50 protein-coding genes (1 of these 50 only partly in view) are annotated in these 56,388 nt (G+C 72.6%); 29 read left to right on the forward strand and 21 right to left on the reverse strand.

Going from position 1 to position 56,388, the window contains the following annotated elements; all coding sequences use genetic code 11:
- Positions 1-425: 425 nt before the first annotated feature.
- Positions 426-1,127, reverse strand: coding sequence for a TetR/AcrR family transcriptional regulator (locus EUA98_RS03450; RefSeq protein WP_130101277.1), 702 nt, complete (start codon positions 1,125-1,127; stop codon positions 426-428).
- 71 nt (positions 1,128-1,198) lie between these two features.
- Here EUA98_RS03450 and EUA98_RS03455 point away from each other — a divergent pair, with 71 nt between their 5' ends.
- From EUA98_RS03455 to EUA98_RS03480, 6 genes are all read left to right on the forward strand, one after another.
- Positions 1,199-2,368 carry a flavin-containing monooxygenase gene (locus tag EUA98_RS03455; RefSeq protein WP_130101278.1) on the forward strand — a complete coding sequence of 390 codons (1,170 nt, stop codon included), beginning with the start codon at positions 1,199-1,201 and terminating at the stop codon, positions 2,366-2,368.
- 99 nt (positions 2,369-2,467) lie between these two features.
- Complete coding sequence (locus EUA98_RS03460; RefSeq protein WP_130101279.1) at positions 2,468-3,628, forward strand: acyltransferase family protein; 1,161 nt, start codon at positions 2,468-2,470, stop codon at positions 3,626-3,628.
- 34 nt (positions 3,629-3,662) lie between these two features.
- Complete coding sequence (locus EUA98_RS03465) at positions 3,663-4,241, forward strand: DUF4262 domain-containing protein (protein WP_130101280.1); 579 nt, start codon at positions 3,663-3,665, stop codon at positions 4,239-4,241.
- 87 nt (positions 4,242-4,328) lie between these two features.
- On the forward strand, positions 4,329-4,811 hold the full coding sequence (locus tag EUA98_RS03470; protein ID WP_130101281.1) for a DoxX family protein: 483 nt from the start codon (positions 4,329-4,331) through the stop codon (positions 4,809-4,811).
- Between the two features lie 34 nt (positions 4,812-4,845).
- On the forward strand, positions 4,846-5,514 hold the full coding sequence (locus EUA98_RS03475; protein WP_130101282.1) for a TetR/AcrR family transcriptional regulator: 669 nt from the start codon (positions 4,846-4,848) through the stop codon (positions 5,512-5,514).
- Positions 5,515-5,823: 309 nt separating this feature from the next.
- The gene (locus EUA98_RS03480) at positions 5,824-6,489 is read left to right on the forward strand and encodes a hypothetical protein (protein ID WP_130101283.1); all 666 of its coding nucleotides are present in this window, start codon (positions 5,824-5,826) and stop codon (positions 6,487-6,489) included.
- A 6-nt stretch (positions 6,490-6,495) separates the two neighbouring features.
- On the opposite strand, the gene EUA98_RS03485 is transcribed toward EUA98_RS03480, so the two are convergent.
- Positions 6,496-7,620, reverse strand: coding sequence for a GGDEF domain-containing protein (locus EUA98_RS03485; RefSeq protein WP_130101284.1), 1,125 nt, complete (start codon positions 7,618-7,620; stop codon positions 6,496-6,498).
- A 195-nt stretch (positions 7,621-7,815) separates the two neighbouring features.
- Between EUA98_RS03485 and EUA98_RS03490 the strand changes: the two genes are divergently transcribed.
- Positions 7,816-8,544, forward strand: a complete 729-nt coding sequence (locus EUA98_RS03490) for a class I SAM-dependent methyltransferase (RefSeq protein WP_165372699.1) — start codon at positions 7,816-7,818, stop codon at positions 8,542-8,544.
- Here the strand turns inward: EUA98_RS03490 and EUA98_RS03495 are convergent.
- Positions 8,529-8,930, reverse strand: a complete 402-nt coding sequence (locus EUA98_RS03495; RefSeq protein WP_242511251.1) for a cupin domain-containing protein — start codon at positions 8,928-8,930, stop codon at positions 8,529-8,531. The two genes, EUA98_RS03490 and EUA98_RS03495, sit on opposite strands and share 16 nt — an antisense overlap.
- 56 nt (positions 8,931-8,986) lie before the next feature.
- Complete coding sequence (locus EUA98_RS03500; protein WP_130101286.1) at positions 8,987-11,215, reverse strand: putative bifunctional diguanylate cyclase/phosphodiesterase; 2,229 nt, start codon at positions 11,213-11,215, stop codon at positions 8,987-8,989.
- A gap of 110 nt (positions 11,216-11,325) precedes the next feature.
- Here EUA98_RS03500 and EUA98_RS03505 point away from each other — a divergent pair, with 110 nt between their 5' ends.
- On the forward strand, positions 11,326-12,336 hold the full coding sequence (locus EUA98_RS03505) for a Gfo/Idh/MocA family protein (RefSeq protein WP_130101287.1): 1,011 nt from the start codon (positions 11,326-11,328) through the stop codon (positions 12,334-12,336).
- Positions 12,337-12,348: 12 nt separating this feature from the next.
- Here the strand turns inward: EUA98_RS03505 and EUA98_RS03510 are convergent, their stop codons facing one another.
- Entirely contained in the window at positions 12,349-12,801 is a 453-nt protein-coding gene (locus EUA98_RS03510) for a GyrI-like domain-containing protein (RefSeq protein ID WP_165372700.1), read from the reverse strand.
- A 90-nt stretch (positions 12,802-12,891) separates the two neighbouring features.
- Here EUA98_RS03510 and EUA98_RS03515 point away from each other — a divergent pair, with 90 nt between their 5' ends.
- Together EUA98_RS03515 and EUA98_RS03520 are read left to right on the forward strand one after the other, a co-directional pair.
- Positions 12,892-13,302, forward strand: a complete 411-nt coding sequence (locus EUA98_RS03515) for a VOC family protein (protein ID WP_130101289.1) — start codon at positions 12,892-12,894, stop codon at positions 13,300-13,302.
- A gap of 97 nt (positions 13,303-13,399) precedes the next feature.
- Positions 13,400-14,761 (forward strand): FAD-binding oxidoreductase, encoded by a 1,362-nt coding sequence (locus tag EUA98_RS03520; RefSeq protein WP_130101290.1) that lies wholly within the window; start codon positions 13,400-13,402, stop codon positions 14,759-14,761.
- Between the two features lie 39 nt (positions 14,762-14,800).
- Here EUA98_RS03520 and EUA98_RS03525 read toward each other — a convergent pair whose 3' ends face one another.
- Complete coding sequence (locus tag EUA98_RS03525) at positions 14,801-16,228, reverse strand: HNH endonuclease signature motif containing protein (RefSeq protein ID WP_130101291.1); 1,428 nt, start codon at positions 16,226-16,228, stop codon at positions 14,801-14,803.
- Between the two features lie 293 nt (positions 16,229-16,521).
- On the opposite strand from EUA98_RS03525, the gene EUA98_RS03530 reads away from it, so the two are divergent.
- The 8 genes from EUA98_RS03530 to EUA98_RS03565 all read left to right on the forward strand — a co-directional run bounded on the left by EUA98_RS03530 (position 16,522) and on the right by EUA98_RS03565 (position 23,907).
- Positions 16,522-17,646, forward strand: a complete 1,125-nt coding sequence (locus EUA98_RS03530) for an aminotransferase class V-fold PLP-dependent enzyme (protein ID WP_130101292.1) — start codon at positions 16,522-16,524, stop codon at positions 17,644-17,646.
- 168 nt (positions 17,647-17,814) lie between these two features.
- Positions 17,815-18,012, forward strand: a complete 198-nt coding sequence (locus tag EUA98_RS03535; protein WP_130101293.1) for a hypothetical protein — start codon at positions 17,815-17,817, stop codon at positions 18,010-18,012.
- Positions 18,013-18,143: 131 nt separating this feature from the next.
- Positions 18,144-19,184 carry a DUF294 nucleotidyltransferase-like domain-containing protein gene (locus EUA98_RS03540; RefSeq protein ID WP_130101294.1) on the forward strand — a complete coding sequence of 347 codons (1,041 nt, stop codon included), beginning with the start codon at positions 18,144-18,146 and terminating at the stop codon, positions 19,182-19,184.
- 10 nt (positions 19,185-19,194) lie between these two features.
- On the forward strand, positions 19,195-20,685 hold the full coding sequence (locus tag EUA98_RS03545; RefSeq protein ID WP_130101295.1) for a 3'-5' exonuclease: 1,491 nt from the start codon (positions 19,195-19,197) through the stop codon (positions 20,683-20,685).
- A 121-nt stretch (positions 20,686-20,806) separates the two neighbouring features.
- Positions 20,807-21,163 carry a DUF485 domain-containing protein gene (locus EUA98_RS03550; RefSeq protein ID WP_130101296.1) on the forward strand — a complete coding sequence of 119 codons (357 nt, stop codon included), beginning with the start codon at positions 20,807-20,809 and terminating at the stop codon, positions 21,161-21,163.
- Positions 21,160-22,755 carry a monocarboxylic acid transporter gene (locus tag EUA98_RS03555; RefSeq protein WP_305038278.1) on the forward strand — a complete coding sequence of 532 codons (1,596 nt, stop codon included), beginning with the start codon at positions 21,160-21,162 and terminating at the stop codon, positions 22,753-22,755. Before EUA98_RS03550 ends, EUA98_RS03555 begins: the two co-directional genes overlap by 4 nt.
- Positions 22,755-23,267: a hypothetical protein gene (locus EUA98_RS03560; protein ID WP_130101297.1), complete on the forward strand. Its 513-nt coding sequence runs from the start codon at positions 22,755-22,757 to the stop codon at positions 23,265-23,267. Before EUA98_RS03555 ends, EUA98_RS03560 begins: the two co-directional genes overlap by 1 nt.
- A gap of 94 nt (positions 23,268-23,361) precedes the next feature.
- On the forward strand, positions 23,362-23,907 hold the full coding sequence (locus EUA98_RS03565; protein ID WP_130101396.1) for a GNAT family N-acetyltransferase: 546 nt from the start codon (positions 23,362-23,364) through the stop codon (positions 23,905-23,907).
- A gap of 15 nt (positions 23,908-23,922) precedes the next feature.
- Here EUA98_RS03565 and EUA98_RS03570 read toward each other — a convergent pair whose 3' ends face one another.
- Together EUA98_RS03570 and EUA98_RS03575 are read right to left on the reverse strand one after the other, a co-directional pair.
- Positions 23,923-24,351 carry an organic hydroperoxide resistance protein gene (locus tag EUA98_RS03570; protein WP_130101298.1) on the reverse strand — a complete coding sequence of 143 codons (429 nt, stop codon included), beginning with the start codon at positions 24,349-24,351 and terminating at the stop codon, positions 23,923-23,925.
- On the reverse strand, positions 24,351-24,800 hold the full coding sequence (locus tag EUA98_RS03575) for a MarR family winged helix-turn-helix transcriptional regulator (RefSeq protein ID WP_130101299.1): 450 nt from the start codon (positions 24,798-24,800) through the stop codon (positions 24,351-24,353). The genes EUA98_RS03570 and EUA98_RS03575 overlap by 1 nt, the downstream gene beginning before the upstream one ends.
- Positions 24,801-25,026: 226 nt before the next feature.
- Here EUA98_RS03575 and EUA98_RS19665 point away from each other — a divergent pair, with 226 nt between their 5' ends.
- Both EUA98_RS19665 and EUA98_RS03585 read left to right on the forward strand, forming a co-directional pair.
- Positions 25,027-25,656, forward strand: a complete 630-nt coding sequence (locus tag EUA98_RS19665; protein WP_165372701.1) for a hypothetical protein — start codon at positions 25,027-25,029, stop codon at positions 25,654-25,656.
- Entirely contained in the window at positions 25,653-26,288 is a 636-nt protein-coding gene (locus EUA98_RS03585; RefSeq protein ID WP_165372702.1) for an OmpA family protein, read from the forward strand. Before EUA98_RS19665 ends, EUA98_RS03585 begins: the two co-directional genes overlap by 4 nt.
- Before the next feature lie 28 nt (positions 26,289-26,316).
- Here the strand turns inward: EUA98_RS03585 and EUA98_RS20475 are convergent, their stop codons facing one another.
- The 3 genes from EUA98_RS20475 to EUA98_RS03600 form a co-directional block, all read right to left on the reverse strand.
- Positions 26,317-27,759: a diguanylate cyclase gene (locus EUA98_RS20475; RefSeq protein WP_305038279.1), complete on the reverse strand. Its 1,443-nt coding sequence runs from the start codon at positions 27,757-27,759 to the stop codon at positions 26,317-26,319.
- A gap of 95 nt (positions 27,760-27,854) precedes the next feature.
- Positions 27,855-28,214 carry a zinc ribbon domain-containing protein YjdM gene (locus EUA98_RS03595; protein WP_130101303.1) on the reverse strand — a complete coding sequence of 120 codons (360 nt, stop codon included), beginning with the start codon at positions 28,212-28,214 and terminating at the stop codon, positions 27,855-27,857.
- A 31-nt stretch (positions 28,215-28,245) separates the two neighbouring features.
- Positions 28,246-29,025, reverse strand: a complete 780-nt coding sequence (locus EUA98_RS03600) for a hypothetical protein (protein WP_130101304.1) — start codon at positions 29,023-29,025, stop codon at positions 28,246-28,248.
- Positions 29,026-29,141: 116 nt separating this feature from the next.
- On the opposite strand from EUA98_RS03600, the gene EUA98_RS03605 reads away from it, so the two are divergent.
- On the forward strand, positions 29,142-29,822 hold the full coding sequence (locus EUA98_RS03605; RefSeq protein ID WP_130101305.1) for a TIGR00266 family protein: 681 nt from the start codon (positions 29,142-29,144) through the stop codon (positions 29,820-29,822).
- Here the strand turns inward: EUA98_RS03605 and EUA98_RS03610 are convergent.
- A complete protein-coding gene (locus tag EUA98_RS03610; RefSeq protein WP_130101306.1) occupies positions 29,819-30,841 on the reverse strand; it encodes a TIGR00341 family protein in 1,023 nt (340 codons plus the stop codon). The genes EUA98_RS03605 and EUA98_RS03610 overlap by 4 nt on opposite strands.
- 161 nt (positions 30,842-31,002) lie before the next feature.
- Between EUA98_RS03610 and rlmC the strand changes: the two genes are divergently transcribed.
- Positions 31,003-32,130, forward strand: a complete 1,128-nt coding sequence (gene rlmC / locus EUA98_RS03615) for a 23S rRNA (uracil(747)-C(5))-methyltransferase RlmC (RefSeq protein ID WP_130101307.1) — start codon at positions 31,003-31,005, stop codon at positions 32,128-32,130.
- Positions 32,131-32,140: 10 nt separating this feature from the next.
- Here rlmC and EUA98_RS03620 read toward each other — a convergent pair whose 3' ends face one another.
- Positions 32,141-32,860 (reverse strand): class I SAM-dependent methyltransferase, encoded by a 720-nt coding sequence (locus tag EUA98_RS03620; protein WP_130101308.1) that lies wholly within the window; start codon positions 32,858-32,860, stop codon positions 32,141-32,143.
- Between the two features lie 188 nt (positions 32,861-33,048).
- Between EUA98_RS03620 and EUA98_RS03625 the strand changes: the two genes are divergently transcribed.
- Entirely contained in the window at positions 33,049-33,633 is a 585-nt protein-coding gene (locus EUA98_RS03625; RefSeq protein WP_130101309.1) for a GNAT family N-acetyltransferase, read from the forward strand.
- Between the two features lie 12 nt (positions 33,634-33,645).
- Here EUA98_RS03625 and EUA98_RS03630 read toward each other — a convergent pair whose 3' ends face one another.
- Together EUA98_RS03630 and EUA98_RS03635 are read right to left on the reverse strand one after the other, a co-directional pair.
- Positions 33,646-36,354 carry a DUF6493 family protein gene (locus tag EUA98_RS03630; RefSeq protein WP_165372703.1) on the reverse strand — a complete coding sequence of 903 codons (2,709 nt, stop codon included), beginning with the start codon at positions 36,352-36,354 and terminating at the stop codon, positions 33,646-33,648.
- A 53-nt stretch (positions 36,355-36,407) separates the two neighbouring features.
- Positions 36,408-37,751, reverse strand: a complete 1,344-nt coding sequence (locus EUA98_RS03635; protein ID WP_130101311.1) for an SWIM zinc finger family protein — start codon at positions 37,749-37,751, stop codon at positions 36,408-36,410.
- A 152-nt stretch (positions 37,752-37,903) separates the two neighbouring features.
- On the opposite strand from EUA98_RS03635, the gene EUA98_RS03640 reads away from it, so the two are divergent.
- From EUA98_RS03640 to EUA98_RS03655, 4 genes are all read left to right on the forward strand, one after another.
- Complete coding sequence (locus EUA98_RS03640) at positions 37,904-39,703, forward strand: AfsR/SARP family transcriptional regulator (protein ID WP_130101312.1); 1,800 nt, start codon at positions 37,904-37,906, stop codon at positions 39,701-39,703.
- 143 nt (positions 39,704-39,846) lie between these two features.
- A complete protein-coding gene (locus tag EUA98_RS03645) occupies positions 39,847-40,719 on the forward strand; it encodes a class I SAM-dependent methyltransferase (RefSeq protein ID WP_130101397.1) in 873 nt (290 codons plus the stop codon).
- Positions 40,720-40,939: 220 nt separating this feature from the next.
- On the forward strand, positions 40,940-41,773 hold the full coding sequence (locus EUA98_RS03650) for an AAC(3) family N-acetyltransferase (RefSeq protein WP_242511252.1): 834 nt from the start codon (positions 40,940-40,942) through the stop codon (positions 41,771-41,773).
- Between the two features lie 35 nt (positions 41,774-41,808).
- Entirely contained in the window at positions 41,809-46,521 is a 4,713-nt protein-coding gene (locus tag EUA98_RS03655; protein ID WP_130101313.1) for a hypothetical protein, read from the forward strand.
- Between the two features lie 22 nt (positions 46,522-46,543).
- On the opposite strand, the gene EUA98_RS03660 is transcribed toward EUA98_RS03655, so the two are convergent.
- The 3 genes from EUA98_RS03660 to EUA98_RS03670 form a co-directional block, all read right to left on the reverse strand.
- Positions 46,544-47,872: an NYN domain-containing protein gene (locus tag EUA98_RS03660; protein ID WP_165372704.1), complete on the reverse strand. Its 1,329-nt coding sequence runs from the start codon at positions 47,870-47,872 to the stop codon at positions 46,544-46,546.
- 126 nt (positions 47,873-47,998) lie between these two features.
- Entirely contained in the window at positions 47,999-49,048 is a 1,050-nt protein-coding gene (locus EUA98_RS03665; protein ID WP_130101315.1) for a glycosyltransferase, read from the reverse strand.
- The gene (locus EUA98_RS03670) at positions 49,045-51,684 is read right to left on the reverse strand and encodes a sodium-translocating pyrophosphatase (RefSeq protein WP_434063473.1); all 2,640 of its coding nucleotides are present in this window, start codon (positions 51,682-51,684) and stop codon (positions 49,045-49,047) included. The genes EUA98_RS03665 and EUA98_RS03670 overlap by 4 nt, the downstream gene beginning before the upstream one ends.
- A 151-nt stretch (positions 51,685-51,835) precedes the next feature.
- Here EUA98_RS03670 and EUA98_RS03675 point away from each other — a divergent pair, with 151 nt between their 5' ends.
- Positions 51,836-53,140: a wax ester/triacylglycerol synthase domain-containing protein gene (locus tag EUA98_RS03675; protein WP_130101317.1), complete on the forward strand. Its 1,305-nt coding sequence runs from the start codon at positions 51,836-51,838 to the stop codon at positions 53,138-53,140.
- Between the two features lie 27 nt (positions 53,141-53,167).
- Here the strand turns inward: EUA98_RS03675 and EUA98_RS03680 are convergent, their stop codons facing one another.
- The 3 genes from EUA98_RS03680 to EUA98_RS03690 form a co-directional block, all read right to left on the reverse strand.
- On the reverse strand, positions 53,168-54,883 hold the full coding sequence (locus tag EUA98_RS03680) for a sensor histidine kinase (RefSeq protein ID WP_242511253.1): 1,716 nt from the start codon (positions 54,881-54,883) through the stop codon (positions 53,168-53,170).
- Positions 54,884-54,960: 77 nt separating this feature from the next.
- On the reverse strand, positions 54,961-55,575 hold the full coding sequence (locus EUA98_RS03685; protein WP_130101318.1) for a histidine phosphatase family protein: 615 nt from the start codon (positions 55,573-55,575) through the stop codon (positions 54,961-54,963).
- Positions 55,576-55,716: 141 nt separating this feature from the next.
- Positions 55,717-55,899 (reverse strand): hypothetical protein, encoded by a 183-nt coding sequence (locus EUA98_RS03690; protein ID WP_130101319.1) that lies wholly within the window; start codon positions 55,897-55,899, stop codon positions 55,717-55,719.
- 249 nt (positions 55,900-56,148) lie between these two features.
- On the opposite strand from EUA98_RS03690, the gene EUA98_RS03695 reads away from it, so the two are divergent.
- Positions 56,149-56,388 carry the 5' end (the start) of an enoyl-CoA hydratase/isomerase family protein gene (locus tag EUA98_RS03695; protein ID WP_130101320.1) on the forward strand. The gene runs 522 nt beyond the window's last position, so only the first 240 of its 762 coding nucleotides appear in the window; the start codon lies at positions 56,149-56,151; the stop codon falls past the right edge of the window.

Raw genomic sequence — 56,388 nt, forward strand, 5'->3', positions numbered from 1 at the left:
TACGCTGGGCCTGCACCCGCAAACACCGCCGGGAGGCAGCCAAGAACACCGATCTGCCCGGTTAAGAACGAAGAGCCGTCAAGCCGGGGGACCTGATCCCGAGTCTGCTCGCCCTCTCGGACGTGATGGCCACCGAAGGTCGTGACCGGGTTCGGCGCCACCCACATCGTGGCGGAGCGCGGCGAGGAGGGCCTTGCCCGCGTGCGCGAGCTGACCGGCGGGATCGGCGCTGACGCAGCGCGGGAGTGCGTGGGGACCGTGGAGGCCCGCCCCCAGGTCGCCGAGGCCGACGGCGCATCCGGGCGTGGGCGCGGTCGGTCATTCGTTGATCGCCTCGATGCCGAGCTGCTTGAGCTTCCCAAGATGGTCGCGCATGTCCTTGACGTCGTCGTGGACCTCGAGCGGTATCGGCTCGTTCGCCATGCTCACCCTGAGGGTCCTCGTGCGTCCCGCACCGGCGGCGCTGCCACGTCCGACACCCAGACCGCGGGGGCGATCAGGGTGCGGGTCCACAGCTCGGCGAGGTGGCCACCGATCCGCTCCGGGCTCCAGCCCCGGCGGGACAGGAGCGAGTAGTACTCGGAGCTGTTCGTCGACCACACGATGTCGGCCACCTGCTGGTCGGCGAGGTCGCCGCGGACCTCGCCGGTCGCGCGCAGGTCCTGCGCGAACAGCAGCATGTTGCCGGCTCGGCGCTCCTCGAGCCGCGCCCAGGTCTGCGCACACCCCGGATCCGTGCGGCTGGCGTCGCGCAAGGCCTCCTGGAGCGGGGCCACGACGGGAAGGAGCCGGGCGAGAGCGCTGGAGTAGATCGCGATCTTCTCCAGCGCTCCGTCGGCCGCCCGGATGCGCTGCACGTAGTCCCGCTGCTCGGCCGGGAGCGGCCGGTCGGCATCGCCCAGCACCATGTCGATCACGGCGAGGACGAGCGCCGGCTTGCGTCCGACGCTCGTGTAGATGGTGTCGACGGCCACGCCGGCGCGCTCGGCGATCCGGGCGATCGGGCAGCCGTAGCCCTCGGAGGTGAACAGCTCCCGCGCGGCGAGAAGGACTGCGTCGCGGGTCGCGTCCGCCTGGGCGGAACGGACCTCGGACCGGTAGCTGCGCCTCTTGACTGTCGACGTCACGGGTCTATCGTAGTTTCATCCGAAGTCACTTCGGACGAATCGCGTCCAACGAGTCTTCCGGAGGAGGATCGATGGTCATCGAGCGGATCGACACCGTCGTCGTCGGAGCCGGACAGGCAGGTCTGGCCGTCGGCTTCCACCTTGCGCAGCAGGGTCGCTCGTTCGTGCTCCTCGATGCGCACGAGCGCGTCGGGGACTCCTGGCGCCAGCGGTGGGACTCCCTGCGCCTGTTCACCCCCGCGCGTTACGACGCGCTGCCCGGCAGCACGTTCCCCGGGTCCCCGTGGTCGTTCCCGTCGCGTGAGGAGTTCGCCGACTACCTCGAGCGCTATGCCGTGCAGCACGGCCTCCCGGTCCGTCCGAGCACACCGGTTCGGCGCCTTGCCCGGGACGGAACGGGGTACGTCGTCGAGGTCGACGGCGGCAGCCTGCGGGCGGACCACGTCATCGTGGCGGCCGGCTTCGACCGTCTGCCCCAGACGCCGACCTTCAGCGCCGAGCTCGAGCCGACCATCACCCAGCTGCACTCGGCGGAGTACCGCAATGCTGAGCAGTTCCCCGACGGCGACGTCCTGGTGGTGGGAGCAGGCAACTCGGGTGCGGACATCGCCCTGGAGCTGTCTCGCACCCACCCCGTGCATCTCGCCGGCAGGCACCCGGGGCAGGTGCCCTTCCGGATCGAGCGCCCGACCTCTCGGCTCCTCAGCATGCTGGTGTTCACCGCCTTCGCCCACGTCCTCACCACGGGCACGCCCATGGGGCGGCGCGCCCGGCCCCAGGTGCTCGCCCACAGCGGGCCGCTGATCCGGGTCAAGACCGGCGACCTCGCGGCCGCCGGCGTGCACCGGGTACCGCGGGTCGTCGGGGTCCGCGACGGGCTGCCCGTGACCGAAGGCGGCCAGGTGCTGCGGGTCGCGAGCGTGGTCTGGTGCACGGGGTATCGGCCGGACTACTCCTGGATCGACGTTCCGGTGTTCGGGGCCGACGGCCTGCCCGTCCACGACCGCGGAGTGTGCCCGTCGCAGCCGGGCCTGTACCTTCTCGGCCAGCTGTTCCAGTACTCGCTGGCCTCCTCGATGATCCACGGCGTCGCTCGCGACGCGAAGCACGTCGCGGACCATCTCGCCCGCGCCACGAAAGCGGCGACGGCGCCAGGCGGACGACTCGACCAGCCCGCCGCCGATCGTCCGGGGCGGCATGAGGACTCGGGGGCCGAGCCGACCGGGGTGCCGAAGGCCTGAGGCGCGCCGCCCCAGGCCCCGGGCATCGAGGTGTCCGGGGACCTTTGCCCCTTCGGTGCGGCTCCCCGCGGTGCGCACACTGGGCATGGAGGGGCTGCCATGGCACCTGTCTTCGCCGATCCCCAGGCACACCGCGCCCGCCAGGCCGGGCGGTCGCGTGCGGCCTGGGCGGACAACCTCAAGGTCGTGCTCGTGATCGGCGTGATCGTGGCGCACGTGACCATCGCCTGGACCGGGGTGGGCAACTGGGTCTTCACCGAGGGACCGGTGCGGGAGCCGCTGTTCAGCCTGCTCGTCCTGGCCTCCGCCGGATCCCTGTTCGGCCTCGCGGTGTTCTTCATGCTCGCGGGCATGTTCACGCCGCAGTCGCTCGAGCGCAAGGGTCTGCGCAGGTTCCTCATCGACCGCACCCTCCGGCTCGCCGTGCCGATGCTGTTCTTCATCGTCGTCCTGGCGCCGTTCGTCGAGTGGGCCGACCCGGAGCGCGCCGGCTGGGACCGCGGGTTCGCGGCGTACACGGTCGAGGTGGTCTGGTGGTCCTGGCCGGTGCCGCCTTCGTGGGGACCCACGTGGTTCCTCGCCGTGCTGCTGCTGTTCTCGGTGGTGTACGCCCTCGTGCGGCAGCTCGTCCCCCGTCGCCCGGCGGCCACACCGCTGCGCCGCCGGTATCTCGTCGCCGCTGCGGCGACCGTCGCCCTCGTGAGCTGGTTCGTGCGGTTCGAGATCCCGGTCGGTGACGAGGTCGGCCGTCTGGCCCTGGGGCAGGCGCCCGCGTGGGTCACCGGCTTCGCGCTCGGGGTGGTCGGGGCGGAGCGTGGCTGGTTCGATCCGATCGAGCCGGCGATCGCGGGCTGGGCGCGACGGGTCGGGATGACCGCCATCGTGGGTGCAGCGCTGGTCATCGGCGTGGCCGGGGTGCTCGACGCCGATCTGGACGCCTTCGCCGGGAACGACACCTGGCAGTCGCTCGTGCTCGCCGTGATCGAGGGCGTGCTCGTGGTCTCCATGCCGCTGTGGCTGGTGGACGTGTTCCGTTGGCGGTTCGACCACCAGGGCCGCCTGGCGCGGGAGGCCAGCCGCGCAGCGTTCGCGGCCTTCGTCGTGCACCAGATCGTGCTGGTCGGGCTGGTGCTCGCGAGCCATGCCGTGCGGCTGCCCCCGGAGGCCGAGTGGCTGGCGGTCAGCGTCCTCGGGGTGCTGGTCTCCTTCGGTGCGGGTGCGCTGCTGACGCGCATCCCCGCGGTCGGCCGATTCGTCTAGCGCGCCACCATCGCGAGCACCGTCCGCACCGGTTGTGGAGGACGAAGCCCTGTGGATGACCGGAGCGGCCGGGGGGACCGGCATCTACGGTCGGGTCTCGCACGGAACCGAGGAGGCCTCAGTGGTGCACATCGACGATCCCCGGGACACCGCTTGGCTCGACCAGCACGCGCAGCTCGTCGCGGAGCAGATCCGCGTCTACGGCGTCCATATCTCCTACGTGATCGGGGACCCGCGAGCGCGACGGACCTCGATCGCGTACACCGTGGGCCTGTTCGGCATCGGCCACCCCGAGGTGCTGGCGGTCGGGCTCGACCCGGATACCGCGATGTCGCTCCTCAACGAGGTCGCGGCCCGGGTCCGCCGGGGCGGTCAGCTCGTCGTCGGTGAGCTGCTGGCGTTCGACCGCTGGCCCCATCGCGTCGTGGTCGAACCGTCGCCGAACCCCGGCCAGATCGTGTTCACCGCGAACCGGCACTACCAGCGGCCGGACGAAGCCTCGGTTCCGGTGCTGCAGCTGACGTACGACGACACGGCCGGGCGATTCCCCTGGGACGACGGGTATGCGGTTCCGCCCTGGGTCCAGCCGCGGCCGGGCCGCTTCACGGCGTGACGAGCGCCCACTCAACCGGAGGAGGTGGCAAGAGTCGGCCTCGTCGACTAAGGTAGACGAACTAGTACGTCTACTAAGGAGTCCGCCATGGGCACGCTCGAGTCAACGACCGCGCAGCCCCCCGCGCGCTCGACCGTCCCCGGTGTCGACACCCGTCGTCGCACGGTCGGGCGCATCGCGCTGGGGAGTGTCCTCGTCTTCGCGGGGATCACCCACCTCACCGTGAGCCGCCAGGAGTTCCAGGCGCAGGTGCCGACCTGGGTGCCGCTCGACGCCGACGCGGTGGTTCTCGCCTCGGGCATCGTCGAGATCACGCTCGGCACCGCCCTCGTCGTCGTGCGCCGCCGACGTCGTGCGATCGTCGGCGGGCTGGCCGCCGCGTTCTTCGTCGCGATCTTCCCCGGCAACATCTCGCAGCTCGTCACGCACACGGATGCGTTCGGCCTGGACACCGATGCGGCTCGCGCGACCCGGTTGATCTTCCAGCCGCTGCTCGTGGTGTGGGCGCTGTGGTCGACGGGTGCCTGGCGGACCTGGCGGCACCACCGTGGCGGCGGCCGGTCCGCATGACGGCCGAGATGATGATCCGCTCGGCACCGTGCGCATGGTCGCACTCCGACCCGGTGAGCGACCCGTGGTGACCGTCGAGGGCCTGTCGGCGCGGACCTCGTCCCCGGTCGTCGGGCGACCGACGCGCCAGGGTGGGCAGGCCGAGGCGGCCCGACGCATCCTCGACGCGGCCGGGCCCCTGTTCTACGGGCAGGGGATCCGGGCGGTCAGCGCCGACGCCGTGATCGACGCCGCGGGCGTGACCAAGACGACGTTCTACCGGCACTTCCCGACCAAGGACGACCTCGTCGTTGCCTACCTCTCGGCGGTCTCCGCGGCCGAGCAGCGCGCCGTCGCGGATTGGCGCGCCGCCTACGCCGGTCGGCCCGTCGAGGTGCTCAGGATCTATGCCCGGACGTTGGGGGAGGAAGCGTGCGGCGCCGGATTTCGCGGGTGTCCGTTCCTCAACGCGGTCGCCGAGTACCCCGACGATGCTCATCCGGTGCATGTGGCCGTCGAGAGGCACCGGACCTGGCTGCGAGGGGCCGCGCGCGAGGTGCTCGAGCAGATGGGCGTCGAGGATCCTGACCTGACCGCCGTCGAGCTCGTGATGGTGCGCGACGGGGCGATGGCCGCCGGGCGTGGGGTGCCCGCGACGCGGGTGACGGCGGCGCTGCTCCGTGCGGGGACGGCGATCGTGCGCGCGGCGTCGCCGGGAGCCTGAGCCGGGGTGGCTTCGGCGCCGTTCGGGATCGACCTGCGGGCTCGCACGCCGCCCAGGCGGCCGACGCGCCGCGGATGGATGATGGAGACGAGGACGGTTCTTCGGTGGACGGAGCACCGATCCCCACAAGGGACGTGCATCGTGCGCCGGCAGCATCTGGGTGGGATCTCCCTCGTGATCGTCGCTTCGTTGGGTCTCGGGGGGTGCAGCCCCGGTCCACGAGATCCAGCGGAGGCGCCGCCGACGTCGGCCATCGAGACCCCGGCCATGCCCTCGCCCTCGAGAACGGCCCCGACGCCCGCACCGACCGTGCCCGCACCGACCGTGCCCACCGCGGCGGGTGATCTCGCCCCCTTCGTCGACGCGGCCCGCTCCGCTGACTCGCGGCTGCGGGAGGCGGCAGCCCTGATCAACGGCGCGGTGCGTTCGACGGCGGTGGTGGTGGACGCTCGCACGGTCGCCGCGGTGCAGGCCGCCGAGCCGGAGCAGGTCGCGGCGACCATTCCCCCCGGGATGCCGGAACCGTTGCTGCGCGCCGTGCTCCTGACCTACAGCGACCTCGTCTCGCGATACGCCGCGATCAGCTCCTTCCGAATCGCGGCGGGCACCTACCCGCGCGAGGAGCCCTCGGCCGACGAGATGATCGGGTGTCTGGCGAACGGGTCACCGGCGGCGGCACGCTTCGACGCGGACCTTGGCGCCGTGGCGACGTCGGCGGGCGAGACGCCACCCGTCGGTGGGGTCGATCCCGCCTCGTTGGCGGCCGCCGAGCTCGCGGTGCGGCTGGCGGACATCGAGCTTCGCAACGTCGGGTGTGGCTCGTGCGGCGGGTACGTGTCGACCACGTTCGTCCCGATCCGCTGGGACGATGCGGCGCCCGGCCTCACCGCGCGGTCCGGCCTGCTCGGCGACGTACGGTTCGAGGCCGTCCAGGTCTCCGGAGGTGGCTGGACGGCGGAGCTCAACGCCTGCTGACCGCGGTCACCAGGGTCCCGCCGGGCCCGCGGACTGCACCCGGTCGCGCCCGTCGGCCTTGGCGCGATACATGAGCTCGTCGACCCGGCGCAGCACCGACGTGGCGGACTCGTCGTGCTGCAGCTCGGTGACCCCGAAGCTGGCGGTGACGCGCACCCCGACCGCCACCGTCAGCTCCTGGGGCAGGGCCTGCCGCAACCGCTCGGCCAGCTGGACCGCCTGGTGGTGGTCGGTGGCCGGCGTGACCAGGACGAACTCCTCGCCGCCCAGGCGGGCGAGCACGTCGCCGTCGCGCACCGTGCGGGCCGCGACCTCGGCGACCACCCGCAGCACCTGGTCACCCAGGTCGTGCCCGAAGGTGTCGTTGACCTGTTTAAAGTGATCGAGGTCGAAGTACACGACACAGACGGGGTGGGAGGGGCTGACGAGCCCCGCCTGGTGCCCGAGCTCCTCGAGGAGGCGGCGCCGGTTGGCGATGCCGGTGAGCTCGTCCAGGTAGGCCATGTCGCGCATCCGGGACGCGGTCGCATCGGCGCGCGCGGCGTCGGCCACCGCCGAGGTGACGTGCTCTTTCGCCCTCGACAGCACGAGAAGCAGGACGAGGAACACGCCGAGGTAGACGCCGTAACGCAGCGACTGCCAGACGTAGAAGGCTCCGCCGGGTCGCTGCCCCAGCGCCGTCGCGATCACCGCGGTGATGAGGGCGGCATAGACCGTGCCGTGCACGAGTGCGGTGCGGGTGCTCTGGAACAGGAAGCCGACGATGAGGCACACCACCACGCCGAGGAGCGGGGTCGGCAGCAACAAGGCCCAGGCGGTCGCGGCGTCGGGTGCCTGCGCGATCCGGCCCAATGCGATGACGACCCACAACGCCTCGAGCAGCACGAGGATCGCCAGTGCCGCGCGAATGGCCCACTCCTGCCGACGGAGCAGGATCCACGCGAAGACCAGGAGCACCGCGCCCAGCGGCGGGTAGCCCCAGTGCACCCAGGGGTCCTGGGGCCCCTCCCGGTACCAGGTGCCGGCGATGATCGGGGCGCCCACCGCGATGCCGAGGGCCACGACGCGTCGGGCGAGCCCGGCGAGGTCGACACCTGGCTGGGACGCGGGCCATCCGGTACGACGCTGCACGAGCCCTCGCCTCCCGCCACCTGGTCACCGGTCGGGTAGACCAGGTGTGCTCCGGGCGGGGTGGCGTCGGCCGGCCGGGGCGCACATTCTTGCACCGTCCGGGCCCAACGCCCCTGGTCGGCGATGTCGGCGCGCTGCGAACGTGAGGCAGGTGCAGATGTCCGGAAAGCAGATGTCGACGATGGGGGTACGGCAATGCGTCGGTGGATTCAGCTGACAGGGGTGGCCGTGGTCCTGGCGGGCACCCTCGTGGTCGTGACCCGGTCGAAGGGCACAGCGGGCAACGGTGCGCGCCGGGTCTTCTGGTCCGCGTTCGCCGGGGTCCCGAGCGGGCGGCTCGGCACTGTCGGCGCCCGGGTGTTGGCGAAGCGGTCGTCGTACTTCGCTGCCATGGCCGAGGAGCTGGCCCTCCAGCCCGAGGATGACCTGCTCGACGTCGGCTGCGGAGCCGCGGGCCTGCTGGCGCAGCACGCCTCGCAGGTGCGCTTCGTCGCCGGCCTGGACCTCTCGGAGATCCAGCTGCGGATGGCTCGACAGAACCTCGCTGATCGGATCGCCGCCGGGACGGGCGAGATCGTCCAGGGCGATGCCACGGTGCTGCCGTGGGACGACGGGCGGTTCAGCGTCGTGGCCTCGCTGGACTGCGTGAAGTTCCTCCGGGATCCTGCGCAGGCGTTGCGGGAGATGTATCGGGTGCTTCGGCCCGGTGGGCGCGTCGTGCTCGGGTTGGGCAAGCGGGTCAAGAACGAGGCCGAGTCGAGCACGGTCGATGTGTGGGGCGAGTGGCAGTGGAGCGATGCCGACGCGCGGCGGTTGATGGACGAGGCCGGCTTCGTCGACGTCGTCGTCTCCTTCCTCCATGCGGGGCCGAAGGAACAGCTCGTGCGGGGGACCAGACCGGGCGCGGGTCAGGGCTTGGCGTAGTCGGCGTACCCCTGCCAGTCGACCAGCACGCACGGTTCGTCACCGAGCGTCCACGCGTCGTGCCCGGGCGCCATCTGGGCGAGGTCGCCGGGCCCGAACTCCATCTCCTCGCCGTCGTCCATCACGACCTTGATCCGCCCGGACACGACGTACGCCAGGTGCGCCGCCTGGCAGCTGTCCGTCTTGGCGATCGGCTTGACGTGCTCCGACCATCGCCAGCCGGGCTGGAACGTGGCCCGTCCGACCGGCGCCCCGTCGAGGTTGACCATCTGGAGCTGCCCCGTGCCGCCCACGAACGGTCGCGTCTCCTCCGGTGCGTCGAAGCTCTTGCGGATGAGTCCTGACATGGTGTCCTCCTGGTCGACGTGCTGGATCGCGGACCTCACCTCAACTCACCTCACCTTGCCGACATCGAGCTCGAGGCGCGAGTCGACGGCCGTGATCAGCGCGCTACCGCGCAGGGAGTGGCGCCGAGGTACTCCGCGGCCGCATCGGGCGACAGGGGGCGGCTCAGGTAGTAGCCCTGCGCCTGGTCGCACCCGACCCGGGTGACGACGTCCAGCTGTTCGCGCGTCTCGACCCCTTCCACCACCGTGGTCGCGCCGATCGCGCGGGCGAGCTGGACGATGAACGCGAGCATCTCCTGGTCGCCGGGCAGTCGGCGCGTGAACGACTGGTCGATCTTGAGGATGTCGACCGGCAGGTCGCGCAGGTACGCGAGCGAGCTGTAGCCGGTCCCGAAGTCGTCGACGGCGACGCGCACCCCGCGCGCGCGCAGCGCACCGAGCTGGCGCAGGCTGTGCTCGAGGTCGACCATCAGCACGCTCTCGGTGATCTCCAGCTGCAGGGCGGTCGGCGGCAGCCCGACGTCGCTCAACACAGCCGCGACGTCGTCCACACAACCGGCCTCGGCCAGCTGGCGGGCCGAGAGGTTCACCGCCACGGTCAGGGGGCGGCCGGTCTCGTCCCGCCACCGCCGGACGGCGGTGCACGCTGCCCGCAGCACCTGCTCGCCGAGGGCGTGGATGAGGCCGAGGTCCTCCGCCATCGGGATGAACACCGCGGGTGACACGTCACCGTGCCCCGGCCGGTGCCACCGGGCGAGGGCCTCCACCCCGACCACCTCGGGGCGAGACGGCTCTCCGTCGGGCCCGGGCTCGCCCAGTGCCAGCACGGGCTGGTAGGCAACGGTGATCTCGCCCTGGTCGACGGCCCGGCGCAGGGCGCCATGGAACTCGAACCGCTCGCTCACGCTGGTGCGGAGCCGAGCGTCGAAGACCGCGACCCGGTCGCGACCGGCGTCCTTCGCCTGGTACATCGCGACGTCGGCATCCCGCAGCACGTCCGCGGCATCCTGCTCGCCGGCGACGCAGATCGTGACCCCGACCGACATGGTCGAGGTGATGATCCGGTCCCCGACCTCGATCGGATCGCGCAGGACCCCGCAGAGACGCTCCCCGACCGCCTTCGCCTCCTCGAGGTCGGTGACCTCCTGGCACAGGACGGCGAACTCGTCGCCTCCGAGCCGGGCCACGGTGTCGCCCGCGCGGACCACGCCGGTGAGCCGCGCGGCCGCCGCGCGCAGCAGGTCGTCGCCGGCGGCATGGCCGAGGGAGTCGTTGATCACCTTGAACCGGTCGACGTCACAGAACAGGACGGCCACCACACCCCCGCCCCGCGTGGCCTGCTGCAGGGCGACCTCGAGCCGGTCGCTGAAGAGCGCCCGGTTGGGCAGGCCCGTCAGGGCGTCATGGGTCGCCGAGTGGGCCAGGGCCCGTGCGGCCTGACGCTGGTCGGTGACGTCGATGACGACGGCCCCGACGCCGAGAACCGTGCCACCCAACCGCACCGGGAAGTAGCTCGAGGTCCACGCTCGCTCACCGTCGGTCAGCTCGACGTCCCCGACCGGCTGACCGGACATCAGCACGCGGTGGAGGTTGAGTGCCAGCGGCGGCGTCGAGGTGGCGATGTCGGTCACGGCCCGCCCGAGGTGCTGCTTGACCGGCAACCCGGCGAGCGCGGCCATGGCGTCGTTCAGGCGGCGGAACCTGAGGTCGAGGTCCCAGAACCCCAGCCCGACGGGTGTGGCATCGACGTAGGTGTCGAGCAGGGCCAGAGCCCGGTCTCGGTCCGCCACCGCCGCGCGATAGGCCGAGGCCGCGGTGTGCACGAAGGCCGCGACGAGCGCGAGAGAGAACGCGCGCACGAGGGCGACCGGGGCGGGCCCGTCGGCCGCCTCGAGCGGCAGCAGCGCGAGATAGGTGATCGGGACGACGACGGCGACCAGCCGGCCGATCTCGCGCGGCAGCACCAGCGGGTACACCGCAGCCAGCACGAAGTACCAGAGGAGAAAGTAGCCGCTGACGTGGTCGTTCAGGGCCATGAGCAGGTAGCCGAGCACGAGGATGGCCGCCGCCCGCACGGTCACGCTGGCCGGCCCCTGCCAGCCGACCAGGCCCACCACGCCGAGCACGACGAGGATCGCGACCGCACCGTTGATGGCTGACGCCCATCCCTCGTCGGCGACGACCTGGATCGCGAGCGCATGGACGGCCAGCGCGAGGCAGGTCAACGGTTCGAGGAAGCGGAGGCGCTGAGGAACGCTGGTGCGGCGCGGGTCGGGATCGTCCGCGGGCCGCCATGCGCCCTCCGTGAGGGACTCCGCTGACATGTGCGAAGGCTACCGGGATCACGGCAATTCGGTCATACAGGCTTATCGAACAGCCCAACGCCGAGTAAGCAGCGTCGAGCACGTGGCGGGGCCCCGGCTAGGGTCGTCGCGTGAACACGCAGCCGCTCGGGCCGCCGATCCGGTGGGGCATCATCGGCGTCGGCGACGTCACCGAGTCGAAGAGCGGTCCAGGCTTCCAGGAGGCGCGCGGCTCCGAGCTCGTCGCGGTGATGCGCCGCGACGGCGCCAAGGCCGCCGACTACGCGCGCCGGCACGGCGTGCCGCGGTGGTACGACGACGCGGACGCCCTGCTGGCCGATCCCGACGTCGACGCCGTCTACGTCGCCACCCCGCCGAGCTCGCACCACGACTACACGGTCCGGGCCGCGGCCGCCGGCAAGCCGGTCTACGTCGAGAAGCCGATGGCGCGCACGGCGGCCGAGTGCGAGTCGATGATCAGCGCGTGCGAGGCGGCGGCGGTCCCGCTCTTCGTGGCCTACTACCGGCGCGCGATGCCGAGGTTCGTCACCGTCAACGACCTGCTGCACGGCGGCGCGCTCGGCGACGTGCGCGCGGTGACTGTGCGCCTGCAGAGCCCGGCGCCCACCTGGGGACCGGGCCCGATGCCGTGGCGGCTGCAGCCCGAGATCTCCGGCGGGGGCCTGTTCGTCGACCTGGGGTCGCACACGCTGGACCTGCTGGACCTGCTCCTCGGGCCGATCAGCCACGCGAGCGGCGTCGCGACCAGCCGGGACGGGCGCTACCCGGCGGAGGACACGGTGGCCGCCACGTTCACCTTCGGCTCGGACGTCGTGGGCGCCGGCCTGTGGGACTTCAACGCCCAGGATCGCCTGGACGAGATCGAGATCATCGGCTCGGCCGGCACCCTGCACTTCTCCTCGTTCGGGCAGGAACCGCTGCGGCTGACGACGTCGACCGGGCTGCGCGAGATCGCCGCGCCCTACCCGCAGACGGTCCAGCTGCCCCTGATCCAGACCGTCGTCGACGCCCTCACCGGGCGGGGCGAGTGCCCGAGCACGGGAGCCAGCGCGCTGCGCACCGCACACGCCGTCGACTCGATCCTCGCCGCCTACCGGGACGCGAGCGCCCCCAGGGCCTGACTACTACGGGGGTCAGCGGGGTCGGCAGGGCACGTAGACGAGGGTTCGGGGCTCGGCCACCTCGGGGCCGTCGAGGTAGGTCTCCCACGGCGGAGCCGTGGCCTCCCCGTCGTGGTCGACCAGCCACGCTTGCGCTGCCTCGTACGCCGCGGCGACCGCGCTGTACGGGCCCGTGTGCAGCACCACGATGGCAGGACCGGCGGGGAGCGTGGCGGGCAGGACGCGGCCGCTCGGTTCCACCGGCCCGGTGGCCGGGAAGCCGGGCTCGACCTGGAAGCCGTCGGGGGTCGGCACGTAGCACCCGAACGGCGGGCCGGCCGGGTGCAGACCCTGGGCGCCGATGACCTCGATCACCTCCCCGAACACCCCGCCGAGGAACTCGGCGATCCCCGCCTCCGGCACGACGGCGCGCACGACTGCCGTCGGCTGCTCTTCCAACGCGACCCGTTCGACCCGGTAGTCCATGGATCCCACCCTGCCAACCGCACGCCTCGGCGGCGAGTCGAGGGCGAGCTCGTCGGGCGGCGCCGAGTCGACCGTTGTAGCGTCGATCTCATGCCCAGACCTGTGCATTTTGAGATCCACGCCACGGACCCTGACGCCGTGCGAACCTTCTACGAGTCGGTCTTCGGCTGGCGTTTCGAGCAGTGGGGCGACATCCCCTACTGGCTGGTGAGCACCGGCGACGGCGACCCCATGTCTGGTGTGCCGTCCTCCGAGCCGGGGATCGACGGGGGGCTGGTGCAGCGCGCCGCCGACCGCCCGGCCGAGGGGCAGCCGGTCAACGCCTTCGTCATCACCGTCGACGTGCCCGACTGCGCCGCCTACGTCGACAAGGCGGTGGCTGCCGGGGCCACGGTCGCGCTCCCGCTCGCGGCGACGCCGGGGGTGGGCTGGCTCGCCTACGTCAAGGACCCGGACGGCAACCTCCTCGGGCTGATGCAGGCGGACCCGACCGCGGCCTGACCCCGCGATCGCCGCTCCCGTTGTGCGCGGTCGGCCGCTGTGCCAACGTGGTCGTTTCGCCGTTCGACGCCAGCCGAGACCGCATCGGGAGCAACGCATGTCGACCGAACAGAGCACCAGACAGTTCCGTGGGCCCGCGCTCGGGCCCCACGACCCGGGGTACGACGAGGCGCGCACCGTCGTGATGGGTGGGATCGATCCTCGGCCCGACCTCATCGTCCGGGTGGCCGACGCCGACGACGTCGCCGGAGTGATCGAGCTCGCCCGCCAGGCCGGGAGCGAGCTCGCCGTCCGCTCGGGCGGGCACAGCGGCGCGGGCCACAGCACCACCGACGGCGGGATCGTGCTGGACGTGCGCGATCTGGACTCGTTCGAGATCGATGTGCCGAGCCGGACGGCGTGGGCGGGGGCGGGCCTCACCGCGGGCCGGTACACGACGGCGGCCGCCGAGCACGGGCTCGCCACCGGATTCGGCGACACGGGGTCGGTCGGGCTCGGCGGTCTGACGCTCGGAGGAGGGGTGGGGCTGCTGTCCCGCAAGTACGGGCTGACCATCGACAGCCTGCTCGCCGCCGAGGTGGTGACCGCCGACGGCGAGCTGCTGCGGGTCGACGACCGTTCCCACCCTGATCTGTTCTGGGCGATCCGGGGCGGCGGGGGGAGCTTCGGCGTCGCCACGCGGTTCCAGTTCCGGCTGCACCCGGTCGACGACGTCGTCGGCGGAATCCTGGTGCTGCCGGCCACCGCGGAGGTCGTCGCCGGCTTCGTCGCCGCGGCCGAGGCGGCACCGGACGAGCTCACGACGATCGCCAACGTGATGACCCTCCCGCCGGTGCCGTTCGTGCCGGCAGAGCACCATGGCAGCCTCGTCGTGATGGCGCTGATCTGCTTCGCGGGCGACCCGGGTGCGGCGGACCGGGCACTGGCACCGTTCGTCGACCTGGCGCCGCCGCTGGCCAACCTGGTCGCGCCGATGAAGTACGCGAACATCTTCCTGCCGGAGGATCCCGACTACCACCCCACCGCCGTCTCGCAGACGATGTTCATGAAGTCCGTCGACCTCGACACCGCGACCACGATCCTCGATCGCCTCGCCGCCTCCGACGCGACGATGCGGGTGACCCAGCTGCGGGTGCTGGGGGGAGCCATCGCCCGGGTGGCGCCCGCAGCCACCGCGTACGCCCACCGGACCAGTCGCATCATGGTCAACGTGGCCGCGTTCTACGACGGTCAGGACGACCGGCCCGCGAAGGCCGACTGGGTGGCGGACCTGGCCCGGGCGATTTACCAGGGCGACGACGGCGCGTACGTCAACTTCCTCGCCCAAGACGGTCAGGCCGGCGTCCGCGCCGCGTACCCCGGCCAGACCGGGGACCGGCTCGAACGGATCAAGGCCACCTACGACCCGGGCAACGTGTTCCGCCGGAACCAGAACATCAGGCCGGCCACCGGCCCCTGACTGACGTGATTCTGCCGCCGGAACTGCGGCCCGACTCGCTCACAGACTGAGCACGTTGCCGTGGCGGTCGGTGAACTCCCAGCCTCCGCCGGGCTTCCAGGTGATCTCGATGCCGTCGTCGTGCACGGTTTCGTGGTGGTGCCAGCACAGCAGGACGCCGGTGGTCGCGTCGGTATCCCCGTGATCACGTGCCCAATGAATGCGGTGATGCCCCTCGCACAGGCGCGGCGGAGCCTGACAGCTCGGGTACTGGCAATGCTTGTCTCGTGCCACGATCGCTCGCCGGAGCTGCCCGGCGAATGTTCTTCTCGACCGTCCGACATTCAGTAGCTGTGAATCCGGTCCGAACACGACTCGGCTGACCTCGCCGTCACACATCAGCCGGTCCAGCACCGCGCGCGGCACCGCCTCGCCGTCCTCGAACACCGCCGGACTGACCAGCGCCGGATCCACCAACCCCTGATCCGTCACCCCTGGGCCTATCAGTGCCGGATCCACCAACCCCGGCGTCGGCAGCCCGTGGCAGGAGGGGTCGCTCACACCAGCCGCGGATGCCAGTGCCATCAAGGTCGGGTACTCGACCAGCACGCTCAGGTGCGGGCGCACCGTGGCGCTGGACCCCGCCAGGCCGTGGTCCAGGCTCAGCCGTGCCAGGTCCGACAGGGCCCCGGCCCGGCGCTGGGAGGAGGTCCGTTCGTCGTCGGCCGCGGGCACCCCGGCGACCGCCTGCAGCGCCACCAGCAGCGCCTGACCGTGCTCGGTGGTGAGGAAGCCCGACAGGTGGGTGCCACCGGTGGTGGGTGACACGTCGAAGAACTCGCGCTCGGTCGCGTCCTTGTATCCGCGCTCGTCGGCCTCGGGGTCCGCGGCCGCTGCCCACCGCCGTGCCACCAGCCGCAACGTGTCCGCGCTCATCATCGAGGCCTGGTCCAGCAGGAATCTCTCCCCGACGGGCTGGTCCGGATCTGCGAGCACCTCGCGGCGCCGCGCGCTGGTTGCGGCGGCCGACACGAGGATCTCCGCCTGCTCCGTGCTCACCCGGTCAGGTCCGCCCGAGGCGACCGCCACCGCGGTCAGCCGCAGCTCGTCGCGCAGCGCCTGACCCAGCCGCACCAGCCGCTTGGAGCGGGCGCTGGTCAGGTGTGCGCGCCGCGCGAGCCAGGACGGGAACGTCCGCGCCCCGCCCGTGGCCCACCACCCTTGCGCCTCCACGACCGGCAGCGCCTTGACCGCCACGGCCTGCAACCGGTCCGCGAGCTCGTGGGCGGCGTCGAACAGTGCCAGGGCCTGCGATCCGGCCAGGCTGTCTGATCCGGGCAGGTCTGCGGCGGCTATCTGCGCCAACGAGTCGACCTGTTCCCGGATCAGCGCCAACCGCTGCGCGACCGACACGTCGTCAGCCGGGCGTGGCCGCTCGCGGTCGGGCGGTGGCGTCGACGGGGTGGCAGCGCCCTCCTGAGCGGCCATGTCACCACCTCCGTCGTCGGCCCGAAGAATCGATTTCCCGTGGCTCAAACTGTAGGGGCAGCCACTGACATTCCCGGCCCGTCGTCGGGCATTCGTTGTGAATCCCGAGAAATGCGTCCAAATCTGTGGACGGGGGCCATTGTTTAATGACCTGTGGTCGGCCCGATTTACCGGCCGACCGGCAATTCTCGGTGCCCCGGCCCGCGGTCAGGGCCCGGCCCGCGCGCCCTGGCGCAGCCGCGCCCCGCTAGGGTCCCTCCCGAGCGTGGTGACCGTCGTGCGAGGGAGCGTCAGTGAACAGCAACGCAGCGCAGTTCGCGCTCGACCCGCGGCTGACCTACCTGAATCACGCGTCGTACGGTGCGCCGAGCCTCGCCGGACTTGACCACGCAGACCTCGAGCGGCGGTACCTCGAGCGCGACACGGCGCCACGCCTCGGCGGCGAGCTCCTCGATCGCCTGCGGACAGGCGCGCAGGCGGTCGCCGCGAGGCTGGGCGCCGAGCCCGGCTCGGTGGCGCTCGTGGCCAACACGACCGAGGGCGCCGCTGCCCTGGCGAGCTCGGTGCCGCTGGGCGCGGGGGACCGCGTCCTCATGCTCGACGTGGAGTACTCGTCCGTGATCCGCGCGTGGCAGGTGCGCTGCGCCGCGGTGGGAGCGCACCTGGACCTGGTCCACCTTCCGCTCCCGGCCACGGAGGAGTCCGTGCTGCGGCTGCTCCGCGGCGCCGACCCGCGCGTGAGGGTGGCGGTGATCAGCGCGATCACGTCGTCCACGGCCCTGAGGCTTCCGCTCGCCCGGGTCGCCGACTGGGCCCGCACCGCGGGGGTGGAGCTGCTCGTCGATGGTGCACACGCGATGGGCCATCTCGAGCTCGACGTCTCCGCAGTGCCGTGCGGGGCGGTGTTCGGGTCGCTCCACAAGTGGCTGCCGGTGCCTCGGTCGGTGGGGTTCCTCTGGCTCGCCCCGCACCTGCGGGACCTCGTACGGCCGGCCGCCATCTCGCTGTACTGGGATGCGGACGACCTCGTCGAACGGTTCGGGTGGCGCGGGACGTGGGACCCGGCGCCTGCCCTGGGGCTGGGTCGCGCCTGGGCCGAGCACCAGCAGTGGTCCGAGTCGGGGCACCTGCTCCGGGCGGCGGCCCTCGCGAGCGAGGCCGGCGACGTGCTGGGCGAGCTGGGGCTCGTCCCGACCTGCGACGGCGCGCTCCTGGCGCCGCGGCTGCGCGCGTTCGCTTGCCCGGACCTCGCTCTGGCGGACCTGGACGCGGCCCTCCTGCGGGACGGCGTCCGGGCGTGGACCGGGCTGAGCGCCGCCGGGCAGACCCTGCTGCGCGTGTCGACGCACGTGTACAACGACGGCGACGACCTGCGCGCCCTTGCCCACGCGGTCTCGATCGCCCGACCCGCCCGATAGCCGGGTGAGCCGCTTTCCCCCGCCTAGGGTGGGCCGATGACCAAGCGGAGGAGCAAGAGCACACGCGACCGGAATCGACGGCGAGCCCTCGGACGAGGACACGCTCCCGCGCGGAGCTGGGCGTTCGACGGCGAGGTCCCGAGCGAGAGATGGTCCCGGACCCGGAAGATGTGGTTCGGGATCTACGTGGGGAGCTGCCTGCTCGTCACCGCCGCCGCCGTGGTCGTCGCCGTGCTCGTGGGGTCGGACGTGGCCGTCATCGCGGTCTCGGTCGCTGCCCCGGTCCTGTTCGGCCTCGTCGGCCTGGCGATCTTCGGCATCCAGCCCGAGGACGACGACCTCGTGCGGATCATGGCGGCGGGATGACCTCGGGTTCACCCGGCGGACGGTCGCGGTCGCGAGCGGCGTAGGCGAACGCGGGAATCCGGGCCCGGGCGACAGTACGCTCGCAGCCTCGGCAACGGCGCCGGGGCAGCGCGGCCCGGATGGAGTGACGCATGGGGACCTCCCCGGACGACCAGCCATCGATGGAAGCCGTGGATGCGGTCACCGACCTCCGCCACCTGGAGCCCCTGGACCGCTACCGCGGCCAGCTGCTGGACGCCGTCGGGCGCCGGCTCGCGGACGGGGACGACGCGCTCGTGGTCACCGCAGCGATCGCCGAGGCGAACACCGCGCTGACGCGGCGACTGCTGACCCTGGGCGAGGTGCATCTCGGCCCGCCGCCCTGCCGGTACGCGTGGCTCCTGCTGGGATCGCAGGGGCGCGGCGAGCAGCTGCTCTCCAGCGACCAGGACAACGCCATCGCGTACGAGAGTCCCGGGCCGTCCGACGAGGCGGCTGCGGGCGAGTACCTCGGCGCGCTCGCGGACCTGGTGGTGGGCGGGCTGTATCGCGCCGGGTTGCCGCGGTGCGCCGGCGGTTACATGGCCACGAACTGGCGGCGTCCGTTGGCGGAGTTCCGGCGGTTGTTCCACGGCTGGATCGAGGAGCCGGAGCCAGGTGCCCTGATGCAGGCCGAGGTGTTCCTCGACGTCCGGGCCTGCCACGGCGACCTGCCGATCGACGATCTGGAGCATCTGCTGCACCTCGGGGGGACCCGAGGATCGTTCCAGGTCCAGATGGCCCGCGCCGCGCTCGCCTTCCGGATCCCACCGAACACGCTCGGGCGGTTGCGGTCGCCGGGCGCGAGCCTCGACCTCAAGCGGGGCGGCACCGCCGCGATCGTGCTCCTGGCGCGGCTGCATGGCCTCGCGGCCGGTTCGTCGGCGCGCAGCACGGTCCTTCGGCTGCGGGCGGTGGACGGCACGTTGAGCCCGCCGGACGCCCGGGACCTCACCGACGCGTACCGGTTCCTCACCGGGCTCCAGCTCCGCCACCAGGTGGAGCAGGTGGCCGGCGGGCTGACGGCGGACAACCTCCTTCGCCCGGACCGGTTGACCAGCGCGGAGCGCAAGCAGCTGCGGACCGCCCTGCACGTGGTGCGGGACGTCCAGGAGGTCACCGCTCGGCGCTTCGCCCTCCAGACCGTGACCTGAGGTGGGCGCCATGGACCACGGGCGGGGAACCGCGCGAGCGCTCGTCGCGGGGATCGCGCTGTACTGCGCACTGGTCGCCGCCGTCCTGGGCCTGCTCCTGTGGGGCGGGCTCACCGTCCCCGCGCGCGACGCGGTGCTGGGTTCCGCGCGCGGGCAGGTCGCGCTCCTTGGCGTCGTGGCCGCCGTGGCGCTCGTCGGGTTCATCGCGCTGGTGTCCGCCCTCGTGGGGCGGTACGCCCGGACCGCCGCGCGCCTCACCGCCGAGACCCGGCTGCTGCTGCACGCGAACCCCGACCTGCACCTCGATCGGTCCGGACCGCCCGAGCTCGCCGAGCTCGCCGAGGCCATCGAGCAGCTGGCGGAGCGGCGTCGCGTCGCCGAACGGGAGGTGGACGCCGAGGTCGGCGCCGCGCGGGCCGGTCTCGAGCAGGAGCGCAACCGACTGGCGACCCTCATGGCCGAGCTGGCAGTCGCCGTCGTCGTATGCACCCTCGACGGGCGGATCCTGCTCTACAACACCGCTGCGCGGTCCCTCGTGGACGACGACGACGCCGTCGGGCTGGGCCGGTCCGTGTTCGACCTCATCGACCGCGATCTGATCACCCGCGCCGTCGACCGCTTCGCGGCCGGCTCGACCGAGGCCCTGGTCGTCACGACCCAGCGCGACCGGCAGACGCTGCGGGTCCACCTGGGAGCCGTCCGCGGGTCGGCCGACGAGGTCGACGGCTTCGTCCTGCTGTTCGAGGACCTGACCGGCCCCGCGCCCGCCCGCAGCCCGCGGACGCCCCGTCACAGCACACCGCTCAACGCCGCCAGCCGGCCCGAGTTCTACGACTTCCAGCTCTTCGACTGGGCGCACGGGCCGTCCGCGCACCTCGGTCGGTCGCTCGGCGAGGTCAGCTACACCGTCTTCGACACCGAGACCACCGGTCTCGACCCGGTGCGTGGCGACGAGATCATCTCCGTGGGCGCCGTCCGGATGGTGAACGGGCGCCTGCTGCGGCGGGAGACGTTCGAACGTCTCGTCGACCCGCGGCGCTCGGTCCCGGCGAGCTCCACCGCCATCCACGGGCTCACCGCCGACATGCTGGCGGGTCAGCCGACGATCGATGCGGTGCTGCCGGCGTTCGCCCGCTACGCCCAGGACACCGTGCTGGTGGGGCACAACGTGGGCTTCGACCTGCAGTTCCTTCGGCTGAAAGAGGCCCGGACCGGCGTGCGGCTGCGCCAGCCGGTGCTCGACACGCTGCTGCTCGACGCGGCCCTGCACCCCGACCACGACGACCACTCCCTCGAAGCGATCGCGGCGCGGCTCGGCGTCGAGGTGGTGGATCGCCACACCGCGCTGGGGGACGCGCTGGTCACCGGGGAGGTCTTCGTGCGGCTGCTCACGGTGCTGCGGGCGCGCGGCGTGGCCACCGTGGGTGAGGCCGCCGAGCTGTCCCGCGCCACCCTGCAGGCACGGGTGGGCCGGTCACAGTACGGCACGCCGGACGGGTGAAGGACCGCGGCGCGTTCGTGCACGATCTTGGCAGATGACGCCTACAGTCCCACCAGGTCCTGTGCAAAACACAGGGCTCTCCGACCAAGCAATGACGCTACGGCCAGAGGAGCTTTTTACGATGGAACATGATCGTCAGGCGGCAATCACGCCCCCCACCCCGATCGAGGCCAAGTACCTCGCGGTGCAGCGGTCCGAGGAGTTTCAGGATCTTCGCCGGCGCTATCGGGGGTGGGTCATTCCCGTGACCGTCGGTTCCCTGCTCTGGTATCTGGCCTATGTGCTGCTCGCGGCCTATGCCGCCGACTTCATGGGGACACCCCTGTTCGGCAACATCAACGTGGGGCTCGTGCTCGGTCTGCTCCAGTTCGTCTCCACCTTCGCAGTCACCGCCCTGTACCTCCGCTACGCGAGCCGGGTCCTGGACCCCGCGTCGTTGAAGATCCGCGAAAAGATGGAAGAGGAGGGTCTGCTGTGAGAGTCCTCGCCGAGTCCACCCAGGTAGGCAACTCCGGGCTGAACCTCGCCATCTTCGGTGCGTTCGTCCTGGTCACGATGGCCTTCGTGATCCGCGCCGGCCGCACGAACAAGACCACCGCCGACATGTACACCGCCGGCGGCGCCTTCACCGGGCGGCAGAACGGGATCGCGATCTCCGGCGACTACCTGTCGGCCGCCTCGTTCCTCGGCATCGCCGGCGCGATCGCGCTCTCGGGCTACGACGGCTTCCTGTACAGCGTCGGCTTCCTGGTCGCCTGGCTGGTCGCCCTCCTGCTGGTCGCCGAGCTGCTGCGCAACACCGGCCGGTTCACCATGGCCGACGTGCTGGCCTTCCGCATGCGCGAACGCCCGGTGCGCACGGCCGCCGCGACGTCGACCCTGGTGGTGTCGTTCTTCTACCTGCTCGCGCAGATGGCCGGCGCCGGTGGGCTGGTGGCGCTCCTGCTGAACATCACCGACCGCACCGGTCAGAGCATCGTGATCGCCGTCGTCGGCGTGCTCATGATCACCTACGTGCTGATCGGTGGCATGAAGGGCACCACCTACGTGCAGATCATCAAGGCGGTCCTGCTCATCGCGGGCGCCGCACTCATGAGCGTGTGGGTGCTTGCCAACTACGGCATGAACTTCTCCGACCTGCTCGGTGCGGGGGCCGAGGCGGGCGCCTCGCTCGAGCCCGGGGCCAAGTACGGCCTGACGGACATGTCGAAGCTGGACTTCGTCTCGCTCGCGCTCGCCCTGGTCCTCGGGACCGCCGGGCTGCCGCACATCCTCATGCGGTTCTACACCGTGCCGACGGCCAAGGAGGCCCGGAAGTCGGTGGTCTGGGCGATCGGTCTGATCGGGGTCTTCTACCTGTTCACGCTCACGCTGGGCTACGGCGCTGCCGCCCTGGTCGGACCGGAGCGGATCGCGGCGTCACCCGGTGGGGCGAACTCGGCGGCCCCCCTGCTGGCGTACGAGCTCGGCGGGACCTTGCTGCTCGGGATCATCTCGGCCGTCGCGTTCGCCACGATCCTCGCCGTCGTCGCGGGGCTCACCATCACGGCGTCGGCCTCGTTCGCGCACGACATCTACGCGAGCGTCATCCACAAGGGCAATGCGCCGGCCGGCGCGGAGGTCCGGGTTGCGCGGATCTCCGCCGTGGTCGTCGGGGTGGTCGCCATCGGCGGCGGGATCGCGGCCAACGGGCAGAACATCGCCTTCCTGGTGGCGCTGGCCTTCGCCGTCGCGGCCTCGGCGAACCTGCCGACGATCCTGTACTCGCTGTTCTGGAAGCGGTTCAACACCCGGGGCTGCCTGTGGAGCATCTACGGCGGCCTCATCATCACGCTGACCCTCATCGCCTTCTCGCCGGCGGTGTCGGGCAGCCCGACCTCGATGTTCCCGAACGCGGACTGGCAGCTCTTCCCACTGTCCAACCCGGGTCTCATCTCGATCCCGGCGTCGTTCCTGCTGGGCTATCTCGGGACCATCACGAGCAAGGAGCACCTGGAGAACAAGGCCGCCGAGATGGAGGTCCGCTCCCTGACGGGTGCGGGTGCCGAGAAGGTGGCGCTGAAGCACTGATGCACCTGCGTCGACGGGCGGCGGCCGCCCCGGCCCTGGCTCTGCGGCTCCCTCGGCTGGACGGGAGCTCGTGGCCGGACCACCGGGCGGTCGGTCGCGCGTCGTTCGAGGTGAACACGCTGTACGAGCTGGGGTATCGGGAGGCGTTCGAGCCCGAGGCGCACGCCATCGCCGAGGCGATCGTCGACGAGGTGCTGCCGTCGATCGCCGTCGATGCCCCGGCCGCGGACGAGCCGTTCCTGCGCCGCACCTTCCTGGTTGCGGCGCAGGTCGGCGCGGGGATCGGGATCGTCGAGGCGCGGACCACGGGCCTGGGCGAGCTGGAGACGGACCGCCGGATCTGGGGCGCGCTGTGGCACGCGCTGCAGGACCTGCCGGCCCTGGCGCCGCCGCACCGGTTCATCGCCGCGTACCTGATGCAGTCCGGCCACTACCTCGCGCGCACCGGGGTCGCGGCGATCCCGCTGCTGCTGGCCGGGCTCGACGGCGAGCCGCCGGGCTCGTCGGCCTAGCCCGTCGGCATGGCCCGTCGGCCTCGTCCGGCGGCACGGACGCGTGGGATCCCGGCGCGAGCTCGCACCGGGGGCCACACTGGACCTCGTGCCGATGCCCGAGGTCCTCCCGCGTCTCGAAGACGCTCCGCTCGTGCTGCGGGAGTTTCACGCCGGCGACGTCCCGCTGATCCAGGACGTCGCCACCGATCCGTTCATCCCGCTGGTCACGTCCGTGCCCGCGACACCAGAGCTACGGGCCGCGCAGGACTTCATCAGCCGCCAGCGGGCCCGGCTGCGCGACGGCGAGGGCTACTCGTTCGCCATCGCCGACTCGACCACGGACGAGGCGTTCGGGCAGGTCGGGCTCTGGCTCTCGAACCTCGGGCAGGGCAGGGCCAGCGTCGGCTACTGGGTGGCGGCCCGCCATCGTGGCCACGGCGTGGCCACCCACGCGCTGCGTATGATCTCGGCCTGGGGCCTGGACCTGCCGGGCGTGCACCGCCTCGAGCTGTACGTCGAACCGTGGAACGACGCGTCGTGGCAGGTGGCGGAGCAGGCCGGGTTCGAGCGCGAGGGCCTGCTCCGCAGCTGGCAGACAGTTGGCGCGGAACGCCGTGACATGTACATGTACTCCCGGCTCAGGCGCGACCGGAGCTAGGGGCCTGCCGGGAGGTCAGTCGTCCTCGTCCGTGACGCTCAGCGTGACCTCGACGTTGCCTCGGGTCGCGTTCGAATACGGGCAGACCTGGTGCGCCTGCTCGGTCAGGGCCAGCGCCTCCGCCCGGGGCAGGTGAGGCAGGGAGACCTCCAGGGTGATCGCCAGGGCGAACCCACCGCTCGCGGACGGGCCGATCCCGACCTGGGCGCCGACCGCGGAGTCGGCGACATTCGCGCCCGCCGCGCGGGCGACCAGCTGCAAGGCCGAGTGGAAGCACGCGGCGTAGCCCGCCGCGAACAGCTGTTCCGGGTTCGTGCCCTCCCCACTGCCGCCCATCTCCTTGGGGAGGGCGAGCTCGAGGTCGAGCCGACCGTCGGACGTGCGGGTCCGGCCGTTGCGGCCCTCGCCGGTCGCCAGGGCCTCAGCGGTGTACAGGATGTTCATCAGATCTCTTCACTGTGGTGGGGGGAGTGCAGGGTGTCGCGTACGCGCGTCAGGGTGACGCGCAGCTGGTCGAGCTCGGGGACGGACAACCCGGTCGCGAGCGCCAGCCGACCGGGAATGTCGGAGGAACGCTCCCGCAGGGCGGATCCAGCGGGGGTGAGGTGGATGTGCACGCGGCGCTCGTCGGTCGCCAGCCGTCGGCGTTCGATCAGTCCGAGCGACTCGAGGCGCTTGAGGAGCGGCGACAACGTGCCGGAGTCGAGCTCGAGCAGGTCGCCCAGCTCACGGACACCGCGGTCGTCGCGCTCCCAGAGCACCATCAGGACCAGGTACTGGGGGTAGGTGACGCCGAGGTCGGCCAGAAGCGTGCGGTATGCCGCCGTGATCGCCCGGGACGCCGAGTACAGGGCGAAGCAGACCTGTCGGTCGAGCGTGCTGTCGTCGGGCATCTCCGAACCATAGCCCACAACTAGGTTGTGCACCACTGACAAGACCCGGTTGGGGCTTCACCATGAAAGGCCGTATTTTCCGAAGGTATTTGTCGGCAAATGATCAGGGCCACCAACGGTGCCATTTTGCGAGGTGGCGGGGGTTCGCATCTTCGTTCAGTAGTGTTTCGGTGCAACCCGCCCATTCATTTCACCTGGAGCAACCGTGCGTCGCACCATCGCGTCGATGTCGATTCTCGCGATCGTCACCCTCGTCCTGGCCGGCTGCACCGGCGAGACGGACCCGGACGCGACCGATGCGGCGGGCTCCGCCGAGCAGGCGCAGGCCGCGAAGGAGACGTCCGAGTCGCTCCAGGCGGATGCCGGTGCCGACGCAGCGGACCAGGCTGTGGCGCAGGACCTGCAGGTCCTCGGCACCCGCCAGACAGCGGACGCGGGCATCGCACTCGAAGTCGATCTCAACAGCGTCTCGGTGTCGGGCGAGGTGATGACCGTGCTCTTCACCGCCCGGAACATGGGCACGGAGCGGTGGCAGATCGCCGGATTCTTCGACGACGGGCTCCTCACGGCCCCGTTGGACGCGGACGGCACCCGCGCCACCGTGAGCGACCTGACCGCGGGGTCGTCCACCGACGGCGTCGCGGTGATCGACACCACCAACGCCCTGATGCACCGCGCCGCATACGACACCGCGGGCACCTGCGCCTGCAACGTCGACCTCAGCAACCACTTCGTCGGCGCCGGCCAGTCCATCGTGCTGACCACGGCGTTCGCAGCTCCGCCGAAGGACGTGGAGACCGTCACCGTGCAGATCCCGGGGGCGGGGTCCTTCGACGCCGTCCCGGTCACCCGGTGAGGGGCGGGCGGACGGCGAGCCTCGCCGTCGTCGCCACCGCACTGCTGGGTGCGGGCCTGCTCGTCCCCGGACCGGCGGTGGCGGTCGACGACCCGACCGCTGAACCGACCACGGTCGCCGTGCCGCCGGCTACCTCGTCCGTCGACATCGCGCCGGTGGTTGCCGTGATCGCGCTCGTGACGCCGCTGGTCGCCCCGATCGCAGGGCTCATCGTGCGCACGAGCACCGTCGACGGCGCGGTGGGCCACGACGAGGCGCCCGCGCAGGAGCAGTTCACGCTGTCGGGCGACGTGTTCTTCGAGACGAACTCGGCCGTGCTGACCCCCCGTGCGCTCGCCGAGCTGGCCACGGTCGCCCAGGCGTTGCTCGACACCGCGCCGGCCGCGGTGCAGGTGGTCGGGCACACCGACTCCGTCGCCGACGATGCCCACAACCAGCAGCTCTCCGTGGAGCGCGCGACCGCGGTGCAGCAGTTCTTGCAGGGCCAGGTGCCAAGCGTGCAGATCAGCGTCGAGGGGCGCGGGGAGTCCCAGCCCGTCGCCGCCGAGGAGGGGTCCCCGGAGCAGATAGCCCAGGCCCAGGCGCTCAACCGTCGGGTCGAGGTCACCGCGACGCACAGCGCCACCAGCTGACGCGCGCTGCGGGCGCCTCGGCCGGTGGTCAGGGCCAGGCTGCGCGCCGTTCGCGCTTGTGCTGGTACATCCTGTCGTCGGCGAGCGAGAGCAGGGTGTCGAGAGTCGCGCCCCCGCCGGGACGGGCGCTCGCGATCCCGATGCTGACTCGAACCTGCAGCGCGTGCTCACCCACCTGCACGGGCTCCGCGAAGGCTGCTTCGATTCGGGAGGCTGCGTCGATCGCGAGCCGTTCGTCGTCGCCCTCGAGCACGACGACGAACTCATCGCCTCCGAACCGGGCGACGATGTCGCCGTGAGCGTTCCGAACGCAGCGGCGTAGGCGGTCCGCGACCACGACGAGCAGGTCGTCGCCGACGCGGTGGCCCAGGGTGTCGTTGACGACCTTGAAGCCGTCGAGGTCGAGGTAGAGCACCGCGGCGCCGGGGGACCGTGCGTTGTTGACCCGGTCCAGGAGGGCGGTCAGGTGCCGGTCAGCGGCGCGGCGGTTCGGCAGACCGGTCAGCTGGTCGTGGTCCGCGAGGCGTTCGAGCCGCTTCTCGGCGCGAGCCTGCGACCGTGCCAGCTGCGCGACCCGGGCCAGGACGAGCGGGACCAGGACGAGCAGGGCGAGGCTGAGCATCAACCAGTCCGCGTCGTGGCCCATGAGCTCCTGCCCGGCGGCGAACACCGGTCCCACGACGAGGGCGACGCCGAGGAGGCTGAGTCGTCCTGCGCTGAGCTGGCCGCCCGTGCCCTCGCCGCCGCGGGCATCGAGCTGTGCGCTCGACGGGTGGGAGGCCGCGGCGGAGGCAGCGAAGTAGCCCAGTCCCCACAGGGCGCCGACCCACCTCGGAGCGGCGCCGGTGACCGGGTCGGCGGCGACCGCGCTCAGGATGGTCCCCGCGAGCGTCACGACCATGCTGATCAGGAAGTAGCCGAGGGAGGGCCGGGCCACCACCGCGGTGGTGATCGCCTGCACCAGCGCCCCCGCCACTCCGCTGAGGATCAGCAGCACCATCAGGTCGTACGAACGCTCGAGCGGGGTGGCGCCCGCTGCGTCGAGCGCAGGGAACATCAGGACCGTCCACAGCACGACGGCCGCGCCGACGGCGATCGTGGCGGCATCGAGCACGCCGCCGGCATCTCGCCGCACGGCCGGCAGGACCAGCAGGACGCTCGCGCAGAGGAAGCCCAGGTAGCCCAGGGGCAAGGTCACCAGCGGCACCCAGGCGGTCTGTGCGGTGGCTCCCGCGATTCCCACCTCGATGAGCCAGGAGAGGTTGTTCGCGGTAAGGAACGAGACGCCGATGACCATGAACCACCAGGGCGTGACCCAGGTGAGCTGGCCGCGGATCAGTCTGAGCCCGATGTTCACTGCCACGGTGGCGCTGGCCATCACGACCACGGAGCTGCGCACGATCGGGTCGCCCACCGCGAACGCCAGGAGCACGACGACGACGAGCCCGGCGAAGCGGGCATGGACGAGCATCCGCCCATCCCCCCTGCGCGTGGCCATACCTGCTCATCGGCAGAGCGGTCGCCGTGCTGAGCAGCTCCGGGTCGCCAGCCGAGCTGGTGCGGGGCTCAGGCCTTCTTCACCACGGACGACTTGAGCTGCATCGCCCCGAAGCCGTCGATCTTGCAGTCGATGTCGTGCCCGTCCACGCCGTCGATCAGGCGGATGCTACGGACCTTGGTGCCGGCCTTGATGGGGGTGGGATTGCCCTTGACCTTGAGGGTCTTGATCACGATCACGGTGTCACCGTCGGCCAGGACCTTGCCGACGGAGTCCTTGACCACGGTGCCTTCCTCGCCGGACTCCACGGCGGCGTCGCCAGCCCCCGCCTCCCACTCGTGCGCGCACTCGGGGCAGACCAGCAGTGCGCCCATCTCGTAGGTGTACTCGCTCGAGCACTGGGGGCACGGGGGCAGGGAATCGGTCATGTTGTCGAGGATACCGACGGTCAGCCGCCGGTCAGTCGAGCCGGCCGCCGGAGAACACGTCGCGCAGCCGCTCCCGCCGGGCCTCGTAGGCAGCCCCGAAGCGCGCCTGCGACCGGGCGGTCCGGGCTGGACCGTAGAACCGCTTGGCCCAGAACGACTCGGGTTTGGCCAGTCGGATCGAGCCGGTGAGTGCGAGGACGGGGAGGAAGAACCCGACCAGCCCGAACACGAGCTTCCCCTTGAGCAGGCACACCACCGTGTAGCCGACGTGCGTCAGAACCACGACCGTCGCGACCGCGAAGCCATAGGCCTGCACCGTGCCGCTGGCGAGGCCTGCCGGGGTCGCGCCGATCAGCAGGGCCGCGCCCAGGACGACGGCGACCATCACCGCGTCGATGGATTTGCGGCCCTCCTCGGTCCAGTACACATCCTCGAGGTGCAGCCACAGGGCGAACTCGTCGAGAGCCAAGGCGGCGCCCGCGCCGAACAGTGCGGCGAGGACCTCCAGCCCGGGCGACGGCGGACGGAACCGGAACTCGAGCAGGCCCACCACAAGGACGAGCAGGATCCCCCAGACCTGGTGGTGGATGTGGACGCCGCCGATGTGGATGTCCTTGACCGCGCCGCGGTGCTCGCCGGTGCTGCCGTGCTGCCCGGTGCTGCCGTGCTGCCCCGGCCCGCTCGCCGCACGCGCGCGGATGGTCCGCGTGATGTGCCGGGTGAGGGCGTAGGTGATCAGAAATCCGATCATCAACCACAGCGCACCCGAGCGGCCCGTGACGACGAACGTGGTCTGGTACCAGTCGGCCATGCGCCGACGATAGTGAGCGGGCTGCGATCCCGCGCGTGCTGGCCGGTCGTGATCGGCGGGCCCGACCCGGGTCGTTGGGGGTGCAGGGTCCCGCGGTGTCCCCTACATTTTCGCCCATGCAGGTGGAGATCAGTGCAGGTCCGGCCTTTGCGTTCGGTGAGATCACGTTGCCCCCGGGGGGTGCGGTGCGGGTCGAGGCGGGTGCGATGGCGATGACCCGCGGCGACATCGAGATCGTGACGTCGACGCGCGGGGGATTCATGAAGGGACTGCGCCGGACCCTCGGTGGCGAGAGCTTCTTCGTCAACGACTTCAGCACCCGGTCCGGTGGCCTCGTCGGGGTGGCCGCGGCACTTCCCGGTGACCTGAGCCTGGTCCCCTTGGACGGTGCTGTGACGTTGCTGGTGCAGTCCGGTTCCTGGATCGCCTCGGACCCCGCGATCGAGGTCGACTCCTCCTGGGGCGGGGGCAAGTCGTTCTTCAGCGGTGAGGGCCTGATCCTGCTGCGCTGCTCCGGTCAGGGCGACCTGCTGCTGTCCTCGTACGGCGCGATCCGCTCCGCGGTGCTCGCTGCCGGCGAAGTCCTCACCCTGGACACCGGCCACGTGGTGGCGTTCGACGACACCGTGGTCTATCGGGTCCGCAAGGCGGGCAGCTGGAAGTCGACCCTGCTCGGCGGCGAGGGCTTCGTGACGGACTTCACCGGGCCGGGCCGGGTCTGGTTGCAGACCCGCAGCAGCAGCGATCTCGTCTCGTGGATCGCCAGTCACCTGCCGTCCCAGCACACGCACACCTAGTCGCCCACCGCCGCGCCGACGACGGCGGCGTCCAGGTCCTCTCCACGCAGCGTCGTGACCACCACGGTGAGCCCGTCGGGAACCTGCCCGCGCAGATCGCTCATCAGATCGTCCAGGTCCGGCAGGTCGCCCGGGGACCGCACCTGGACGTAGAACGTGCCGGACACGAGGTCGACGCCGTCGACGCGGCTGCCGGGGGCCGCCGAGATCCACTCCTCGGCGGTCACCTGCACCCGGTCGGACCAGATCGCCACGAAGTAGGCGAGGACTGTGTTGGCCACGAGGGGCACGAGAACCAGAACCAGCAGGGTGCCGATGGCGAGATAGGCGCGTCGCTGCGACAGCGCCTTGGTGACCGATCCTTCGGCCGCGTAGCCCGCCGCCGTGAACACCAGCATGCCCACCAGCACCAGGGCCACGAAGTTCGACAGGAACAGGACCAGGGCTCCGGTCGCCAGGATGATCGACCCCTGGCCGAGGCACACCCCGACGACGACGAGCGGCGGAACCAGGGAGATGGCGATGGCGACCCCGGGCAGCACCGCCGCAACATCTCGCCGCGTCAGTGCCACGGCACCAGCGACGCCGGTGGCGACCGCCGCGACGAGGTCGAGCAGCCCGGGGGATGTGCGCCCGGTGATCTGGGGGTTCGTGAACAGGTTCACCTCGCCGGGCGCGATGAACGTGAAGAGCACCCCGAGGAGGACCACGAGGCCCGCGCCGAGCACGACGAAGCGCACCGCCCGGCCGGTCAGGCGGGAGTCGCGGAGCACCACCCCGAGCGCGATGCCCATGATCGGCGTCGATAGCGGCGCGATGATCATGGCGCCGATGACGGTCGCGGTGGAGTCCGACATCACCCCGGCCGCCGCGATCACCGCCGAGACCACGAGCATCGTCCAGAAGGCGGACCGTTTCGAGTCGGCGTCCCCGGCGGTCAGGTCGAGATCCGCGGTGAGCTCGTCGAGCGTGCGTCGCTGGACCTCGGGCAGGAGCTGCTGGCTCAATCGAGAACGCATGTCGGCGGCCTTTCGTGTTTCCGCACGCCGGGCGCTGGCATTGTCCGGACCCACTACTGGGCGGCGATTCCCATCTCACCATCTTCGAGATGATCGGCAACCGGAACCCGCGCTGCTTTCGCACCGAGGGTGCGCCCGGCCGGGCACGTAGGCTCGCGCCCATGCACTGCTCCTACTTCGCCGCGGAGCGCTGCCGGTCCTGCACGCTGATCGAGCAGCCCTACGCCGACCAGCTCGTCGGCAAGCAGCGGCAGGTCGAGGCCGTCCTCGGGAGGCGACCGGAGCTGGACTGGCTGGCCCCCGTGGCGAGCCTGGAGGCGGGTTTCCGGAACAAGGCGAAGATGGTCGTGGGCGGGACCGCCCAGCAACCCACGCTCGGGATCCTCGACGCCGAGGGCCGTGGCATCGACCTGCAGCGGTGCGGGCTGTACCCGCCCGGCCTGACGGCCGCCTTCCCGGTGCTCGCCGAGTTCATCGTGCAGGCAGCGCTGGCGCCCTACGACGTCCCCCGGCGGTCGGGCGAGCTCAAGTTCCTGATCGTCACCGAGTCGCCCGACGGCGAGCTCATGCTGCGGTTCGTCCTGCGGTCACAGGAGTCGGTCACCCGGATCCGCAAGCACCTGCCGGACCTGATGCGCGCCCTGCCGAACCTGCAGGTCGTCTCCGTGAACCTGCACCCCGAGCACAAGGCGACCGTGGAAGGTCAGCGCGAGATCGTGCTGACCGAGCAGGAGACCCTGCGGATGCGGGTCAACGATTTCGACATGTACCTGCGCCCGCAGAGCTTCTTCCAGACCAACACGCCCGTCGCCGCCGCCCTGTACCGCCAGGCGCGGGAGTGGGTGGCCGAGCGCGCCCCGGAGTCGGTCTGGGACCTGTACTGCGGGGTGGGGGGCTTCGCACTGCACTGCGCGGCTCCCGGGCGCGACGTGATCGGCATCGAGACCAGCGCGGAAGCGATCGCCAGCGCCGAGCTGAGCGCTCGGCAGGCGGGCCTGGACCGGGTCGCCTTCCAGGTCGGCGACGCGACCGCGTTCGCGCTCGGGGCCGACGTCGTCCCTGAGCTGGTGATCGTCAACCCGCCCCGGCGCGGCCTGGGCGAGGACCTGTGCCGCTGGCTGGAGTCGTCGTCGGCCGTGCGGCAGGTGGTCTACTCGAGCTGCCATGCCGGGTCCCTGGCCCGCGACCTCGCCTTGATGCCCTCGCTCCGGCCCCGCCGTGCCCGGCTGCTCGACATGTTCCCGCAGACCACGCACTACGAGGTGCTGACCCTGCTGGAGCGCGGCTGAGGGGTGTTGCTCAGGCCGGGCGGCGACCGCCGTAGATCACGTCGTCCAGGTGCTTCCAGTACACGTCGATCCCCTGGAAGCCCGCGGCGCGCAGGTAGTCCAGCTGCTGCGGGAGCGGGATCAGGTACTGACGGTGGTTCTCGCGGCGAGCGCGTTCCTCGGCCGTCCCGTGCAGGCGCTTGCGGGCGGCCTCGGGGTCGAGATCGATCACCCGGTTCCAGGTCGCCGTCACCAGCGGGTCGGCCGAGCTCACCGAGTCGTAGTTGAGGTACCAGCCGCCCGGGGCGAGGTGGTCGAAGATCTCGGTGAACAGGCCCGCCTTGCGGTGATCTGGCATGTGGTGGATGCACATCGAGGTCACGACGGCGTCGAACGCGGCCGGGATGGCGCCGGGCCAGTCGCCGGTCGACATGTCGAACTCGAGGTACCGGAACCGGCCGGCGAACGGCGCCATCTCGGCCTCGCCGACCGCCATCATCGGCGCTGAGAAGTCGGTGAGAACGGCCGTGCTCCGCGGGTACAGGTCGAGGATCGCGCGCGCCGCCGATCCGGTCCCGGCACCGAGGTCCAAGAACGTGAAGGCGTCCTGCGCCTCGAACGGGAGCAGCTCGCCCATCAGTCGCCACTGGGCTGCGTTCTTGCGCACCCGCTCGTCGGCTTTGAGCTCGCGATTGTGGACGATCTGGGTCGATTTCCAGATGGCTTCGTTGGTGTCCATTCCGAGGTCCATGACAAAAGGCTAGACCAGCCTTTCGTAGCGGAGCAGGACCATCCCGTCGCCGAAGGCTCTGGCCTCGCGGAGGCGGAGACTGGCCGAGGTGTCCGAGGAGCGCCTGCACCTGCAGGTCGACGGTGTGGTGAGAATGATCGTGGTCGGTACCGGAGCGGACATCAAGAACCGGCCGCGAGGAGGAAATGATGAGCGACCCGGCAGGAACCATCCAGGTGGTGCCGTCCTCGCGGGTGCCGTGGAAGGACGTGCGCGTCGTGTTCGGCACGCGGGGCGACCCGGCAAGTTGCTGGTGCCAGTACTTCAAGGTGACGAACCGCGAGTGGAACCAGGCGCCGGCGGCCGACCGCGAACGCGCACTGTGCGCGCAGGTGGAGCGGGAGCCCGCACCCGGTGTGGTCGGCTACCTGGACGGCGAGCCGGTCGGCTGGTGCGGGGTCGAGAGCCGGACCCACTACCCGCGGCTCCTGACCGCCACGGTGGTCCGGGGGAGCGCGGAGCCAGCCGACGACGGCTCGGTCTGGGCGGTGACGTGCTTCGTGGTGCGGGTCGGGTTCCGGCGTCGGGGGATCGCGACGGCGCTCCTCGACGGCGCCGTCGACCACGCCCGCCGGTCCGGCGCCCGGATCATCGAGGCGTATCCCGTGGACACCAGCGAACGGAAGGCGTCCGCGGCCGACCTCTACCACGGGAGCCTGGCCCTGTACGAGCGGGCCGGCTTCCGCGTCGTGTCGCGGCCGGTGCCGGGTCGCGCGGTGGTCGCGCTCGACTGATCGGTCAGCCGGTCAGGTGAGGGCCGCCAACCGGCGCGCGGCCATCGCGCTCTTCGTGCCGGCACGTCCCGCCGCCAGGGCCGCCACGGCCGCCGGAAGCGGGACACGGACGCGATGTGACTCGGCAAGGACGGCCGCCAGCTCGATGATCGCGCCCCCGCCGGGCGTCGTCGGCGCGATCGTCAGCAGCCGGGCGGACGCGGCGAGCACGGTGTGCGCGGCGTGGTCCGAGATCCCGCTGGCGTCCCGCAGGGTCGACACCAGCCGGTTCACCTTGACCCGCTTCTCCACCACGAGCACCTCGGCCTGCGCGCCCAGCGCCGTCCCGTCGAGCAGGCCGTGGGACGCGCATCGGGCGATCGCTTCGGCCGCCCGGGATCGCACGGTGGCGTCCCGGAAGCCCGCGGCCAGGCCGAGCGCCGACAGCGACGGCGCGCCCAGCGGGGCCGAGGCGGCGCCGATCGCGTCGAGCAGCGGCCCGACGCCGGCCGTCGGCTTCTCGTCCCACGAGAGGAGCAACGGGTGAGCATGGGCGGCCAGGACGTCGGTGTCGAACGGGGTCAGACCGGCCCACAGCCCGAGGGTGGCCTCGTGCTGCGGCTCCCACGTCGCCTCGTCGACGTAGCTGCCGTGCTGCCGCACCGTGGAGGACAGGTCCAGGACGCCCCGGACCGGGTCGGTCACGGTGCCGGGCGTCGAGGAGTCGTCGAGCCACGCAAGCGTCTCGTGACCCGCGAACGAGCGGAACCGGCCGCCGAGCCCTGGTGTCACCGTCCGGCGCCAGCGCGGCGAGCGCTGCGCCAGCAGGTCGAGCCGGGCGTCGTCGTCGTCGGCCAGGACCCCGGCGGACAGCACCGCCGCCCGGTCGCCCGGGGCGATCCGGAGCAGGGCGGTGCCGCGGTCGTGCGGACGGCCGCCCGCTGCGCCAGCGACGGTGCGCAGCCGCGCGAGCACCTCGTCGGGGTCGATCGTCCAGTCGCCGCGGGTCGGGGTCGACAGCAGCAGGGCGGGTCCTTCGCGCAGGGTCACGGTGACCTCGTGCAGGCGCGCGACGGCCAGGATCGACGGGGTCCACGCGGGCTCCTGCGCCGTCCACCACCAGGCGCTGGGCAGGGCCGCCAGCCGACCTTCGCCGAGGTTCTGGTGCATGGGCACCTCGCGCACGGCGGTTCCCGGCGGGGCCGAGGCCCGGTCCGGGGCGCTGCCGTGCAGCTGATAGCCGCGGCACTGGGTGGACGGCGGGCCGTCATCCAGCCAGCGGACGACGAGGTCGGCGATGCGGCGGCGCACGTTCAGGTCCATCTCGTCGACGACGGACTCACCCACCTTGCGGGCCCGCTTCGACAACGCGCGTGCGCTCGAGGGGAGCTCGGCCCGCAGCCGGACCACGGCCTCGAGGGCGCGCTCGATCTCGAGAGCCGGCGCCGGTTCCTCGAGCAGGTGCGCGAACACCTCGGCGAGCTCGCGGACGTCGGCGATCGCGGTCACCGCCTCCGGCGCCGGGAGGTCGATCGGGACGGGGCAGACCGCGGGCCTGGCCGGTGCCGTCGGCAGCGCCGCAGGGGCGAGGGTCCCGAGGGTCGCCCGGAGCTCGGGCCACGGCGCCGGCAGCGCCTGCGTGATCGCGGCGCGGACGCCTTCCCGAGCGTCATCGTCGAGGTGCCGGGCACAGTCGTGCAGGAGCCGTGCCGTGCGCAGGGCCAGGTCGGCGCGCTCGGGATCGAGGGTGGGTGCCACGACGACGGCGATGGCGGGGGCCAGGGCCGGGTCGGACGCCAGGATGCGGGCGAGCAGGGCGAGGTGAGCCACCACCGACTTCCGGTCGGCGCGGACCAGCACGTCGGCCGAGGCATCCACGAGCGCTCGCGCATCGAGCCGCCCGTCAGCCAGCAGCTCGCCGAGCACCTGCTGGGCGAAGGTCACCGTGACGAGCGGATGGGCGGCGAGCAGCCGGAGGTAGGCGTACTGGCGGTCACGGCGCTCGGAGGCGGTCACGCCCAGTCTCCCGTGCAGCGCGAGGAAGCCGGCCGCATCGCGATCGGGCAGGCCCGCGCCCAGCGCCCGCAGGCTGGCGTCGATCGCCCGCACGCGCGTGCCCGGGTCGCCCGTGCCCAGAGCGGTCAGCAGCCCGGCCCAGTGCTCGTCGCGGCGAGGTCCGCCACCGCCAGGTCCGCCACCGCCGGTCAGCGCTGCGCCCGCCTCTTCGGTGCTGAACGCCCGCCAGAGCAGCGGGACCAGTCCGGGGTCGGCCTGGGCCGCCTGGTCGAGCGGGCCGCGCACCGCCTCGAACAGCCAGGAGACGTAGCGGGGATCGGTCGGCTCCGCGACCATGCCCGCGCGCACCATCGCCCGCAGCAGCCGCCACCGGGGGCGCTTGTCGAGCCAGTCATCGGCGGCGAAGAGCGCCACGGCGAACCGCTCGAGCCAGCCGTCCGGTCGCTGGCCGAGCACGGGCAGGAGCCAGTCCTCGTGCTCCCAGGAGCCCCGACCCATCCCTACCGCGAGCGCGGCGGCCCGGGGCGAGGGCACGGTGCCGAGCTGCGCCGCGAGCCGCGCCGCGGAGTCGCTGGTGCCGCGGAGGAGCTCGGTGGTCGCCCAGGACGACGTGCCCGAGTCGATCGCGGCGGCGAGGCGGGCACGCTCGGCCTCCGTCGCGCCGTCGAGCACCGCCACCACGTCGGGGACCCGGTCATCGACGATCGCCCGCACGACCAGGTCCATACGGTTCGGGGGTTCGCCCGACGATGCGTCGGCCCGGCCGGGACGCCACCAGCTCACGTGGGATTGCCGCCCGTCGGTCCGCTCGGACTGCTCAACCGCACCGCGAGGACGTGCTTGCAGGGGCCACGCGCGCCGCGATGCTTCCCGTACCAGGCGCAGGTGCACCGATCCGTGTCATCGACGCCGAGGCGCACCGCGTAGTCCACGCCTGCGCTCCGGACCAGCACGTCCTCGCCGACCGCGTGCACCGCGCCGTCCGCCGCCAGGGTGCGGGCGGCCTCGAGCCGGGGGTTTGCCCGCGGCACGGCCCGCAGGTCGAACGGGAGCAGTCGGGGGAAGAACCGCTGCTCGGCCGGGTCGTACCCGAGCTGACCGTTCGCGGCCCGGACGGCGTCGCTGTCGGTGTCGGTGCCGGCATGGGCCTGCGCCAGATCGTCGAGCAGAGCGCCCTCACCCGAGAACCCGCGGGACGCCTGGGGGCTCAGCCCCAGGACGAACCGCGCATGGGGGAGGAGAAGCTCCCAGCAGCTCGCCACCGGCTCGGACCGCGGGTCGACCGCCTCGCCGTACACGCGCAGACCGGTGGCCAGTCGGAGGAGGGGCTCCAGGACCCGCAGCCGTTCCGGTCCGCCGAGGCACACCGATCCCGCCGCCGGGCGGCTCGCCAGCCGCAGGCCGCCGCCCGCCACCGCGCTCGCCCACACCGCCCGGGTGCTCGCGCTCGAACGCGGCAAGCCACGAACGAAGCGGCGGGCCGCGCCGGCATCGAGCTCGTGCCGCAAGGTCATCCGGCTCGCCGCGGCCTGCTGCGCCCCCAACGACGAGATCCAGCGCACCGGCAGGTCGACCCTGCGCTCGACGGCGCTGCCGTCGAGGGTGCGTACCGCGACGTCGTCGCGCCCAACCTGGAGCTGCATCGGGTCGGTCCGGACCACCTGGCCGAGCAGGGCCCGCAGCTCGCCGTTCACGTCGATGTTGGTCGTGCCGTGCCGAGCGCGCGTGGTGTCCAGTCCGCCGGGCAGCACGTCCAGCCGCGCGTAGACGCCGCAGCACGCCGAGAGGCTCTCGAACCGGAGGTGACCGGACTCGGCGGTGATGATCGGGTCCGCGAACGCGAGCCGCCGCGCGAGCCCCGGCGGCAGGTAGTACCGGGTCCGGGCGACCTCCGCGACGCGCAGCAGACCGGCCGCGACGACGTCGGCGCGCTCGGCGCTGCCGGTGAAGAACGGGTCCGCGCCGTACTCGTCGTGGGCCGGTGCACCGGATGCCGTCGCAGCCGGGGCCGGGTCGCCCGTGCCGGTGAGCGCGGTCTCCAGCCGCACCGTCGGCTGCCCGTCGACGAGCTCACCGCGGGATCGAGCCACGTACCGGTAGTGCTGCACCACGGTGTCGGCCATGCGGGTCCATCGGCACCCCGGCGCGCGGACGTGAGGGGCGCCGACGTGAGCGGTCGACCTTCTCCCGAAGCAGGGCACTGGTGCACGATGGTGGCGACATCCCTGCGCCGGCGTGGCCGGACCGCACCAGACGGTGAGCCCTGGAGGTGCTCATGGTCGCCCGGATCAACCTGCTCGGCCCGCCGTCTATCGAACGTGCCGGTGCGCCCGTCGCGCCGCCGCGGGGAAGCAAGGCGTGGGCGCTGCTCGCCTACCTGGCGTTGACCGACGGGCCGGTCCCGCGCTCGCGGCTGATGGACCTGCTGTTCGACGAGGCCGACGACCCGGCCGCGGCCCTGCGGTGGAGCCTGTCGCAGCTGCGCCGGGCGCTCGCGGGCGTGGCCGACGTCGGCGGCGACCCGCTCCGGTACGAGCCGCACGCCGGCACGGTGGTCGACGTCGACGTGCTCGCGCACGGTTCGTGGGTCGAGGCGCTCATGCTGCCCGGGTTCGGGGGCGGGCTGCTCGAGGGGGTGACCCCGCGGGTGGGGGCGGCGTTCGACCTGTGGCTGTCGACCGAGCGGCGTCGCACCGCCGGGCAGCGAGCCGCGATCTTGCAGGAGGCCGCACACAGCCGGCTGGCCCGCGGTGACGTCGCCTCGGCCGTCGATCTGGCCGGTCGGCTCGTCGCCGCCGAACCGCTCACCGAGCGCAGCCTCGAGCTGCTGGTGCGGGCCCTCGTGGCGGGCGGGGACCACGCCGCCGCTGTCGAACGGGTGCGGGACTGCCGCGCGCTGTTCCTGCGCGAGCTGGGCACGGCGCCGTCGTCGGCCCTCGACGAGGCGCTGCGGCGCCGGCCCGCGTCGGGGACGACCCGGACGGCGGCAGCGGTGGATGCGGCGATCGAGGGCGGGGTGGGGGCCGCCCACGTCGGGGCCTACGAGCGCGCGGTGGAGCTGCTGCGGTCCGCGGTCGACGGTTCGCGCGCGCTCGAGGACGGGCCCCTGCTGGCTCGCTCGCTCGGTGAGCTCGGCGGAACGCTGGTGCGCGGGGTGCGGGGGAGCGACGAGGAGGCCGTCGGGGTGCTGCACGAGGCCTCCGCGATGGCCCGGGACCTCGGCGCGCGGGGGGTCGCGGCGAAGGCTGCCCTGGAGCTCGGCCACGTCGAGCTGCTGCGCGCGCACTACCCGCGGATGGAGGTCTGGTTCGACCGCGCCACGGCATTGGCCGACGACGACGCGCACCTGCTCGCCTGGGTGGGTGTCTACGCGGGGCTCGGTCGGACCGACCAGGCGGACTACCCCCGCGCCGCCCGCACGCTGGATCGGGCCGTCGAGCGGGCCCGGTCGGTCGGCGACCAGCGCGCCCTGGCCTACGCCCTGACCGGGCTCGGCCGGCTGCGGCTGCTCCGGGCCGAGCTCGACGCCGCCCGCTCGGCGCTCGACCTGGCCTGCGCGACCGCCGACGAGCTCGGGTGGACCGCCTTCCTCCCCTTCCCGCGGGCGCTGCGCGCGGAGGTGGCGATGGCGCGCGGCGACCTGGACGGGGCCGCGGAGGCGTTCGACAGGTCGTATGCGTTGGCCTGCCAGGTGGGCGACCCGTGCTGGGAGAGCTACTCGCTGCGGGGCCGGGGACTGCTGGCGGCGACCGTGCACGACGACGCGCTGGCGCTCGACCTGCTCCTCGAGGCGCCGGCGGCGTGTCGGCGGCAGCGGGTCACCCACAACTGGGTCGAGGGCCACTGCCTGGACGCGCTGTGCCGGTTCGCCGTGAGCCGGGGTCTGGCGGGTGCGCCGGGCTGGGTCGACGAGCTCGACGAGTTCGCCTCGCGGCGGGGGATGCGCGAGCTGGTCGCGCGGGCGGCGGTGCATCGCTGCGACCAGGGGCAGGACGGCGCGCGCGAGCTCGCTGCGGTGCTGGTCGCCGGGATCGACAACCCGGCGCTCGCCGGCGAGGTGACGTCTCGGGCCTAGTCCTGGCCGTACCTCTCGGGCCGCGTCCGGCGTCACACGGTTCGGCACACGATCGCGCCCGAGGATCGGCGGTGTCCCGAACACGAGCGGCCCGCCCCCGCAGGGCACGGCCGTCGCCACGAGAGGAAGCCGACATGACCGAGATGACCGACACCCGAGCGCTCGACACCCGCGCGCTCGCCACCGGAGCGATCGACACCGAGGCCGACCGCGCCCTGAAGGCCAAGCACCGCGCGATGTGGGCGCTGGGTGACTACCCGACGCTGGCCGCGGAGATCATCGCCGACCTCGGGCTCGCCCTGGTCAGGGCGAGCGCGATGCGACCCGGGGACCGGGTCCTGGACGTCGCTGCCGGTGCGGGTAACGCCGCGATCCCCGCGGCGCTGGCCGGTTCGCGGGTGGTGGCCAGCGACCTGACCCCCGAGCTGCTCGAGCACGGCCAGCGACAGGCTGCGGCGCGGGGCGCCGAGCTGGAGTGGCACGTGGCCGACGCCGAGGCGCTGCCGTACGCGGACGGCGAGTTCGACACCGTGGTGTCCTGCGTCGGGGTGATGTTCGCTCCGCACCACCAGGTGGCGGCCGACGAGCTCGTGCGGGTCTGCCGTCCCGGGGGCACGATCGCCCTGCTCAGCTGGACGCCGTCGGGGTTCATCGGCCAGATGTTCGCCACGATGAAGCCGTTCGCGCCGGCGCCCCCGCCCGGCGCGCAGCCACCGCCGCTGTGGGGCACGGAGGACCACGTGCGCACGCTGCTCGGCGACCGGGTCACCGACACCACCGCGACCCGCGAGCACCTCACGGTCGACCACTTCGGGCAGCCCGAGGAGTTCCGGGACTACTTCAAGGCCCGGTACGGCCCGACGATCGCGGTGTACCGCGCCATCGCCGACGACCCCGAGAAGGTCGCCGCCCTGGACCGGGACCTCGCCGACCTCGCCCGGCGGCACGACCGCGGCACCACCACGACCTCGATGCAGTGGGAGTACCTGCTGTTCACGGCCCGCAAGAATCCCTGAGAACCGAGCAGCCGGTGGTCGGCCGCTGAGCGCTTCACGTGATTCGTCGGGTATTCGTGATGAATCCTGCACACGTGCCGGAGTTCAGCGGTTGAGCGGTTTGAGCGGTTCGGCTGATCGGTGGGCACTGTCAGGTCGGGTGGTTCATTCCCCGATAGGTTTGCGTTCGCAAACCCCGCAGGTGTGAGGGGAAAGCTCCCGACCCTCTCAGGGGAGAACAGTGGAACCACGACCGGTGACCCGGGCGCGCCTGGTCGACGATCTGCGGGCGCTCGGCGTCCGAGACGGCATGGTGCTGCTCGTTCATGCATCCCTGTCGTCCATCGGATGGGTGCCCGGTGGGGAGCAGGCGCTGCACGAGGCGCTGGTCGCGGCCGTCGGCGAGCGCGGGACCCTGGTGATGCCCACCCAGTCCTGGCAGCTGTGCGACCCCGCGTACCTCAACGAGGCGCACGTGCCCGCGGCCTGGTGGCCCGAGATCCGGGACACGCTGCCGGCGTTCGACCCGGCCCGAACCCCCACGCGCACCATGGGCGCCCTCGCTGAGCTGTTCCGCACCCACCCGGGCACGCTGCGCAGCGCGCACCCGCACCGCTCGTTCGCCGCCGCCGGACCGCACACCCGCGAGGTCGTGGCGACCCATGACCTCGACTCGCCGGTCGGCGAGCGATCGCCCCTGCGCGCCCTGGTGGACCTGGGCGGCTGGGTGCTCCTGCTCGGCGTCGGGCACAAGAAGAGCACGACCCTGCACCTCGCGGAGCACCGCTGCGACTACCCGGGCAAGCACACGGTCCGCAACACCGCCCCGATCCTGGTCGACGGGACCCGGACCCGCGTGGGGTGGGAGGAGCTGTGGGTGGCCGACGACGACTTCGACCAGGTCGGTGCGGAGTTCGCCGCGAGCAGCGGTCTGGTCCGCAGCGCCCAGGTCGGGCACGCCGATGCCCTGCTGATGCCGCAACGTGACCTCGTGGAGTTCGCCGCGTCGTGGTTCCCGCGGCACCGTGACGCCGCAGCCTTCTCGCAGGACTCCACCGCCTGGAACGCCCGCTGACGTCTGGCTGAGCTGATACTCAACGAAGGAACTTCATGCCCGAAACGGGTCCGACCAGCACCGCCGCGGGCGTTCCCGCGGCGGCTTCCGACGCCTCGGGGACCACGCCGGCCGGGTGGTTCGCCGACCCGCTCCGGCGCGCCCCGCTGCGGTACTGGTCCGGCACGGCGTGGACGACGTGGCTGGCCGCCGGGACGACCGTCTGGGCGGACCCGGCGTCGGGCCACCGTCCGCTGGTCCCGGGTGACCTCGCCGCGCTGACCTTCGTCGAGGAGGTCTTCCTGCCCGCTGCGCAGCCCCGCGCCCAGCTCACCGTCGCGCAGGAGGGTGCCCTGCGTGAGCTCGTCGCCGAGCTGAGCGCCCGAGCGCGCACCCCTCTCGCTGCCGCCGCACCGCCCGCGGCCACCCTGCCCACCGCCGTGCCCCCGACCGCCGTGCCCCCGACCGCTGTGCCCCCGACCGCCGTGCCCCCGACCGCGATGGCGCACGGCGTACCGCTACCGCGGACCGCGCCCGCCCCCGCGTTCCGTGCGCCGGTCTCGCCGCAGGCCCCGTTCGCCCAGCCGGCGCAGCTCCGGTCACCCGGTCGGCCGGAGCATGCGCCGCAGCCGCTGGTCTCCCCGCGCCCGCAGGACCGGCAGCGGCCGCCGTCCGAGCTGTCGCGGTGGTGGGCGCGCACCCGTGGCGCAGCCCTGTCCGACCTGGCGGTGCACGGCCTGGCGTACCTCGGGGTGCTGCTGCTGTTCGTCGGGATGTTCGGCCTGGTCGCGTTCGCGTTCGGCGAGGTCACCCCGGGACTGCGCCCGGTCGCCGAGCTGGCCTGTGCGGCCGTGCCGTTCATCGCCGCCCGGCTGCTGCGCCGCCACGGCGCGGAGGTCGCGGGCCGGGCGCTCGAGGTGGCCGCCGGGCTCCTCGTGCCGCTCATGGTCATCGCCTCCGTCGTGGACGGCTTCCCGGTTCCCCCGGACCTGCGCGGGGGCGCGCTCGTGGCGGTGCTCACGGTGGTGTGCGTCGCGCTCGCCGCCACGTACGCGGCCTGGTCGCGGGCCCACCCGGCCAGCGGGCTGCGGTTCCTCCTCGGCCCGCTGCTGATGCTCGCCGCAGCGATGTCCACCCTCGGGATCGGGCGAGCGGTCCCGACCGGCGAGGACGTCGCCGTCCCGACCCTGGCCCAGGTCGCGGCCATGTCCGTCGTCCTGGTCGCGGTCCTGGTCGGCGCGCGCCTGCGCCCGGCGGGGCACCTCTACCGGCCCACCCTCACCGCCGCGATCCCGGCCACGTTCGTGCTGGCGCTGCTCGCGGTGCTGACGGCGCTCGCGCAGGGCTGGCCCACGGTCACGTTCGGCCTGGCCGGGATCGCGCTCCTGATCGCCCTCGAGCTGCTGCGACCCCGGCTGCCCGCGCGGGTGCTCGACGCCGCCCTGCCGCTGTGGTGGGCGACGATCGCCCTCGCCGTCGTCTCCGCCGAGGGGGCGCCCGGTGCCACGGTGGTGGCGGTGGGCTTCGTCGGGCTGCTCGAGCTGTTCGCCCACCGGCACCGGCCGGGTGCCGTGCTCCTGCTGCCGGCGGCCGGGCTGGCCGTGAGCCTGTTGGCGGTCGCCGGGGATCCGTGGTGGGCCACCGCGACGTTCGGGGTCGTGGCCGCGTGGGTGATCGTGCGCCGGACCGTCCCGTTCGCGGGTGCAGCGCTCGCGCTGGATGCGGCCGCCGCGGTGCTGCCGGTGGCCGCCGTCGGCGCCCTCGCTGCCGCGACGGACGTCGCGACCGCGCTCGTGGGCGCCACCGCGCTGGTGGCGCTCGCCACCGTCCCGGCGACCCGGCGGGTGCTGCGTCGCGGCGACGGGGACGCGTTCTGGCGGTACTGGTGGTCGGCGGCGGCCGTGATCACCGCCGTGCTCGCCCAGGGCTCCTGGGTGCCCGGAAGTGCGCCGTCGGCAACCGGCTGGGTCACCGTCGGGGTCTTCGCGACCCTGGGGGCGCTGGGCGTCGTCGGTCCGGTCGCGCCGGTGTGGCGGCCGTGGCTGACCACCGCGGCGGTGGCCTGGTCGTGGGTCCTCACGTGTGCGGTCGGCAGCATCCCGGACGGGACCCGCGGGGGCGTGCTGGCCGCGACCGCGCTGGCGCTGGTCGTCGCCGGTCACCTGGCACGACCGACCACCGCGACCGGGGTCCCGGCGGCGCTTGCGCTGTGCGGCCACGTGGTCGCGTTCCTCGCCCTGCTCCTGTCAGGGACCGGCTGGGCCCTGGTGGCGGCGTGCGCCGCGGCCACCGCCGGACTCGTCGTCACGGCCGTCCGCGACGACCGCGATCGGTCCCCGGTCGGGTTCGCGCTCCACGCCGCACCGGCGCTGCGCTACCTGCCCTGGACCCTGGCCGCGATCGGCGCACCGGTGACCGCCGCCCTGGCCCTGGATCGCAGCGGTGCGCTGCCCTGGACCGCCCCGTGGGCACCCGCCGTCGTGGTCGCCACGGCGCTCGCGTACGCGGCCGTGGCGCGGGGAGCCGCGGGGGAGCGGCTCGCCGGCACGGCGACCTGGTCCGGCTTCGCGGCAGCACTGCTCGCCGTCGGCCTGGTCCGCGAGCCGTGGCCCGCGGTGATGGGCCTGCTGGGCGTCGTCGCCGTCGTGGTCGTCGTGCCCCGCGTGCGCCGCGCGCGGGTCATGCGGTGGACCGCTTGGCTGGTCCCGGCCCCGCTGGTCGCCGTCGTGGCCGACCTGGGGCTCGGGTGGTTCGCCGCGCTGAACCCGGCCGCCGCGGTCGCGGTCACCCTCACCGGGGTCGGCACGGCCCTGCTCGTCGGCGCGGCCGCGGCCGACCTGCGCGGCCGCCGGTGGGCGCCGCGCCGGGCCGCGAGCCACGGCGCGCTGGTCCCGCCGCTGGTGCTCGGCGGGCTCGAGGTCACGATCGGTCTGCTCCTGACCGGTGGACCGGTCCCGGGCTTCTTGGCCGGCGTGCTGGTCGCGGTGGCCGCGGGGGCTGCGCTCGCGACCGGCATCCTGGCGCAGGCGGGCAGCCTCGCTGGCACGGCCGCCCTCCTGGGCTGGGTCGCCACCCTGCGCCTGGCCGGATCGGCCCTCGACTCCCGGGCCTGGGTCGCGGTGCTGGCGACCGCGGGCCTGCTGGTCGTGGCCGAGGGGCTGCACCGCCTCGTCGCGGACCGGGTCTGGTGGAGCCGGTGGGACGTCCCACCGCTGGTGGTCGCCGCACCGGTGGCCCTCACCGGGCTCGTGCTCGCGGCCGACGGCGACTGGTTCGTCACGACCTACGTCCTGACCGGGCTGCTGAGCGTCGTGGCCGCGGTCCGGCTGCACCGCGTGCCCGCGGCCCGGGAGACGACCGGATGGGCGGGTACCGCCGCCATCCTGCTGGGGGCGACCGCCGCGGGTCCCGGGTGGGCCGCGCTGGCGCTGCTCGCGCTCGGCGCGGCGCACACGGCGCTCTCCGTGCACGCGACCGGGCTGATGCGGGTGGTTCGCCTGATGATCGGTGCGGCCGCGACGGTCGCGGCGTGGCTCGCGGCCCTGGCCTGGTTCGGCTGGTCGACCCAGCTGGCGACCGATGTCACCGCCCTCGGGGCGGGCGCCGTGGCGGTCGGGGTCGCGGTCGCGGCCCGCAGCGACCGGCTGAACCGCACGGGCTGGCTGAACCGCACGGGCTGGCTGAACCGCACGGCCACGGCCGTGTGGGGCACGACGGCGGCCGTCGTCGTCGGCGCCGCGACCCTGGTGGCCGTGTCGTGGGGCACCCTGGTGGCCATGTCGTTGGGCACCCTGGTGGCCGAGTCGCCGGGCACGGTGACGACCGTCGCGCCGAGCCTGCCCGTGGCGGTCGGGGTGGCGCTCGTCGCGGTGGCGGTCGCGCTCGCCGCGGCGCCGTTGCGGGCGACGTGGCTGGCGGACGTGGCGGTGGCCCCCGCGCTGGTGAGCCTGCTGCTGGCGTTCGAGGTCGCGGAGCTCGCCCCGGCCGTGCGCGTCACGGCGCTGTCCGTCCTGGGCGCAGCCGTCGCGGTGGTCCTGCTGGCCGCCCCACGCCTCGTGGGCCGCTCGGCCTGGGTGCGGGTCGGGGTCGAGGCGGCCGCGGCCGCCGTCGGCGTGGCCGGCCTGCTCGGGCTGGACGCGCTGCCGGACGCGATGCTGCTGGTCCCGGTGCTGGCCGCCGCGGCGGCGTTGGCGGCCGCGACCGGGGTGGCCTGGCGCAGCGTCGAGCTGCAGATGCTCTCCCCGGCGGTGGCGTGCGTGGCGTGGCTGGTGTTCGTCGCGAACGCGGTCGGCGGTGGTCCCCAGTGGTACACCACCGGGGTGGCGGTCACGCTGCTGACGATCGTGGCGCTGTGGCGCCGGGACCGGCGCCGGCTCGGGCTGCCCCTGGCCGGACCGCAGGTCGTCGCGCTGGAGCTGACGGCCGTCGCGTTCGGAGTCGGGGCGTCCTTCGTCCAGGCGCTGACGGTGTCGGTCGCCCACGCGCTGGTCGCGATCGTGCTCGGGGCGATCGTGGCCGGGTGGGGCGCCGCCACGCGCGTGCGGCGTCGGGTGGTGGCCGGGGTCGTCGTCGTGCTGGCCGCCGTGGTGATCCTCGTGGTGGTCCCGCTCGTGGCGCTGCTGCCAGAGTGGGGCGGGGCGAGCCTGTGGATCTTGGTCGCCGTCATCGGCCTGGTGGCGGTGCTCGCCGGGACGCTCGCCGAGAAGGCCCGCGATGCCGCGCGCGCCACTCGCGTGCGGGTCGGTGGCCTCACCGCCGGGTGGGAGTGAGGCCGGCCCGCTCCGCCGGGCGTTACCGCTTGAGCAGCCCGCCGCCGACCCAGGCGCGGATCGCCGACACGTCCTGCGGACCGAGCGCCATCCTGGCCCCACGGCACAGGCCCACGACGTTGTCCGCCCAGGTCTCGGCGACCTTCTTGGCCGTGGGCTTGGCATCGAGGTCGAGCCCGGAGTAGAGCACCCCGGCGATGACTGTGTTGACCGAGACCCGACCGATCTGGGTGCCGGCCGCCTGGCACGCGTTGCGCACCCGCCGGGCGGTCTCGGGGCGCGAGAACGGGACCGAGGAGACGTCGTCGGCCAGGGCGGTGAGCAGGATGCGGTAGCTCTCGGTGGGCAGGTTCGGGATGTCCGTGACGTCCACGACCTGACGTTGCAGCGGCGGCAGGTCGACCACGCCGACGCCCGGGATGTCCGACTCGCTGAACCGTTTCGGGTCCCAGACGAAGCCCGCACCGGGGCGCGGGGCCGTTCCCAGCTCCGGCAGGGTCCGGGCGAGCCACGGGAAGAAGCTGCCCGCGCCGTCCCAGCCGGTGACGAGCAGGGACGGATCGGCATTCTGGGCGGCCTGCGCCACCACCCCGCCGGCCAACGGGCGGTCGGCCGCGCGGACCAGTCGGAGGATGGCGCGGCGAGCCGAGAACGTTGCTGACGTCGTCCCCGTCGTGGCGGCCGCGGCCGGCTCCGCGGCCCGCGGCGCGGACGTCGGGGTGGTGATGGCTGCGGGTGCGGGTGCAGCAGCGGTGGCTGCGGCGGCAGGCAGGACGATCGGAGCCACGGGCACGTCCAGGATGGCCAGGGCGGGATCCTTGACCAGATCAGCGAGCTCGTCGGCGGTGATGACCGTGTCCGCGACGGCCCGGTACGCGCTCGCGGCGGGGCCGGCGGTGATGATCGTGACCCGGCGGTCGGCTGCGCGGCACCGGAGCGCGAGCGGGGTGAAGTCGGCGTCCGCCGACAGGATCACGAACTCGTCGTACCGGGTCTGGGCGCTGAGCGCGTCCACGGCGTCGAGCACCAGGTTGATGTCCGCGCTGCTCTTGCCCTGCTGGGTGAGCGACGGGCAGTCCACGACGCTGAACCCGGCGCGGGTGAAGTTCGGTCGGAACTGCGAGAAGGCCGAGGGGTTGAGGTAGCACGCCCGGATGAGGAAGCGCCGCGAGAAGTCGCCGTCGGCGTCGCTGCCGTTCTCGAGCGCGCTCAACCAGTGGGCCGGGGAGGTCGCGAACGCCTCGGCGGCCGCGGGGTCGAGGCGCCGCAGGCCGATGTAGACGTTGTCGAAGTCAACGAACAGGGCGCACCGCAAGCGGCGAACGCCCTCGGAGTTGTCGATTGTGGTCACAAGGGCATCTTCCTCGCCCTGGGGCCGGGGTCGAAACACCGGCGGCGGTCGACCGGTTTCACACCCGCTGACGGACCGCGGTGGGGGCCGGTGGGGGCGGCGGCTGACCGCCACCCCCACCCACGCTCAGGCCCCGAACCACTCCGCGACGCGGTGCGCGATCGCCTTCTCGAACTCGTCGTCGTCGTGCCGGGCGCGCAGCCACTGCGCGAAGTCCCCGCCGGCGACCTTGTCGATCTCGGTCCGGCACAGGTCCGTGGCGGTGACCGCCCGGTAGAGCATCTCCTCGGCCTCGGCCGGCGTGCGGTAGATGAACGGGTACCCGGCCGGCAGGATCGCCCGCACCCAGGCACGGTCCGGGAACACCCCGACTGCGCCGGCGACGAGCGCCTCGATGTACTCCAGGCCGTAGGACTCCTCGGTCGCGGTCGCGAGGAATGCCGTGGTCCGCGCGAGCGCTTCCCAGTAGTCCTCCCGGGTCGCGGTGAGCGGGCCCACCCACGCCCAGCGATGCCGACCCAGGCGCATGGCCGCCTCCGAGATGAGGTGCGACTCCTGCAGCCGCGCCTCGACCTGGATGGGGGTGCGCTTGGCCAGCTTCTCGACGACGTCGAGGAACAGTTGCGGCTGCTTGCGCTCGGACAGGTAGATCGCCGGGTAGAGCACCACGGGAACGGGCTGCTCATGGCGGGGCCGGACGTGCTCGAGGCGGATGCCGAGGTTGACCCACGCGATCTGGGCGTTGTCGGCCAGGGTCGGGATCGTCCCGCTCGAGACGATCTCGCGGACCTCGCTGGCGGTGCGTTCGGAGTTCGCGAACGTCGGGAACAGCGCACAGGACAGGGCCAGCGCAGCCCGCTGCACCGGATGGTTGTACTGCGAGGTGTTCCACCACACGAAGTTCATGAGCTTCGGCTCGTCGCAGTTGGCCTTGAGCGTCTGCCAGATGCTCAGCGAGTCGATGACGTCCATGGTGATGATCACCGTGTCCGCACCGTCGATGAACTCGAGCGGGATCATGTCGAATCCCGCGCAGTGCCGGGTGGCCGGGCCGATGAGGACTGCACCCGGGAACACCCGCAGCAGGCGGCGCACCAGCGTGGCGCCGGCGTCATGGCCCGCGACGTGGCCCTCCGGGTCGACGTACGCGGCCGCATACCGGATCGCGATCTTCATCGTTCGTCTCCCACTCCAGATTGCGCCAGCTCGGACCCGTGGGATGCGGCCGTGGTCGCATCATCCGTGGGCGGTTCGCTCATGACGGCGTCCGTGCTGTCGTCCTCGAGCGAGGTCTTGATCCGCATGCCGTAGAAGGACCGGTAGGCGAAGTACGCCGAGGTCACGAAGAACGCGGCCGCGAGGATGTGCACCAGGGTGCCGCTGCCCTGATCGGTGAGGCTGACCGCCAGCTCGACGGCGAGCAGGCCGAACAGCGTCGTGAACTTGATCACCGGGTTGAGCGCGACCGACGACGTGTCCTTGTACGGGTCGCCGACGGTGTCACCCACGATCACGGCGTCGTGCAGCGCCGTGCCCTTGGCGTGCAGGTCGACCTCGACGATCTTCTTGGCGTTGTCCCACGCTCCACCGGCGTTGGCCATGAAGATCGACTGGTACAGGCCGAAGATGGCGATCGAGACCAGGTAGCCGATGAAGAAGTACGGCTCCACGAACGCGAACGCCAGGGTGGCGAAGAAGACCCCGAGGAACATGTTGAGCATGCCCTGCTGGGCGTACTGGGTGCAGATCGCGACCACCTTGCGGGAGTCGGCCTCGCTGGCCTTCGTCACGCCGTCGAGCTTGATCGTGTTCTTGATGAACTCCACGGCCCGGTAGGCGCCGGTGGTGACGGCCTGGATCGACGCGCCGGTGAACCAGAAGATCACCGCGCCACCCGTGATCAGGCCGAGCAGGAGCGGTGCGTGCAGCAGGGAGAGGTTCTCCATGTCGGTGGTCAGACCGTCGGTGAGGCTCATGATGATCGAGAAGATCATCGTCGTGGCACCCACGACGGCGGTGCCGATGAGGACCGGCTTGGCCGTCGCCTTGAAGGTGTTGCCGGCGCCGTCGTTCTCCTCGAGCATCTGCTTGGCCTTGTCCCACTGGACGTCGAAGCCGTAGTCGCGCTTGAGCTCGTCGTCGATGCTCTCGACGTCCTCGATCAGGGACAGCTCGTACACGCTCTGGGCGTTGTCGGTGACCGGGCCGTAGGAGTCGACCGCGATGGTCACCGGACCCATCCCGAGGAACCCGAACGCGACCAGCCCGAAGGCGAACACCGCGGGGGCGATCATCAGTGCGCTGAGACCCAGGCCGCTCATGAGGAACGCGCCGGCCATGAGGCCGACGATCGCCATGCCGATCCAGTACGCGGAGAAGTTCCCGGCCACCAGCCCGGACAGGATGGTGAGCGAGGCGCCACCCTGGCGCGAGCTCTTGACGACCTCGCGCACGTGCTTGCTGTGCGTCGAGGTGAACACCTTGACGAGCTCGGGGATGATCGCCCCGGCCGCGGTGCCGAACGAGATGATCGTGGCGAGCTTCCACCACAGCCCGTCGGACAGGGTGTCACCGAGGACCACGTAGGTCATCGCGTAGGTCGTCGCGATGCAGACCACCGAGGTGATCCACACGAGCGAGCTGAGCGGGGCCTCGAAGTTGATCCGCTCCGCGGTCGCGTAGCGGACGCGGGCCCAGGCGTCGTTGATGAAGTACGACAGCACCGACGCGATCACCATGATCACGCGAACGGCGAAGATCCACACCAGCAGGCTTGCCTGGATCGACGGGTCGTTGACGCCCAGCAGGACGAACGTGATCAGGGCGACGCCGGTGACGCCGTAGGTCTCGAAACCGTCGGCGCTCGGGCCGACCGAGTCACCCGCGTTGTCACCGGTGCAGTCGGCGATCACCCCGGGGTTGCGGGCGTCGTCCTCCTTGATCTTGAACGTGATCTTCATGAGGTCGGCGCCGATGTCGGCGATCTTCGTGAAGATCCCGCCAGCGATGCGCAGCACGGACGCCCCGAGGGACTCGCCGATGGCGAACCCGATGAAGCACGCGCCCGCGAGGTCGCTGGGCAGGAAGAGCAGGATGATGAGCATCATCGCCAGCTCGATGCTGATGAGCACCATGCCGATCGACATGCCGGACTTCATCGGGATGCGGTGCATCGCCAGCGGCTTGCCGCGCAGCGACGCGAACGCCACCCGCGAGTTCGCGAACGTGTTGACCCGGATCCCGTACCAGGCGACGGCGTACGAGCCACCCATCCCGACGAGGCTGAAGCCCACCACGATGGCGACGCGTCCCCAGGTGAACCCCGCGAGGAAGCCGTAGTAGACGATGATCACCGCGGCGATGAACACCCACAGCATCATCAGGAAGCGACCCTGCTGCACCAGGTACGTCTTGCAGGTGGAGTAGATGAGCTCGGAGATCTCGCGCATCGTCCCGTGCACCGGCAGCGCGCGGAGCTGGGTGTAGCTCACCGCGCCGAAGCCGATCCCGAGCGCGCACACGATGAGGCCGATGAGCAGCAGGGTTCGGCCGGAGCCGCCGCCCATGATGGTCACGGCGCCCAGGTCCGGCAGGACGAGGCTGGCCTCGCCGCCCTGGATCGTCGACTCACCGGATGACGCGCACCCGGTCAGCGCCAGTGCGCAGGCGCCCGCCAGGGCGGCGATCCGCGCCGTGGCCCGGCGCCTGCCGGGGGGTGCCGCTCCGTCGCCACCGCGAACGGGTGGCCGACGAAGGTCGGAGGAAGAGGTGGATGCGCCGACGACGGCGTTTCCCTGGTGGACATCGTTCACGATTGCCTCGGACCTGGCTTCTGAGCGGCGTTGCTTGGACATCGCCACGCTATGCCGGGGCCAGGGCCCCGATGTGTGACCTTCGACTCAGGCGGCCCGGGATCGGGTCTCGCCGGTCACGAGCACGCGGGGGCGGCGAGATAATCACCGCGTGCCCGCACAGCTGAGCGTCTTCGACCTCGCCGAGCTCGCCGCCGACGTCGGGCCGAACCCGCGCAACATCGGCGTGCTGCTCGAGCTCGACGGACCCGCGCCCGAGCTCGTGGCCGTGCGCGAGGCCGTGCGCGCCCGGCTGGGGCTCGTCCCGCGCCTGGCCCAGCGCATGCGGCGGGTGCCCCGCGGTGCGGGTCGCCCGGTGTGGGAGGACGTCGACGTCGACCTCGCCCACCACGTCCGCGCCCGGTCCGCCGGGCCGGCCGACCTGCTCGGGGTCACCGCGGCGATCCTGTCCGAGCCGCTCGACCTCGGGTACCCGTGGTGGACGCTCACCGTGGTCGATGTGCCCGCTGCGGGAAGCTCCGCCCTGGTGTGGTCGAGCCACCACGCGATGGCTGACGGTCCCAGCCTGCTGCGCGCGGTGCTCGCCGTCGTGCAGGACGGCCCGCCGTGCGCGCTCCCGCGGCGCGAGCCGATGCCCGGCCGGGTCGGGCTCGCCCGGGCCGCATGGGCTGCCCGGGTGCGGTCGGTCGGCGGGGTCGTGCGGTGGCCACAGCGCCTGATCGGGTTCCGCGAGATCGGGGCGTCGACCGGCCCGGCCGTGCCCCGGTCGCCGCTCAACCGGCCTGTCACCGCCGGCTATGCGGTGCGCGTGGTCGACGTCGAGCTGGCCGGGTTGCGGGCGGGGGCGCGCGCGTGCGGCGCGACGGTCAACGACGCGCTGCTCTGGGCGTGGGGGGCCGCGCTGCACCGGTGGCTGGCTGCGGCCGGAGATGTCGGGGTGCCCCTGGTCGTCTCGTGCACGGTGACTGTGCCGTCGCGCGCGATCGAGAACCGCGTCGGTGCGGTGCGGATCCCGGTGCCGGCCCCGGGGGAGTCCGTGGCCGCGGACCTGGCCGCGCTCGCGGTCGACACCCGACGGCGCAAGCGCCTCGTGTCCGGCTCCACCTGGTGGCTGACGGCGCAGGGGTTCCGTGCGATCGGGGCGCTCGGGCTGTACCGCCGGTTCGTCGACCACCAGCGGTCCATCAGCACGTTGCTCACCAACATGCGGGGGCCGGACGAGCCGCTGCGGGTGCTCGGTCGGCAGGTCACGCGCGCGGTGCCGGTCTCGACCCTGGTCGGCAACGTGGCCGCGGCCACCGCCGCCCTGTCCTGCGGCGGGCGGGTGGTCGTGACCGTGATGTGTTCGCCGGAGCTGGCGGACGCTGTCGACGTGCTCGCCGCCGACCTCGGGACCGGGCTGGACGCCGTGGCGCGGTTGGCGAGCGCGGCGCCACCGTCGGGCGAACCGACCTGAGGTCACGAGCCGCAGGCGACCGCGGGCTCAGCCGAGCGGCGCCTGCCAGCTGAGCAGGGTGCCGGGCCCCGACGGCACGGGGCCGAGGGTGAAGGTGCCGCGCTCCCGCTGGGCCCGGTCCGCCAGGTTCTTCGTGCCCGAGTGCCGGTCCCGCGTGAGGTCGAGTCCGGCGCCGTTGTCCTCGACCTCGATCAGCACCGCCCCGTTCGGACCGGACCCGGTGAGCGTGACCCGCACCGTCACCGCGGTGGATCGCGCGTGCCGCGCGGCGTTCGCGAGCCCCTCGCGGACGACGGCGATGATGTCCTCGGCGCGGTCGGGGCCGACGACGTCGTCGATGCGGCCCGCCAGGTCACCGTCCGCCGCGCTCACCGCCCGACCGTCGACCTCGATCCGCAGCAGGGCAGCGAAACCCAGTCCGGGACGGGCCAAGGTGATCTCCCGGTGCAGGCGCTCGACGAGCGTGCTCGGGCGCCCCTGGTCGTGCAGGGTGCGCACGATCACGCGGATCTGCCGCACGGACGACTCGAGCCCGGCCAGGGCCTCCTCGAGGATGGCGCCGATCGCGGTCGAGGCGTCGCCGAGCGCGACCTGACCGCGCGCGGTCTCGAGCTGCATGCCGGTCGCGAACAGCTGTTGGATCGCGAGGTCGTGCAGGTCGCGGGCGATCCGCTCGCGCTCGTCGAGGAGCGCACCCACATCCTGGGTGTGCCGCGCCTGCGCGAGGATCAGAGCCAGCGCGGCCTGGGCCGCGAACGACTGGGCCATCGTCAGGTCGCTCGGCGCGAACGGCGGTGAGCCGGCCCGGCGCAGCAGCACGAGCACACCGACGCTCTGCTCCCCGGCCCGCAGCGGGGTGTACAGGGCCGGCCCGAACCGGCTCAACGGCTCCAGCTGGGGGGTGTCGGCGGTCGACAGCGACGCGACGAGCGTGCCGGCCCCGCGCAGGAACGCCTCCCACGAGCGGCCGTCGCGATCCATGGTGAGGCCGAGCAGCTTGTCCTCGCGGTGACCGTCGACGATCTCCATCACGAGCTCCCCGCCCACCCCGGGCAGCACGAGGGCCGCGGTGTCCGCGCGGGCGATCTCCCGGGCGGAGGCGGCGATCTGGAGCAGCACCTCCTCCTCCTCGACCCCCTCGAGCAGCATCGTGGTGATCCTCTGGCCCGCGCGGAGCCAGTTCTCCCGGTGGCGGGCGGCGGTGTACAGCTCGGCGTTCTGGATGGCCACGGCCGCCGCGGCCGCGAGGGCGGTGACCAGCGACTCGTCGACGTCGACGAAGCCACCGTCCTTCTCCGAGAGGTACAGGTAGCCGAAGACCTCCCGGCGCACGCGCACCGCCGTGCCGAGGAACGAGCCCATCGGCGGGTGGCCTGCCGGCAGGCCGCGGAACGCCGGGTGCTGTCGCAGGTCCGTGAGGCGGAGCACGCCGAAGGCCGGGATCTGACCGAGGACCCCGACGGCGTGCGGGGGATGCGCCAGCGCGGCCACGACGGCGTCTGGCATGCCGCTCTGCACGAACGTCGTGGAGGCGCCGTACTCGTCGAGGATGTTGATCGCGCCGTACCGCGCGCCGGTGAGCTCGGTGGCCGCCTGCACGAACCGCTCGAGCAGGCTCGTGGGGTCCAGGTCTGCGGCGAGCGCGAGCACGGCACGCAGCAGCGCCGTCGTGCTCTCGGGTGGGCCGGTCTGCTCGTCGATGGTTCCCGTGCCTCCTTCAGGACTGCCGTGCCGATACAGCACGGTACGTCCATGATGCCGGGACCAACGTCCTGACGGCGCGCGTCAGGGGTGCCGGTCCGGTCAGAGCGCCGGTCCGGTCAGAGCGCCCAGGCGGGCGCGGGCGGGGAGCCGGCCAGGGAGACCACCTGGCGGTGTCCGTCGGACCGCACCCGCACGGTGGAGATGCTCGCGTTCGGCAGCGGGTCGATCGGGCGCGGGTCGATCAGGTGAAGGTAGGCACGCAGCGTGAGCCCGTGGCTCACGACCAGCACGTGACCGTTCGGGTGGCGGCGCTCGATCCGTTCGAACGCCGACCGGACCCGCGTGACGAACGTGTGACCGGACTCCCCGCCGGGCAGGCCCGTGAACGTGCCGTCGAGCACCTCCGGGAACATCGTGTCCGGGTCGTAGCGGGCGAGCAGCTCCGCCTCCGGCCGAGCCTCGAAGTCACCGAAGCCGAACTCGCGCAGGTCCGGGTCGGTGACCGGCCGGGCCGCCGGGTGGTGCGTCAGGATCTCGCGGGCGGTGGCCTGGGCCCGGCCGGACGGGCTGACGTACGCGGCGGTGAACGGCTGGTCGGTCAGCTCGGTGGCCGTGCTGCGCACCACGGCCAGGCCACCGGAGGTCAGCGCCGAGTCGCACCAGCCCTGCAGGCGTTGCACCGCGTTGTACTCGGTCTGGCCGTGCCGGACGAGGGAGAGCGTGAGCACCATTGAAGCCTCTCGGGGCAGTCGCCGGCGGCACTGTCCTCCGGTCGGCCCGAGCGTAGGAGGCGAGGGTGTCCGCAGGGTTACGCGCAGGTGCTCGCAGTCTGCACGTCACGCGTCGGGCGAGATGCAGGCGCAACCGGCACCTCAGCCGAGGCGGTCGAGCCACTCCTCGAGGTCGTCGACGAGCTCGCGGGCGGCTTCGCTCGTGGCCACGCGCACATACTCGCTGCGCGTGAACGGCGAGAGCTCGTCCCAGGCCGGTGCGTCCGGGACGCTCGCGCTGCGCTGCACGTGCAGCGCCTTGGCCAGGTCCAGGTGCTCAGACATGGGGTGCTCGCAGGTGTGGGCGGTGCTCGCGGGTGATCGACGTGTTGACCATGGGCGGGGCCTCCTCGAAATCTCAGGGGTTCGATCTCCTGATCGGCACCGTCCGGCGAGATGTGAGGAGAACCGGAGGCGTTCGTTCACGGGGCGCGAACCCGGGCCCGACATCGGGACCCCGGAGGCCCACCGCGAGCCGGGAGTCGGCGTACGGTGAGCGACTGCCAGTCCCATCGACGAGATCGAGGCCGCCGCGTGCTGACCACCATCGCCCACGGCCCTGTCCTCGAGCTCCGGCTCAGCCGACCACCGGTCAACGCGCTGGATCCGGCGCTGGTGGCGGCGATCCGCGAGGGTATCCGGGTCGCGGTCGACGGCGGCGCTCGGGCGGTGGTGCTCTCGGGCGTACCCGGGATCTTCTCGGCCGGTCTCGACGTGCCGGTGCTGCTCGGCCTGGACCGCGCCGAGATGGTCGCGTTCTGGCGCGGGTATGTC

Origin of the sequence: Pengzhenrongella frigida (assembly GCF_004168625.1) — a bacterium.
Classification (GTDB): Bacteria; Actinomycetota; Actinomycetes; order Actinomycetales; family Cellulomonadaceae; genus Pengzhenrongella; species Pengzhenrongella frigida.

What these genes read in the sequence shown, in the direction of transcription:
- EUA98_RS03475 (WP_130101282.1), top strand. Translation starts at nt 4,846, where the DNA reads ATGGTCGCACTCCGACCCGGTGAGCGACCCGTGGTGACCGTCGAGGGC.
- EUA98_RS03535 (WP_130101293.1), top strand. Translation starts at nt 17,815, where the DNA reads ATGTGGTTCGGGATCTACGTGGGGAGCTGCCTGCTCGTCACCGCCGCC.
- EUA98_RS19665 (WP_165372701.1), top strand. Translation starts at nt 25,027, where the DNA reads ATGTCGATTCTCGCGATCGTCACCCTCGTCCTGGCCGGCTGCACCGGC.
- rlmC (WP_130101307.1), top strand. Translation starts at nt 31,003, where the DNA reads ATGCACTGCTCCTACTTCGCCGCGGAGCGCTGCCGGTCCTGCACGCTG.
- EUA98_RS03560 (WP_130101297.1), top strand. Translation starts at nt 22,755, where the DNA reads ATGCACCTGCGTCGACGGGCGGCGGCCGCCCCGGCCCTGGCTCTGCGG.
- EUA98_RS03640 (WP_130101312.1), top strand. Translation starts at nt 37,904, where the DNA reads ATGGTCGCCCGGATCAACCTGCTCGGCCCGCCGTCTATCGAACGTGCC.
- EUA98_RS03570 (WP_130101298.1), bottom strand. Translation starts at nt 24,351, where the DNA reads ATGAACATCCTGTACACCGCTGAGGCCCTGGCGACCGGCGAGGGCCGC.
- EUA98_RS03540 (WP_130101294.1), top strand. Translation starts at nt 18,144, where the DNA reads ATGGGGACCTCCCCGGACGACCAGCCATCGATGGAAGCCGTGGATGCG.
- EUA98_RS03690 (WP_130101319.1), bottom strand. Translation starts at nt 55,899, where the DNA reads ATGTCTGAGCACCTGGACCTGGCCAAGGCGCTGCACGTGCAGCGCAGC.
- EUA98_RS03550 (WP_130101296.1), top strand. Translation starts at nt 20,807, where the DNA reads ATGGAACATGATCGTCAGGCGGCAATCACGCCCCCCACCCCGATCGAG.
- EUA98_RS03665 (WP_130101315.1), bottom strand. Translation starts at nt 49,048, where the DNA reads ATGAAGATCGCGATCCGGTATGCGGCCGCGTACGTCGACCCGGAGGGC.
- EUA98_RS03470 (WP_130101281.1), top strand. Translation starts at nt 4,329, where the DNA reads ATGGGCACGCTCGAGTCAACGACCGCGCAGCCCCCCGCGCGCTCGACC.
- EUA98_RS03490 (WP_165372699.1), top strand. Translation starts at nt 7,816, where the DNA reads ATGCGTCGGTGGATTCAGCTGACAGGGGTGGCCGTGGTCCTGGCGGGC.
- EUA98_RS03545 (WP_130101295.1), top strand. Translation starts at nt 19,195, where the DNA reads ATGGACCACGGGCGGGGAACCGCGCGAGCGCTCGTCGCGGGGATCGCG.
- EUA98_RS03525 (WP_130101291.1), bottom strand. Translation starts at nt 16,228, where the DNA reads ATGGCCGCTCAGGAGGGCGCTGCCACCCCGTCGACGCCACCGCCCGAC.
- EUA98_RS03605 (WP_130101305.1), top strand. Translation starts at nt 29,142, where the DNA reads ATGCAGGTGGAGATCAGTGCAGGTCCGGCCTTTGCGTTCGGTGAGATC.
- EUA98_RS03630 (WP_165372703.1), bottom strand. Translation starts at nt 36,354, where the DNA reads ATGGACCTGGTCGTGCGGGCGATCGTCGATGACCGGGTCCCCGACGTG.
- EUA98_RS03500 (WP_130101286.1), bottom strand. Translation starts at nt 11,215, where the DNA reads ATGTCAGCGGAGTCCCTCACGGAGGGCGCATGGCGGCCCGCGGACGAT.
- EUA98_RS03625 (WP_130101309.1), top strand. Translation starts at nt 33,049, where the DNA reads ATGAGCGACCCGGCAGGAACCATCCAGGTGGTGCCGTCCTCGCGGGTG.
- EUA98_RS03620 (WP_130101308.1), bottom strand. Translation starts at nt 32,860, where the DNA reads ATGGACCTCGGAATGGACACCAACGAAGCCATCTGGAAATCGACCCAG.
- EUA98_RS03515 (WP_130101289.1), top strand. Translation starts at nt 12,892, where the DNA reads ATGCCCAGACCTGTGCATTTTGAGATCCACGCCACGGACCCTGACGCC.
- EUA98_RS03460 (WP_130101279.1), top strand. Translation starts at nt 2,468, where the DNA reads ATGGCACCTGTCTTCGCCGATCCCCAGGCACACCGCGCCCGCCAGGCC.
- EUA98_RS03510 (WP_165372700.1), bottom strand. Translation starts at nt 12,801, where the DNA reads ATGGACTACCGGGTCGAACGGGTCGCGTTGGAAGAGCAGCCGACGGCA.
- EUA98_RS03610 (WP_130101306.1), bottom strand. Translation starts at nt 30,841, where the DNA reads ATGCGTTCTCGATTGAGCCAGCAGCTCCTGCCCGAGGTCCAGCGACGC.
- EUA98_RS03455 (WP_130101278.1), top strand. Translation starts at nt 1,199, where the DNA reads ATGGTCATCGAGCGGATCGACACCGTCGTCGTCGGAGCCGGACAGGCA.
- EUA98_RS03575 (WP_130101299.1), bottom strand. Translation starts at nt 24,800, where the DNA reads ATGCCCGACGACAGCACGCTCGACCGACAGGTCTGCTTCGCCCTGTAC.
- EUA98_RS03565 (WP_130101396.1), top strand. Translation starts at nt 23,362, where the DNA reads ATGCCCGAGGTCCTCCCGCGTCTCGAAGACGCTCCGCTCGTGCTGCGG.
- EUA98_RS03655 (WP_130101313.1), top strand. Translation starts at nt 41,809, where the DNA reads ATGCCCGAAACGGGTCCGACCAGCACCGCCGCGGGCGTTCCCGCGGCG.
- EUA98_RS03595 (WP_130101303.1), bottom strand. Translation starts at nt 28,214, where the DNA reads ATGACCGATTCCCTGCCCCCGTGCCCCCAGTGCTCGAGCGAGTACACC.
- EUA98_RS03600 (WP_130101304.1), bottom strand. Translation starts at nt 29,025, where the DNA reads ATGGCCGACTGGTACCAGACCACGTTCGTCGTCACGGGCCGCTCGGGT.
- EUA98_RS03645 (WP_130101397.1), top strand. Translation starts at nt 39,847, where the DNA reads ATGACCGACACCCGAGCGCTCGACACCCGCGCGCTCGCCACCGGAGCG.
- EUA98_RS03685 (WP_130101318.1), bottom strand. Translation starts at nt 55,575, where the DNA reads ATGGTGCTCACGCTCTCCCTCGTCCGGCACGGCCAGACCGAGTACAAC.
- EUA98_RS03635 (WP_130101311.1), bottom strand. Translation starts at nt 37,751, where the DNA reads ATGGCCGACACCGTGGTGCAGCACTACCGGTACGTGGCTCGATCCCGC.
- EUA98_RS03520 (WP_130101290.1), top strand. Translation starts at nt 13,400, where the DNA reads ATGTCGACCGAACAGAGCACCAGACAGTTCCGTGGGCCCGCGCTCGGG.
- EUA98_RS20475 (WP_305038279.1), bottom strand. Translation starts at nt 27,759, where the DNA reads ATGCTCGTCCATGCCCGCTTCGCCGGGCTCGTCGTCGTCGTGCTCCTG.